The following is a 57,671-nucleotide window of genomic DNA, read 5'->3' as shown; positions in this document are numbered from 1 at the left end:
TGGCACCGCGACTGTCAGTCCCGTGATCTATCCCGACTCCGGTCCGGAAGACCGGACCTTCTCCGAGACGGATCTCGACCGGATGCGGCAGGTGACACAGGGGGCGGTCGTCCTCCCGGTCGTCGAGGAGTTCACCCCGACCGTCCGAACCCCCGACGGGGAGACGATACCGACCGCGCGCGTCACCGGCATCGAAACCCCGGGCGAGTTCTACGACCCGGCCGCGGGCGAACTCCCGGACAACTGGCGACGGACCGTCGTGGTCGGCGCTCGGCTCGCGAACGAGCACGACTTGGCGGTCGGCGATCGGGTGTCGGTCCGCGTCGACGGGGAGTTCGACCGCTCGTTCAGAGTGGCGGCCATCCTCGAGCCACAGGGGTTCTCGGATCCGCTGGGGGCCGACCAGACCGTGTTCGTCCCCCTCTCACAGTTCGAGGGCGACACGTACGATCAGGCGATCGTGCGCGTGAACGGACGGACCGGGAGCGTCGACGAGACCAAACGCCGACTCGAATCGGAGTTCAACGACCGGGAGCGACGTCTCTTCGTCGACCCCGTGCAGGAACAGCGCGAGCGGGTCGAGGAGTCGTTCGAGGCGATCAACCGGTTCCTCATCGGCGTCGGCGGGCTATCGTTGCTCGTCGCGGCCGTCACCATCGCGAACACGATGTTGATGTCGACCGTCGAACGCGAGGGCGAGATCGGCGTCTTCCGTGCCGTCGGCTACCCCAAGACGGCGGTCGTTCGCCTGCTCGTCGCCGAGGCGACGACGCTCGGGGTCGTCGGCGCGGCCATCGGTGCGCCGCTCGCCCTCGGACTCGGAGCGGTCGCGAACGAGGTCCTCGTCGGCGACCCCCTGGCCTTTACACCCACCGGGTTGCGGTACGTCGGCCTCGGTATGGCGGCCGGCGTGCTCACGGCACTGGTCGCGGGCCTCTACCCCGCGTGGAAGGCGGCGAACAAACGGCCGGTGGAGGCGCTCGACTGATGGACCGAAACGCGATCGACCACACGCTCGGGCCGGTGCAGACGCGCCACGGTTCCTCGTCGAGCGCCGCGCGGTCGAGCCGGGCCTCGGCACCGTGCGAGCGCCGTCGCCGGGTTGGCGGTGACAATCGATGAGTCGGTTCTACCGCATCGCCGGGCGGTTCCCGACGCTCGTCATCGCGCGTCGGAACGTCTCGCGGGCGAAGGTACGGTCGGCGCTCGCCGCCGCCGCGATCCTGATCGGCGTCGTCGCCATCGGGACCATCGGTGCCGGCGGCGCGGCGTTCAAACAGAGTCAGCTCGACAGGATCCAGGACCAGGGAGCGACGAACGTCTTCCTCTCGCCCGGCCCCGACAAGGACGTCCAGTACTTCACCCGCGAGGATCTGCTGGATCTCGAGGAGATCGTCGGTCCGGCGGGAGTGGTCGCCACGAAGAGCGGTTCCATGGAGTTCGTCGAGCGTCCGGGCCGGCGCGAGAGCGTCTCGATCACGTACATCGACGACCCGCGGCTGCAGTACGAGATCGGGGCCGGCGAAGTTCCGCCGAACTGGCGACAGCGCGCGGTCGTCTCGAGCGAGTTCGCGGCCGAGTACGGCGTCCGCCCCGGTGACCGGATCACGCTCGTCAGCTCGGAGGGGGACGGTTCGAGCGCGGTCGAGACGGAGACCGACCACACGTACCGCGTGGCCGCGGTGCTCGAGCCGACGGCGACGTTCGGCGTGAGCGAGGTCTTCTTGCCAATCGAAGCGGCGGAGAACCGTCAGTACGGTCAGGTCCGAATCACGACGCAGTCCGTCGACAGAGCCGACGCCGTCGCCGACTCCCTGCGTGAGCGGTACAACGAGCGGCGGAACCGGCTGCTGGTGTTCGAGCTCACGTCGCTCGTCCGGCTGTTCGAAACCATCGTGAACGGCATCAACGTGTTCCTCGTCGGCTTGGGCGCGATCTCGTTGCTGGTCGCCGGCGTCTCGATCGCGAACACGATGTTGATGGCCGTGATCAAACGCCGCGAGGAGATCGGCGTCCTCCGCTCCGTAGGCTACACGAAGGGCGACATCGTCCGCGTCCTCCTGGCCGAGGCGGCGCTCCTGGGCGCGATCGGTGCGGGCGGAGGTATCGTCGTCGCGGTCGGCGCGACGATGGTCGCGAACGCGGCCTTCCTCGGCGACCCGCTGGCGTTCAGTCGGACCGCGATCCTGTACCTGGTCGGTGCCGCCCTCTTCGGGATCGGGACGAGCCTCGTCGCCGGCGCGTATCCGGCGTGGCGGGCCGCGAACGAACGGCCCGTGGACGCACTGCGGGGTTGACGCCGCGACTCTCGGTGTCAGGTCGACGCACCCCGGGATCGTCCTGCTTGCGCTCGGGACGCTCCGCCGATCTGCTAACATCGGGATAAACGAGGCCTTAGTCTATCGACAAGAAGAAGACGTATTTGATATCGAATACTTCTGTTGTTCTACCGTATTACGTAAATGTTCGATAGCGTTCCGATTTCCATAGGGACACCCCTGAAATCGGAGGCCGAGTCATTCAAATGTTCCTCTGAGGTGAGCGGCATCATCGAGAAGAAGCGTGACGCTCGAAGCCTGCTGTTTCTCGTGTGTTTCACGAGGGCAATAGCAGAGTAAATTGGATTGTTCGCGTCTAAAACAGCCGGACATCGAGGAATCGATTCGAACCAGGATCGCCTACAGCGAACAGTCCGTGATACTGGCCGTTGGCGCGATCAGCATCACCAACCGCAATCCGGTTCGAAGAAACGTCGCTGTCGAACTGTCGGTCGGTCTTCTGTACCGATCGTGAATCCCCGTTCCGCCCCGTTCGAGACCGTATTGCTAAAACTTTTGTTTTATATTTGAGAGTGATAATTCAGGAAATAGTTGATATATACGTGAACGACAAACCGGCGCGCCCGTGTTCCCTCCGCAAGCTCCAAATCGATTCACTCGATGTATCTGCTGAGGCGGCTGAATTCAGACTGAGAGTGTTCGAATATCCACCACGTCGTTCCTAACTCAGTACGACACCGAAACGGAGCCGTAGATATACCCGATATTATCGGGCCTTCGGATCATACTACAAATTATAAATAAAATAACCTTATCACACGCTGTTTTTAATTATCAAATATATAAATAAGAACTACCAGCCGGCGTCTGAGACCGACGAGTTCGTCATCTTCCGGCGAATTGCTGAGCAGTAGATACACGGGAGAGCCCATATTGAAACTCGAGGGTTCAGCCGGCTTGCCCGATTGGTTTTGTGCACACAGGTCGATCACGACGAGCAGAACAAGCCGAAGTGGGCAGATGGGTCACTCGCTCGGCTGATTGTCGAACCCGAACGCGGCTCGTAAGAGTATCACGCTCAGAAACAGGCACAGCGTGGCGACGAGTACCAGAACCGCTCGCGTCAGCAAACTGGTCGACAGGATCGCGAGAGCGAGTCCACCGCCGACGATGAGACAGAGAGTAGCGAAAGTGGCGAGCAGTAGACCCGGTCGCTCACCGTACAGCCTCGAGAGGATATTTATCAGTAGTACCAGCCCCTGAACGACGGGGTGGTGCGTGTTCGCGTCCTCAACGTCGTAACTTATATTTATCGGAATCTCGATGATATCGTGGTTGTCCCTGGCAGTTTTGAACAGGATGTCGATACTGGCGTCCATTCCCTCACTGAGCGTATCGGTCTGGCTGATTGTTTCGATCGCCGCGGCGTCGTAGACGCGAAAGCCACTCTGCGTGTCAGTGATATGTGGGGTGGCGAACGCGAGTCGGAGCCCGAGGTTGGTGAGCGTGTTGACTACGCTGAGTCCGACCCGTCGGTAGAGGGGAGCGTCGGTACCGCCGTCCTGGGCAAACCGGCTGCCGATGACGACTCCCGCCCCCGTTGTGCGCTGGGCGTCGACGAGCTTTTGAATGTCGCTCGGGTCGTGCTGACCGTCCGCGTCGATGATGGCGAGTTTGTCGACCTCCCGTCTGTCGGCCTCGACGAAGATCGTCCGGAGTGCGGAGCCGTAGCCGCGGTTCCGATCGTGCCTGACGACCGTCGCCCCAGCTTCCTCGGCCCTTTCAGCCGTCTGGTCAGCGCTGCCATCGTCAACGACGAGTACGTCATCGACGTACGTCAGAGCCTCTGTGACGATGTCCGCGATGGTCGTCTCCTCGTTGTACGCAGGGATACCAACGACGACCGAGCCGCGAGCCTCTGTTGTCCGTGGAGGGGGATTAATCGCTTCTGTCATATTGTTCGGGAGAGTTGGGATGCCAATGCGGGAATCTGACCGACGGAGGGTAGATCCGTAGTGTAACCATACTCACCCACGGAATGAATTTATTAATAACTGACTGATTCGTTCGACGGACGTTTCCTTGGCCACGTGTCGTACTGGACCTGCCACTCGGTATGCCGTCCGCTGCTGCCCCGTGCCGTCCGAGCGGAATCGATTCGCCTCGGTATGAAAGCAAAAAGGCATGAGTCACCGTTCGACGAGCGAACGAGCCCAAACAGCTGCGTCACAGCGGACCGCTGTGGTGTTTGGAGAAGTGGAAGTGGTGTTTGTTAGCAAACAATTCGATCTCTGAAGCCGATCATCAATCGAGATGAACAGTCAATTCGAGAGCTTAGAAACCACCTGTTTGTCGAGTCGTGCGAGCATCGGTGGCCACACACTGCTACGTGGATTTAATGACGGAGAGACAGAATTAATATTCTTTAAATGTTGGACGGGTGCTGACTCGTCAGCAGAGTCTAATTATGTGGGGCCGACCGGAAAGTTCGACTCACGTGATTGCTGCTTAGTATAGTTTGGAAATTGATGAGCGCCCAATGATCGTACGTGTGTCGCGAGCTCAACCCCATGTTCGGAGTGGAGTAGACACAGCGGAACTGAGATTTGAGCTCCACCGTCGAGGACGTGACTGGATAATTCGTCCGTACGAGTACGGTCCGTAAGGAATTTACTGCCTGTCCTGAGAACAGAGACCAATGCGTAGCGTCTGAACGGTTGAGGCCACCAGCATGGACCAACAACAGGACGGTGATCAACGAAACTACCTCAGGTCGATCGTCTGGAAACGGTGTACCGTCGGTCCGTCCTACTTACGAATTCGGTCGACTAACGCAGAGCAACAACGTTCTGAGTTAATATCCATTATATTCAAGCGCGGGGGTGTGTCAATGTCGATTGGTTTTTGTTCGGCCGAGGATAGCGATACTGACGAAGCGTGTTGACACACCAGCTCTGATCCTCTACCTCGTATGAAATCCCTGAGAGAATATCTGAAACGGTTGACCCCGACAGGAAGCACGGGTTCGCAGATAACGAAAAGTCTCGTGTGGTTCGGGAGCCAGAACGCGGTCGGCCGCGTTATTCAGCTCTCCATGCTGGTCATTCTCGCGAGGCTGATCGGACCGACAGAACTCGGTCTCGCCGGGATCGTCCTGCTTGCGCTCAGCGCGCTCCGCCGATTCACCAACATCGGATTGAACGAGGCATTGATCTATCAACAAGACGAGAACGTCGATGACTATCTCGACACCGTCTGGGTGTTAGAGATCGCTCGGGGTGTCCTGCTTGGAGGCATTATATACTTGAGTGCTCCACTCGTCGCCTCCTTCTTCGGGGAGCCGCGGGCCCGAGGGTTACTCCAAGTCGTGGCTATTGTCCCGGTAATCATCAGTCTCAACAATCCCGGAATCGTCTACTTCGACAAGAACCTCGACTTTCACAACCAGTTCGCGTACCAGATCGGGTCAAGCATCGTCCGGTTCGTCGTCTCGGTCGGCTACGCGTTCATCGATCCGACGGCGTGGGCTTTCGTCGTCGGGTTCCTCGCTGAGAACGTCACTCGGTTGGTGCTCTCGTTCGTCATCGACGACTACCGGCCCTGGCTCCGGTTCGACCTGGATGCCGCGAAGGAACTCATCGACTACGGGAAGTGGATGACTGGGTCGTCAATCCTGATCTTCCTAAACACCGAAGGTGACGACGCGTTCGTGGGGTGGCTCATCGGCCCGGCCGCGCTCGGACTCTACCAGTACGGCTACCGGCTCTCCAACGCGCCGGCGACGGAGATCACCCAGGTGATCTCGCGTGTGATGTTTCCGGCGTTCTCGAAGCTACAGAACGACATTGAACGGTTGCGCAACGTGTATTTGAAGACGCTTCGGATGACCGTCTTGGTGAGCATGCCCGCGGCTTTCGGGATTGCCGCGGTCACACCCACGTTCGTCAGTGCGTTCTTGGGTCCGGAGTGGACGGGCATGATCATCCCGATGCAGATCCTGGCCGGCTACGGACTGCTACGGTCGATTGGGAAGACGTTCGGTCCGGTCTGGAAGGCGACTGGTCGACCGGATATTATCACGAAGTTCAGCGTGCTTCGGTTCGTCCTCATCGCCGCGTTGATTTATCCGCTAACGTCCAGATACGGCATCACGGGGACTGCGCTCACTGTCACTGTGATATACGTCTTCCCGATGATGCCGCTCGATATCTACGTCATGAAGCGGACGATCAACGCCACGTACGGCGAGATACTCTACGAGTTCTTCTACCCGCTCGTTGCCAGCGTCGCCATGTTCGCCGGCGTCTGGTTCGTCCACCTCACCGTCGACATCGCGCCACTGTTCAAATTCGCGCTCCTCACCGTCACCGGGGCCGTCCTGTATGCGGCGAGTGTACTCGTCCTTGAATCCCAGTCCGACTGGGATATCAGACAGAACATCAATACACTAGTGGCGAATATTAAGAGCTGATCGCCGAGACGTTGGTACCCCGAACTTCCCGAACAGCCGGCCGAGCGATGGGATATAACGTGTCTCCTATTTTTGTTGTCTGTTGCAGTTACTCCAGTTGGCCCTCGTTCGTGGTCTACATCACGTGCGTACGGATGAAACCCAGAGTGGGCCCTAACAGCCGTCGACGGCGGTGTCAGCCGGCAAATTAACTTATCATCGTACGAACCGAGGTACGGATGAGCACAGCTCGTGTTCACGAGTCCGATCCGGCAGACTTCCTACGATCGGGATGCCAGCGAACCGAGGCCATGAGGCCAACCGATGCGTCCTGGTTGAGTCGATAGCCGAGCGAACCGAGCGTGACGACGCCGGCTCGGACGACCGAACCCGCCCCACACCCGGTCTCCGGACGTCCGACACCGGCAGCACCAGCCTGTGCCCGACCGCGTGCGAAAGTGTAGTGAGGAACACAAAACTGCTCCGCGTGGACAGCAAATCGCCGCTCGACGGCAGGACGGTCGCGGTCACTGGTGGGTCGTACACACAAGAGATCGACAACGCACAGAGCGGTCCCAGCCTCGGACTCGCACGCTGGTTGTGGCGGGAGGGGTCGGGGTTGACAGCAGAGCCGATTCGCCGGGGAGTGGTAGACTGGCCATCCGGTTCGGGGAGGGAAACGGATTTGCCGGTGGTGCTCAGTGATTACAGTACGTTTGTGATGATTGACTCCGACGCGTCAATAACGTTGACGCAGGTCGACACGGGTAGAGCTCTTGACGGAGAACAGAGAGAACAGACCGGGTTCTGTTTCATTCTTACTTGACATGTCCGGTGACACACGCCGGGTCGTCTTCGTCTCACAACGGTACCCACCAGAACAGGGCGGCAATGCATCTCGGATCCGTGATACAGCGATCAATCTCACCGAAGAGGGGTGGGACGTGACCGTGCTCTCCCCGGTGAAGTCCTACCCGTTCGGCGAGTTCGAGCGGTCACGAGCGTGGCACACGAGGGAGTCAGACGGCGAGATTACGATCCATCGGTTCTGGACGTGGCAGCCACAGACGGCCGATCCAGCCTTTCTTCAACGCCTCGCGTATTTCGCACTGTTCGCCCTCCACGCCCTGTGGTGGCTTCTCCGGAACATCCGTCAGTATGACGTCGTTATCACCTCTAGTCCGCCGATCACGACAGAGCTTCCGGGAATCGTCGTTTCGATGTTCGGAAAGCCCTGGATCACCGACATCAGAGACCTCTGGATCGATGCCGCGGTCTCGCTAGGACATATCGAGGCGGGCGGACTCCCCGAACGTGTGGCTCGGCGGTTCCAGGGGTTCGCATTGCGAACCGCCGACCGGATCACCGTCACGACTGACGCGACGACCAACACCCTTGAGGAGACCTACGGTTCCGGACTTTCCTCCAAGACGGTGTTGATCCCGAACGGCGTCGACACCGATCAGTTCCACCCGGGCGGCGGTGACACCGATACCGACCGCCCGGTCGTCGTCTACACAGGAAACATCGGGAGCGCGCAGGACCTGCACGCCTGTGTACGAGCGATGGCACACCTCTCGAATCAAGACGCGGTACTGCGACTCGTTGGGAGTGGCGACGTGGAAGGGGAGCTAAAACGCCTCGCGGACGACCTCTCCCTGAACAGTCGGGTCAAGTTCACAGGCCTCGTACCACGTGAGACAGTACCCACGATCCTCAGCGAAGCGACTGTAGGGATCGCACCGCTGAAAGACACCGACGCCCTGAAGTACGCCATGCCGACGAAGGTGTACGAGTACATGGCCTGTGGCCTCCCAACGCTCGTGACTGGAGGGGATCACATCGAGTGGTTCGTTAGGGAGTCCGGTGGGGGTGTACACGTTGAGAACGACCCTGAAAGAATCGCCGAGGCGCTCGACGAACTGCTGGGTGATCAGGCGTACCGAGACGAGCTCGCCGCCCGAGGTCACGACTACGTCGTCGAGCACTACACGCGAGACGAGATTGCACGTCGACTGAGCGATGAATTGGTAGAGGTCGTCGGGGCGAACGATGCCACTAGTACGGGATTGTCCCGTCAGCACACCGAGACCGCCCGCTGAGCGGGGTCAGGGACAGCGTGACGTGTTCGGACGAGATCAAACGACGGTCTGTTCCGGTCGACGCTCCGTTGAAACGCCTGCTTCCAGAGGCTTGAAGCAGCGGTTCACACATATAGAGCCTCGTTCAGACCAGCGAAAGTCGGCAGACGGCGGAGAGGACGCCTCTGGACGGAGTTGTGACTCTCAGTCACGAGGGTTACCTCAGGGCCCCTTGAGGACATTTAGGCCGAACGACGCGGTCGACGGACATCACGTGCCACCCAAATGACCGAAAATGACAATCCTATATTAATTCACCGGGTCGTCAAAAGCTGTGTGGGAGCAATAAAATAAATCCGACCGATTGCGAAGAGTTTCAAACGCTACGACAGTTGGGTTAGTCGATGGACACCATATCGTTGGCGTACGCGTACGGGTGGCGGAACTCGGGCGACCTGGCAATCAATCAAGGATCGATCGCGTATCTCAACTCGTTGGCACCGGCTGTGATCCCACGAACCGTGTCGATACATCCACAGCAGTCGACCGAGTTCCGCGAGACGGAAACGAAGGTCGCGTATGACGATCTCCGATTCGAGTTCATTGGGGGGCCGATGCGGTACAACCCGAAGGCACAGTCGTGCCTCGAGAAGGTGATCAGCCTCGCCGGTGACGGGTTCCGGTACGCCACGGACCGAATTGGGGGATCTATTCACCGAAGTCTCGGCACGCAAATGGCACACGAGATTCGGGATTCGGACTTCTTTTTCTACAACGGTGGGAACTTGATCCACCACAACAGAAGTCTCTCGTATCTGCTCGGGGTGCTCTATCCGCTCCAGATCGCCAAACAGTACGATGTCCCGTATGGTCTGCTTCCACACACGATATTCGACATCGAGGGTCGGTACCAGCCGCTGATACAGTCCGTACTCAACGGGAGCGAGTTCATCTGGACGCGGGATAGTCGGAGTTACGAGTACCTCACGTCAGAGTTCTCGCTCTCTGCTCCAGTCCGCAACGGCATCGATACGGCCTTCTTTTTGAGCGATGTCGACGAGCGGGCAGTCAATGTATCCTCCTCGTCCTCCGGGGAGGGGAAGATCGCTGTCGTTCCCCGGTTCTCCAGTCTTGGGGACACTGGAGACCTGACCGACGACGGGGTCGAAGCGACATTAAAACAGTCGATGCAGCGGTTGACTGAGAACGGGTATGACGTGAATCTGACCGTGCAGACGAAGGTCGAACAACAGTGGGCCCGCGAGAATCAACAGTTCCTCGACCACAACGGGATCAGCGTGTTCAGATCGTTCAGTCCGAAGCAACTGCGAGCGCATTACTCCGACGTCGACCTTCTGATCACGATGCGGCTTCACGCAGGAATCTTTGCGCTTTCAGTGGGTACGCCCGCGATTGGACTGTACCGCGAACAGTGGGGTCCGAAGACACCCGGGACGTGGAAGACACTTGAGATCGACGAGTACGCGCTCCCGTGTGAGCAGATGACCGTCGGCGGAATCCTCCAGTTGTCAGAGGATGTCCTTGATGATCGAGTGACGATCAGTAATCGGATACTTCGGAACATCGATGAGAAGCGAGAGTATATGCTAGAAGAGACGCGAGCACTGATGGACGAAGTGGCGTAACAATAGGTGGACTACTCGGATCGCAGGGAGCGCATCGGCCGACGGATCCGACAATAAGTGTGCTTGATACTACATGTATCCGAGATCTTTGAGGTTCTGTTCGATCTCCGCCTGGACGATCTTGACCCCCTGATCGAGGGGTGGGTCTTCCACGATTTGCCGACGGGGTCCCTCAGACACGACGTGCCAAGGGACATTCACTAGCTCGTCGACGTATATCCCAGGCGGGTGGCCGTACCATCGAGTAGGAACGGGAGAGAGCCGCTCACCGAGCAGTTCCCCGTGATCTGCGGAGATGACTGTCTTGCCTTCGAGTGAACCTACCAGTCGCTGCACGTGTCGTAACACGTACTGGAGGTTGTCGCGGTACGCAGCACGTACGGTCGCCCTGTCGGCCGAACTCTCCAGAACGGTGTTTCGCAGACCACCCCGTATCAGTTTGAGTTCTTCCACATCGGTCTCGACAAACGGATGATGAGGTTGCATGTAATGGATCAACAGCCGCTTGTTCGGGAATTCCTCTTTCTTCGACAGGGCTGCTTCGGTGACTGCCTCCGCGCTCGGAACGAAGCCATCTGCGATATCACGTTCGACGTCGTAGTACGAGTGGAACTCACACCCCAGTTCGTCCCTCAGCTGCAAGTACCACTGGTTGCCGGAGACGACGACGGTGTCGTGGAGGATCCGATCGGTGAAGTTCCCACGTACGAACTGCCGACTGGTACTTCCTCTGGACTCCCGGACTGAAACCGGCCCGTCAAATGGCGTCTGCCTCGCATACATATCGTATCGGCACGCATCGAGCAGAAGGAGGTTGTCCCAGTCCTCGTCAATGACATCGATTCCGTTCCTGTTGTAGTCACCACCTTGCGTGTACTCGTAGTAAGTCCGGTTCAGTCCAAGGCCGATCAACTGCGGATCGGTGAGCGCCTCGGAGAGGTACTTCGGCTTCCGACGGATGCTGTCTAGTACTTTCATTGAGTAACAGTTGGAGGCATCTGCATACGTCGGGGATAGAACCACCGCCGTTGGGTTGTCGTCGAGTGGCAGTGACCACTGCCCACTCGGGCATTACACCGTCTCTTCGGTCCAGCAGAAAGGAGAGACCAGTAAATTTCGCTCATGAGTACTTATCAGGCGTAGGTACCCTTTAGTCTAATAATAATCGGATCAAGACCTGATTAAGATCCGATAGACGTATACTAGTCCGTGTGATCTCGGTCTTACTGTTTAGCTAATGCTGAGGGTGTCATAGAAGAGTTCTCACACCGTGATCACGGTACTTCCCGGATTGTCTCCACGTTCGTAGTTGGTGATTGCGACGACGAGGCGAAGGCACAGGGCGAGAAATACCTGCGCCCGTGCGTGGACGCGGCCTCGGGCGTGCGTTCGCCCGAGGCCGCAGTCCTTCACTGATTCGTTGGTTCGTTCGACTCCACTACGGCGGTTGTACGTCTCATCCAACGTGGACTGCTTCAACTGAACGTCCTCGCCGTGTTCGGTGATGCGGTCTTCGACCCTGTACTCAATGTCTTTCGGGTCATCAGCGTTCCGGGCGTTGTATGGAGCGACTGGCACGACCCCTGCGGTCAGCAGGTGGTCGTGCCAGTCGAGCGTGTCGTAGGCGCTGTCACCGACCATCCAGATCGGTGTGGCGACGGCGAGCGCGTCACGCGTGACGCGCATCGCCGTCTCTTCTGGCGCTTGCTTACTCTCGGTGAACTCCGCTCCGATCGGGATCTTTTGCCCGGTCGAGACGATCGTACAGCCGTAGCCGTAGTAGTACTCGTCGTCGGTTGGATCGTAGCACTTTGAGGCGTCTGGATCGGCGGGCATCGCCCTCACGTCTGTTGAATCGATACAGTAGGTCAAGTCGAGCAGGCCGCGCCGGGCGGCCTGCTCGACGAGGTGGTCGAACACCTTGTCAACGACGTGTTCAAGATCGGTGAGAAAGCGATCGACCGCGTCTCTCGACGGCGGTCGATCGAATCCACAGCTCAGCCAGACGACCGTGTTCCGAAGCTCTCGTTCAACGGGACGAATGCCGTAGATGTCCTTGTAGTAGCAGTGGAGAAAGCCACGCATCAGTTCTGGTGGTTCGTGGTCTCGTGTTCGCCCCGTCTTCGCCGGGGCGAACACGTCGAACTCTTCGAGAAACTCGAAAGAGAGGTGCTCGAACAGCGCTAGCGTCTCTGTCTCCACGGCATTGAAGAACGAGTCTACCGAAGGATCATCTTGCAGGGTCGCTGAACTCATCCACCTCAGCGTTCACCCTGCTCTTTGGTGTGCTAATCGTTCTATGACACCCTCAATGCTAGCTACGCCTGGTGTGGTCGCTGACACGCGACCCCTCACGCCGTACCCACGAACGGGTCGCTGAGTGTCGGGATCGGTCCGTTCTCTGCCCGACCAACAAGAGAGCACCCCGATTTGAGACGGAAGCCAACGTCTCCACTCATAGGCCACAGACTGAATCCACTGAACAGCGACATCATCAGACGGCTACACTGAACCCTTTATTACTTGTACAGCTTGGTACGTGATCTCCCCACCAAGTGTCGCAAACAGGTATGGGTAGCTGCTGCGACGGAACGGATACGCGGCGACGCTCAAAAAGAACCAATACCTCGCCTCCCCGTATTGGTCGCAGTACAGTGCCGTTTTGCCGATTGACAGGCGTAACGAACTTATGAAGAGCTGTTCGTATCGTCGCCCACGCTTGGCTGCGGTCTGACGGTGCTTGCTGAGAAAGAGCGGGTATGCGACGTCGGCTTGCTTTCGCAGTCCGCTACTGATCTGGTCATCGTGTCCTTTTTTCCTGATCGTTAGTGGTTCGGGGACCACCTCAAAGTTGCAGTGAGTGGCGAGTCGGAAGAACCACTCTCGGTCCTGCCAGATCGGAAACCGTTCGTCGGTCATCCCCACTGCCTCAATTGCGGAGGTATCGACCATGACCGAGGAGAATTGACCGAGGCTCTCTCCTCTGATAAGGTCTTCAAGCACGTCACCGCGTGAAGAGGGTGTCTGAATCGTGGTTTCTCCCGCTCTCTCTACTTTCAGCCAAGTGTACACGACGCCGACACCAGAGTCGGCCTCGGCGAACGTCTCGACTTGGCGACTGATCTTCTCTTCCATCCATCGATCGTCGTCATCCAGAAACGCGATGTAGTCGCCACTAGCCGATTTGATTCCGGTGTTCCGAGCGACGTTTGCTCCTTTATTCTCCTCGTGGCGGATGAACTCAATCGACGCGACCTGATCGGGGGGGAGGTCACCGAGTTGGTCAGCAACCGGTTCGGGGGACGCGTCGTCAACGATGAGGAGTTCAATGTTCTGGTATGACTGGTTGAGAACACTGTGGACGGCCTCTGACAACAACTGGGCGCGTCCATAGGTCGGGATCACTACACTCACCAACGGTGTCTCGTGGTCGCTCATGAGACTACAGGAGAAGTGGTCCTTTGAGTCGGTCCACGGCGGATATCGAGCGTTGCATCTTCTCACCGAACCGAGTGCGTGATGCTATTAAAATGTATAGACAGAACGCACCCCTGAGGATAGACGCGTACCGGCCCGTTCCATCTCCCCGCGAACCCATGATCCGGCTGTAAGCTAAAATCCACAGGTCCGAGTTCAACCGGGCGTACTAATGCCGTATTCACGGAATAACCGTCGTGACGCGTTGGAACAAGAGGTACGCAAACACCACCCATCCACCGACCTTGACCCACCGGAGTCGAACCCACCAAACGGACTCGCCGTCAACTGGTGCAAACACCTCGCTGCTGATCAAAAGCCATACGAAGGCGAGAACGAAGTACGTTTCAACCGAAAAGCTGTTTAGCATGGTTAAAGCCACGGGGGAAAGAGAGAGAGAAAGCCCACGAGCACGACCAGGAACGCACGAAATCGTCGTCCCATCATCGATGTCGGCATGAGTGGGAAACGCTTCACCCAGTTTTCGATCATTATTCTTGGCTTCCGGTACGAACTGCGGACTCATTAATTGAGGTGTTAGTCGAATCGTACAGCCACTCGACACATAATTATCATGCGGAAGAACGACGCGCAGGTGCGCACAGAAACCAACGGATGACTCAATGACATTTTGGACGCGTCGAGGTGGGGTCATTCCGGTCAGTTTAATCGACGGGATACTCCGGTACTCGATCAACCCATCCGGATGCGGCGTCGCCACATCCTCGTTGTACGGCCATCCAGCGAGGCGATAAGTCGCAGAAGAGTAATTAACAAAACTTATTTTGATACTCCCTTAGATGTGAGGTATACCGCTATCAAAAGCTTCCAGTGATCGAGAACCCGGGACAGAGCCGTCATCATCTGTCCAAGCGGAGTTCCAAGGGAGAACAATCGACAGTGGCGCGTCACCGGTGAGAGCATACCTAGCATACTATCAGTAAAAATGTTGGACGGCATGTACACCAAGACATCGCGAACCCTCGCACTGTGCGCGTTCACACTGTTGCTTGTGGGAATCGGCATCGCGACCACGATGCCGGCCGCCGGACAGTACGAGATCTCTCTCTACAGCGCGTACCCTGCCGTCTTCTGGGTCGCCATTATTGGAGCCCAGTTTGCCGGGTGCCTTGCGATTCTTGGCAGCGTCCGAACGTCGGGTGATCGTGCGTGGATGTTCGGCCTCTCCGCGGTGCTGCTGTCGAATCTCCTGCTTCTGTTGCTGCCGTATCTGCGCGGATACGAGATGTATGGGCGAACCGATTCAATGACCCATGTCGGATTTATTCTAGATATCGTTAACACTGGCGTCGTCGAAGATAATATCTACCCCCCGACACATCTCCTGAGTATGGTCGTGGCGGACGCGACCAGCGCGGAAGTAACGACCATTGTTCTGTTACTCCCAGTCGTTTTTTGGAGTGTATATTTCGTATCGATGTCGTATCTTCTTATCTCTCTGTTCGACGAACGGAGTCAGATCCTCTTCGGGCTCCCGTTTGTTATCCTTCCCGTGCATGCTAGCCTCGGGCTCCGGCCGTTCGACGTCGGTGTCGCACTCGTGCCGTTGACACTCTACCTGTTCATTAAAAGTCAGCGTCATGCCACCCCACCAGTCCGCGCGGTTTTTGTCGTCACCTTGGCGGCATTTATTCTATATCATCCGTTGACGGCCCTGTTCGCGATCGGAATTATGGCGGTGTACCTGCTTGGTCGATACGCACCCCAAATCACGGATCGGTACGCTACCCCGACGAACTTTTTTTCTTTGGCCGCCGCAGTGATGATCGCGTGGTACTCGAACTTCGTTGGCGTGATACTGCGATTCAACAGGGTATATAATAGAGTGTTTGGGGTTTCGGATGGGAGCGCGCCAATCGGGGCGTACACCGAAACGATCAACGAGACATCGCCAGCGTTGGTAGACATACTCGCCGTGATCACGTTCCAGTACGGGATCGAACTCGTCCTGTTCGGGTTGGGGTTCGTATTCGTCGGTGTCGCATTATGGCTCTCATACCGTAGGGAGTACGCACTCGACACCTACACGCTCATGTTCATCGGGACGCTCGCGGTGTTCAGCTTTGGTGGGCTCGCGTTTCTCTTGATAGATCTCGAGGTTACCCACGATCGACCATTCAAAATCGCCAAGATCGGCGGCGCTATCCTCACAGGTCAACTGTTCTATCTCGTATGGCGTCACACTGATTGGAGCATTTCCCGTCCCGCCGGTACCGGGTATGGTCTATCACTGATCGTAGTGTTGCTTCTAGTCGTTTCGCTTGCCACGTTTAGTCTGTTTCCGGCACCGCAATCGTCGACAAAAAACCAGCAGGTGACCGAGATGGAGGTAGAAGGGACCGAGTGGCTAACCGTATACGGGGACAGTTCACAGGAACTCATGCAGTTCGACATACTGTACTTCCGTTTCTACGACGCCCAATACGGGCGGAATACGACAAAACCGTTCAACGGCGTATCGCCACCACCACGTTTCAATTATACCGAGTCAGAGTATCTTGGCGATAACTTTCAAAACGAACGATACTTGACGATAACTCGATTGGGACGGGAGTTCTATCCAACAGTACACCCTGATTACAGGGCAAATTGGCGGTACACTCCAGAAAACTTCGAGCGACTGGAGAAAGACACGACAGTCGACCGAGTGTATGACAGTGGCGACTACGACCAATATCTCGTGAGGACGGGCGAAAACACCACGGTGGCGTCAGGTGGTGTGTAAGGGGGCCTCGTCGAGTACGGGACAGAGATATCCGACACTGTCGGCATTTGCTGATCGTGGTCTGCTACTAGTAGGTGAGACAACGACAGTCGAGTGTTCTATCCACAGGTAGATCATCAACCTCGACTGGCCGAGTCTCGCCTGTGCACTCACTGGCGCTGGTTACCCCACTGCGACAACCGTGAGCTGATTCTTCGAAAATGAATGTCGATTTTATTGTGAGATGTGATTTTAACGCTCATGTGTAGCAGATTGTTGATTTCAGAGAGTCGCTTCGACAGCGTGCTTGAGTGCTTGTCGACCGGGTTTTCTGAAGAGTTCGCTGCGTAGCTGGAAGGCGCGAAGATACTGTGTCAACTTGTCTTTCGAGATACCTCGATGGGGCGAGAGCCACCGTCGCGCCAGCGACGCGTGGCTCTCGCAGGTGTTCACGTGAACGTCTCCATCCGCGTATTCGCCGTCACCGTGGACGACGTATTCGCGGTCGAACTCGTCGTCGTCCTCTAGTGGGTCGTATGCCCGAAATCCATCGGTGTAGACGGTCAGCGACTCCTCCTCGTGTTCTTCAAGGAGGAGTCGCACCGTCGATTCGTCGGCGGATTTCGCGGGAACGACGTATCGCTGTCCAGTTCCACGGTCAACGAGTGTGAAGATCGGCGGCTTGTCTTGATCGTACCTTCCGCGTCCGCGTTGTGAGAGTCCACGCGAGCGCGACTCTTGGTCGCGCTCGCGGCCTTTCAGTCCGGCAGAGACGTACAGTTCGTCGATCTCAACCGGTCCAACAAGATCGAGACGAGGCGCGTCGAGCGCTCTGGTAAAGCGCTCGACGCGCCGATGCATCGTCTTGTAGGTCACTCCGATCTCTCGCTGAAGTTGCCGGAGACTCGTGTTGAATCGCAAGAACGCGTAGATCGAGAACAACCACTTGCGGAGCGCAACCTTCGAGTGAGCGAAGATTGTGCCCGTCTTATCGTTGAACGTGCGGTCGCAATCCTTACACAGATAGCGTTGAAACGCCCCATAGCTGCCGTTTCTGACCGTCCGGTCAGAACGGCAGCGAGGGCAAGAAACACCGTCACGCCAGCGAACCTGCTGTAACAGGTCCGCTGCGAGCGATTCCGAGCTAAACACATCGAGCGGAATCATTCGTGTCGGACACCGCTACGCGGTGTCCTTGCTCTCTTCGATTCCAGAGCGACAGCTGAACGCTATCAACAATCTCCTACTGAAGAGCGGATTTTAATATCGAGCGGCAGATCAAGGCAGTCAGGATTGGTTCGAATATAATAATGAAGTCTGGCCAGGTCTAAGCCACGAGGTGAAACACCCATATGAAAAATGTCGCAATGGAGGCCGGCATCGAGAGGCTCCAAAGTAAACTCGACGCGACCAACCAGATTACACCGTGTCTGAGCAACGCTGTCCACGTGCCAGTGACTCGAATCAACGACGGCGACGCACAGCACGGTGAGGAGGGAACACCGTTGCGGGCTATTTTTATTCCAGAACATAATATCAAAGCTCATGCGTACCGACTCGGTCGAGAGTGAATCTGCGTTACGGCGCGTCTTGTTCCTACTCGATCTTGTTATCATCGTCGTCGTTACACTCCTCGCCGTGGGACCGCAGTACGCCCCCCAGCTCAGTGGAACCCTGTTTCGAGTCGGGATCGGCATCGTGTTCGTCCTCTTCGTACCGGGTTACGCCCTCGTCTCGGCGCTGTTCCCGTCACGAGCGCCATGCGACGACAAACAGCTCCCCGAGTTGGGTGAGCAAGCGAACGCCCGGCTGCAGGACGTCTCCAGTACCGAGCGGATCGTCCTCTCGGTCGGTCTGAGTCTCGGGATCGTCCCACTGGTAGGCCTGTTTTTAAACTTCGTTGCAGTGTCGATCACGTCCGGGGCAGTGCTACAGGCCCTCGGAAGTATCACGGTGTTTTTGATCGCTGTCGCGGTATATCGTCGGCTCCGATTGCCTGCCGAGGAACGCTACACGGCCGATCCGACGGTATTGCTCTCTCTCGGAGAAGGCTGGGTGTCTAATGCCGAGGACCCTACCGAGCGAGTGCTGAACGTCCTCCTCATCGTCGGACTCGTTCTCGCTATGAGCGGTATCGTCTATGCTGTCGCTGCCCCCCAACAAGGGGAGACGTACACTGAGTTCTACATCCTCTCGGAGAACCCGGAGACGAGCAACCTCACCGCAGACAACTACCCGACGGAGTTCGAGTCCGGATCAGGGAACTCCATCTACGTGGGTATCGAGAACGCGGAACAACAGACGGTCACCTACACCGTCGTCGTCGAACTCCAGCGCTTCCAAGACCGCGACGAGCAGTCGGTGCTGGTCCAAGAGACCGAACTGAACCGGTTCCAAGCGACGCTCGCACACAACCAGACGTATCTGCAAGAACACGACGTCCGGCCGACGATTCGAGGAGAGTCGCTCAGACTGACGTTCCTGCTATATCAGGACACGCCGCCTGGCGATCCGGACATCGGGAACGCGTATCGCCATCTTCACATCTGGATCGACTCGGGTGCGTGAGTCTGTCGCCCCGACCGAAACAGATCGAGAACCGGTTCTGTCGGACGGCTCTGTTCTCTATCGAAGACATGATAACGCGTCGGTGTTCGGATCGGTGAGGGCTGCGCGCGCCACTACGTGCGGTTCGGTCGATCAGTCGACGGCCGACTACCGTCACCGAGAACGTGGACGCTGAACCCTGACTCATCCCACCGTGAGTCGTCGATGAGCCCCCGCGTGTCGACGATGTTCGCGTGCCTCATACGCGACACGAGAGAGTCCGGGTCGAGCGTCAGATACTCGTCGTGGTCTGTGAGGATCACGAGACAGTCGCTCCCCGCGACTGCTTGGTCGAACTCACTGAGCGGGCGGCTGAACTCCTCGGCGTGTGGGTCGTGGAGCCGGATGTCGTATCCCTCGTTCTCGGCGAGGAGACAGAACCGATGGGCTGGTGTTCGACGCGTGTCGTCGACGTTGCCCTTGTACGCCACCCCGAGGACCGTGATTCGGGGCCGGGTGACCTCGCTGACCAGTCCTCGGACCAGCCCCAGCGAGTGGCTCGTCATCGAGTCGTTGATGTCACGAGCGGCCACGATCAGCCGCGCCTGAGTCGATTGCTGTGTGAGGAAGTTCGGATCGATCGGGAGACAGTGCCCTCCGACGCCGGGGCCGGGGTTCAGGATGTCGACCCGGGGGTGCTGGTTAGCCAACTCGATGGCTCTTCGCCCGTCGATGCCGTACTGTTCCGCCAGCGTCGCGAACTCGTTGGCGATCGCGATGTTAACGTCTCGGTGGGTGTTCTCCGCGAGTTTGACGAACTCGGCCGTCGTCGGGTCGGTCACCCTGATCTCTCCCTCAACGAAACTGTAGAGGTCGAAGACGGTGTCCGTCGACATCGGGTTCTCCGTGCCGACTACTCTGTCGTTGTGCGTCATCTCGTAGAGCGTGTTCCCGGGGATCGCTCGTTCCGGACAGTACGCGTAGCCGAACTCGTCGGATTCGAGTCCGGATTCTTGGAGCAACGGCCCGACGAGTCGTGCCGAGGTACCCGGGGGGACTGTCGATTCGAGCACGACCGTGTCGCCGGGACGCAGGACTGAGGCGACGTCCTCGACCGCGGCCCGCACGTGACGGAGGTCGGCGACGCGCGTCTGTTCCTCGAGTGGCGTCGGTGTCGCGATCAGATACGTATCTCCCCCCTCGGATGCCGGGGCCGTGTCCGGGAGCGAGGTTCGAGCGGAGAAGTTGTCTCGTGTCTCCTCGAACAGGTCGCCGAGTCCGGGTTCCTCAAACGGGAGGGCACCGTCGTTGAGCGTCTCCACCTTTCGTGTGTCGATGTCGACGCCGACGACTCGCCGGTCGCGCGCGGCGAGGAGCGCCGTTGGGAGTCCGATATACCCGAGTCCGACAACGTAGAGAGTCATCGTTCGTCAGATAGTGTCTTGTAGTTATTATACTCCCGAATGATCGAACTTCGAGACGAGCCATAGGTCGCGAGGCACCGAGGTCACCCGTGTGAGAGACGTGACTCTGATAATACGTTGGACTATCAAAACCACCCGGAACGGGACATTAAAAAAGCCGGATAGGACCTGATCTGGCCCCTCCTAATGAGTGCTCAGCGGTATGAAGGCCGTCGCTTGGTTCCATCGAAAGGAGAGTTGGTACCCGGGATGGGACGGCGAGCCCGCTGATCGACGGCACTATCCGTGTAATCTGGTCGATCCGATCGAAGGGAGTCTGACGTGGCCGCAAGCGTTCATGGCGGGTAGTTAACGGGCCCGATGTACACCTCTTGGGGATCGACACCGGTATCTTAACATTATCGAGTGAATTACACGAGACGTACACCAATGGGTGGGAAGTTCAGTCGGCGGAGACTTCTGATCGCGGGCGGTACAGCGACTGCACTAGTTATGGGTGTCGGTTACCGGCTACTGGGGCAGTCACCACCCGCCCGTGGCCAGCCGTCTGACCCCACCGAGACACCGGAAGAGACCGAAACATCGACTACCGAAGCGCCCCCCACGGGGGCCGAGAACATCAAAGACTACGGTGCGGAACCGAACCCGGAAGATCCCAACCTAGAATCAGCGGTACGGAACACGAAGGCGCTTCGAGCAGCCGCCACCGCCGCTGGGGAGGGCGGAACGATCTACGTTCCTCCGGGAACCTATTTTTTCGGTCAGGAAGATCGAACGAGCAACGTAGGATTCGGCGAGAACGAGCCCGCCGGTATCTCGATAGTCGGCGATGGCCCAAGTAAGTCCACGTTAGCGCTCACCGAACATCTCGACAACGGAGACGAGTCCCACGTCCTGTTCAAGTACAGAAACGTCTCACACGGTGAGATAGAGATACGGGACATCGCCATCGACGGGAACTACGAGAACCTCGGCAACCTGATCGAGGCCGAGCGGGCAAGCCGAGCGTTCGAGATGAACGGAACCGGAAGCATCAGCTTCAACAACGTGTTCTTTCGTGGTATATACACTACCGCACTCCGACTGCGGGAATTCAACGCGTCGATCGATCGCTGCACGTTCGAGGAGATCGGGATCGGGGGAAAGGATCACGGAGGGTCAGGCCACGCCGTGGAGACGTACGTCAAGTACGGTGACGAGCTTACCATCAGACGCTGTTCTTTCAGACGCATCGGGAGTTTCGCCGTGAATTGGCGGTACAACGACGGCGCGATCGTCATGGAGGACTGCCACGTCAGCGGAACCGGGACGGGGATCGTCAAACTCTCCACCGGGAACCGCCTCGAGATCCGAAATTCGTACTTGGAGGCACACACCGAGTGGCTTACAGAGCATATCTCGACCCCGGATGGCGAAGTTCCGTTCCACGGACGGCATTTCATAAACAAGCTGTTCGAACGAGGGGAGCGAGTCCCGACGGTGGTGCTAGAGAACGTCGAGTTCCACGACTGCACGCACGAAGCGTTCAAGATACGGCAAGCACCGATCGAACTACATGGGGACATGATCGCACTGCATCGAGCGTCGGGTCCGTACAACGAGGAGGAGGGTGACAACGCGGTGTTCCGGGACTACGCCTGGACGGGTAGCGCGATACGGAACATCGATATCAAGCGCCTTTCAGTTCACGACGCGAGGGGAGACGTGTTCGAGGTACCGAACTCGAATGGGGCGATCGAGACGCTCAACCGCCGTGGTAATGCCGGACTCGGAACAGTCGGAGATGTCGAAATCGAGACGGACAACGTGGACGCTGAGGCGTTCCGTCCAGCGGTCGTCTCGCGAGATGAGGTCGGCTGCTCATTCGACAGTTGAGCAGAGAGGCCCCACTGCGTCCGGAGACCGGTCACAGGGAGTTATTTATCACCAGCCGAACCAGTCGTCGATCCACCAGCGGAACATCCTGCGGTCACCTGGCGTAACGGCGGACTCAGTGGTCCGCTTGAAGATGACTCAGTAGTTCGTTGGTGACCGACGTGACGCTGTAGTTCTGCGCCTTCTGCCAAGAGTTTCGTCTGTATTGTTCGACGCGCTCGGGTTCGTCAAGCAATAGTTCGATCTTGTCCTGTAGGTCAGTTACACTCTCCGGTTGACACAGCAAGCCCTCGGTCCCGTCGGTGATCAGTTCGCTATTGTAGTTCCAGTCTGTCGCCAAGATCGCGCATCCGGCCGCGAAGGCCTCGACCAACACACCCGGAAACCCCTCCCCAGGATAGTAGGTTGGGAAGGCAAAAACATCGTACTCTCGTAGTTGGGGAATGACTTGTTCGTTGTCTAATTTCCCACGGAAAGAGGCGTTCGGTGTACTCTCGCACTGTCTCAGGAACCGAGGTTTGTAGTCGTCACCGTCGAGGAAGTGCCCGAACACGTCTAACTCGACCCGATCCGAGGACCCGTTCACCTGTGTGACTGCGTCCAGCAGGTAGTGGAGCCCTTTCGTCTCTTTGATCCGCCCGACGTACGCGATTCGGAGCGGCCTCTCTGTTCCAACGAACGGCTCGAAGTTCGGCGGATCGTCGGGTACAGGTCGGAGGTTCGGAAGCGTCGAAAGACAGACGCCACCCTCGAACAGATCCGAAAGTTCGTCGACGAGTTCGTCCGACTGTGGCAGGATGCAGTCGAACTGGCAGAACCAGCCGAGATACCTGCGACGAAGCCATGCAGGTAGGTCTTGGAGTTCCGTCGCGAACGCACCGCCTGCCGGCAGCAAGATCCCGTCAACATCGGGCGATGACAGTCGCCGAGCCAGCAGTGGCGCAGTCCCGAATCGGACCTTCGTCGACGCGCTCACCAGGAATCGGTCAGCAGTTCTGTACTGACGGACGAGGTCCACAACCGTCGCCGGGGATCGGTTCAGCGTGTTGACCCACGTTACGGGGATACCCGCATTCTCGAGTCCCTGTTTTATATACTTGTTTTTGAGACCAGGTCCCGTGATCGGAGGAGAGAGGGGACCGATTCCAACGATTGGCCGAGTTCCCATTGCTCAACGTATCAGCTTTGTCCAACTAAAATCAGTCGGTACGTACAGAATCACGAGGAGAAGCGCTTCGCGCGTCAGCGTCGGGGAATAGCCATGCGCAGTACCGTCGGACCGTTCACCAGAATCTAGCAACTGGGACTGTCTGGACCGCAGTACAATCACCGATTCGGTAACCGTGCTTCGGATCGAGCCCGGAGGCGTTCGTCTTGTTCACCGAGGGGAGAGTGTGAGACCTACTCGGTGTTCGGACCACCGCGACCGCGGTTTGCGGTTTCGAGCAGTACCGTGTGGAACGAGTCGACGATGGCATCGGCTTCGTGGCGCTGTGCGATCTCACCACATCCTTTGCGATACCGTTCCCACGCAGTCTCATCGAAGACCCGTTCCACCGCTTCGGCCAGACTCAGCGATGTCTTCTCGACCACGATGCCTGCGTCGTGCTGTTCGATCAGGTCGTTAGGGTCGTGCGAGAAGGAAACGATCGGCAGCCCCGCGGCAGCGGCCTCCAAGAACGTATTGGAAAACCCCTCCACGTCGCTCGTGTTTACGAGGCACCGACCGGTTGCCAGATACTCCGGGACTTCTTCGCGTGGCACCGATCCGACGTGTGTGAGGTTCGGTGTCTCCGCGATGAGACGGCTGAGTCGCGTCTCGAACTGGTCCGAGCCGCGGAACCCACCGGCCATCTTGAACTCCCTGCTCGGCAACTCGCTGGCCAGCTGCACGAACCGCTCCGGATGCTTTTTGTCACGGATCGAGCCGAGCCACAGCACGTCGTTCCCGGATGCCTGTTTCCACTCGCGGCGCTCGTCGAGTATGTTCGGGATCAGCTCGGAGCGTCCATTGACGACCTCGCGTTGCTTGGTCGTCTGGACGATGTTCAGCGTCGCGGCGGCACGTGAGAGCCGATACAACCGCGGACCGAGGTAACTCGGGGGTACTTTCCGACCGTGTTGATCCGCATCACTCGCCCAGTGAAAGACGAACGGGGTGCCGTAGAACGCACAGAATCCCCCTAACACGTAGGTACTCGCCTGCGCGCCGCTCTGCAGTACGATATCCGGATCAACTGCTTGCCAGATACGCTGGACGTCACGGAGGAACGACAGATGAGAGACGGGTCTGGCGGATGGATGGCGGATCTCGTGGTATGTGACATCAGTCTTCGTCTCTGGTACGTCGTAGACGATCGCGTGAACGTCGAGTCCCGGCCGCTGCTGGAGACGGGGCACGAGCAGGCTGTACTGTTGTTCACGGCCCCCGACGTACTCCGCCGAGTCCTGTACGAAATACCCCCGAATTCCTGGAGTATACACCAAGACACGGAGTTCGCCGGTCGAAGGTGACGCCGCCACCTCATCGGGACGTATCATTGATGTCTGCTTCAAATACACGAGAAGGTATATCTACTACGCACTTCGAGGCCACGCTCCGATCAGTGACGAACTCGGGCTCGTTCGGTTACCACGCGCTTCTCGCCGGGGACGAATATCCGGTATCGATTGAAGTCCAGACTATATTAAAGATGTCATACACACAGAAATAGTATCAGAATATTATATTAATAAAATACAGAATTTCTGTTTTAAGGTACGAACAGGTTTTCTCTTGAAATATCCTATTATCAAAATCGGATTTGATATTATTATTCGTCGAGTGGCCAGATACACGCTCCAATCGCATTGTATACGTGCTTCTAGCCCCAATTTGAACGCACGCGTGTAATATCATAACTAAGTTTTGGGAGTTCAACTTTAAGTATGATATCTCCAACCGGTAGAGTATGCCGGACGAGAATAGCGAGAGAGCGAAAAAACAGTCAGTAAATAGACGTGAATTTGTCAAATTGAGTTCGGTCGCTGTGGCGACGCTGGGAACCGGCATGGCCGGCGTCGCAGCCGGGAGCGACAGCGGCGGCAGCATCCACACGACGGACTTCTCCGAGTGGGTTCAATGACGTTAAGTATCGAACGGATCACCGACTACGGTGCGGAACCGAATCCGGAGGATCCGGATCTCGCCACGGCGGAACGGAACCTCATGGCAGTTCGTGACGCGGCCAACGCTGCTGGCACCGGGGGGGTAGTGTACGTCCCAGAAGGAGAGTTTTATGTAGGAACAGACGGATACGAGTTACTCCTGTTTGGGCCGCGAGAGCCGCGCGGGATTTCGATCGCTGGCGCAGGTCCGACGAAGTCGCGACTGGCGCTCACCGAACATATGCCGGATAGCCAGTCCCACACCCTGATGTTCTACGACCGCGACGGTGGGGCCGGGCATGGGTCCGTGAGAATAAGCGACATCGAACTACACGGGAACGCCTACCAACTCGGTAATCTCGTGGATGCGGGACGGTCGAGTCGAGCGATTGATCTCCAGTCGGACGACATCACGGGGGGTACGTGGACGTTCACGAACGTCCTCTGGAGCGAGTGGTACTCGTCGGCGACTCGACTCCGCGAAGAAGAGTGCACGTTCGATCGCTGTACCTTTCGTGAGTGTGGTATTCAGTCACGTAAAGACGGGGCCTCCGGACACGCCATCGAAACCCACTGCCCGAGCGGCAAAACGATCATCGCGAAGGACTGTGAGTTCCTGAACATCGCGAGTTTCGCGTTCAATTGGCGATACAATGACGGGACCGCGAAACTAGCGAACTGTTACGCCGAAGGAACCGGCACCGGGTTGGTCAAACTCTCCGCCGGCGGCGAGCTCGATATCACGAACGTCTATCACAAGGCGAAAACGGAGTTCCTCGAGGAGAACGTCGGAGGCGACGGGTTGACCGACTCGAACGGCGACCCATTCCACGGCCGGCACCTCATCAACCGGATCACCGAGCGGGGTGACGTCGAGCCGACAGTAACCCTGAACAACGTCGAAGGACACGATTACGATTTTACCGCCATCAAGTTCCGCGACACCCCCGTCTCGGTGAAGGGCGATCTCATCGCGATACACAACGCCTGTCGCCTGAGAGACGCCGCCGCAGTGCAGGACGAAACGACCGCCATGAAATCCGTTGACATCGATCGGCTCTCCGTCCACGGGACGGACGGGGACGTGTTTGCAACTCCTGATTCCGACGGGAGTATCGGAACGCTTCGCCGAGATGACAACAGCGGCGACCTCGGTGACACGGGTGGTATCTCCGTCCAGACCCAAGAGGTCGGTGCCGACCCGTACGAGCCGGTCGTCCCGAGTCGGAGTGAGGTCGGTAGTGACTCCCCCGAAGCTACGGAACCGTCTTCCGGCCGCGAGCCAGCGGTATTCACTACGGATTTCGCGGACACCTCTCTCGACAGTTTCACGCCGAAGTGGGCGAGCAGTGCCGACGACTGGATACTCTCTTCGGCGGAGTCGAACTTCGGCGGTAGGGTCTTGGAGTTGGCACCGAGTTCGGCGGGACGACACGCCCTCTCGTGGGATGACGTTGGAGAAGCCACGGATGTGGAGGTACTGGCACTGGTCCGTGTCCCGACTAACTCCGACGATCTCTCCGACTGGTGTCGGTCGTACGTGCGCGGGACGGACGAGGAAACCGCGTACTTCGCCGCATTAAACGATGACAGTGGGTTTGCCGTTCATCAGTACCAAGACGGCTCTTCGACCACTGTCGAGACATCTAGCATTCCCGAGCCCGACACGTGGTACTGGACGAGGTTTCGGGTGGAGGAGGAGACCGTCGGATTGAAACACTGGAGGTACGGCGACTCTGAGCCCGACGACTGGCACATACAGACGACGGATTCCGACATCGCGGCTGGCGGATGGGTCGGCGTCGGTGGCTTCCCGTCGGACAGCCAGCAGTTCGATTATCTCGGTGTCGGTGTCGGCGGCGCATCACCGGACGTTCCGATATCGGACGTCAGCGGACCGGGTAACACCGTGCCGTCGATCTTCGACGCGTGGACGCCTCAGTGGGCGTCGAGCCAGACCGACTGGTCGGCAACCGCGATGTCGTCCAACGACGACGATGCGGTTCTGGAACTCGCAGCCGAATCTGCAGGGCGCCACGGGCTGTCGTGGAACAGCGTCGGAACGGCGAAAGACGTCGACGTCCTCGGACTAGTCCGGGTCCCGAGAAACGACGATTCGTCGTCCTCATGGTGTCGGTTGTACGGCCGCGGGACGGGAACGAGCGGCAACGAGACGGCCTATTTCACGACGTTCCGTGATCCGTTCACGTTCGAGGTCGCAAAGTACGACAGCGGAGGATCCGAACTCCTCGCAGCTGAAAACATCGACAGCCCTCTCGACGAGTGGTTGTTCGTTCGGTTCAACGTCGAGGGAGACCGAATTCGAGCTCGTTACTGGCCCTACAGTGACGACGAGCCGACTGAGTGGAACCTCGAAGTGAAAGACACGAGCATCCCGGACGCCGGATGGGTCGGCGTTGGTGGTTGGTCGACCGACACACAACAGTGGGACTATTTCAGCGTTGCGACCGATGGCAGGTCCGCGCCGTTCGCCGACCGCGACACTGCGCCCAGCCTCTCGTGGGAGACACCCAGCGCTGATACGAAGGTGAGCGAGACCGTCGCGCTCCGACTCGATGCGAGTGACCGCGAAGACGCCGCCGGCTCTCTCGCCGTCGATTACCGCGTGGACGGCGGCGATTGGACGGCGACGGAGTACAGTTCGAGCTCCGGCTACTATCAGGCCACCTGGGACTCGACCACGGTCGCTGACGGTGCGCACAGTCTCGAGGCCCGCGTGACAGACAGTGCAGGCAACACGGCGAACAGCACCGTGAGTGTGATCACGGCAAATGATCCCACCATCGAACAGTTCGCCGTGACTGACAGAGGGAACCCGAGCTGGAACCGGTACGATGTTGACTGGACCGTAGCCGACGCGGGTGGGGACCTCGACCAGGTCGTCACCCTGCTTCTGGCCGGCGGCGCGGCCGTCTCTGCAGAGACGACAGAGGTCTCCGATGGCCGTGCCAGCGGCACCCACTCACACCGAGTCCGCGGCGGCGTCGACGAGATCCGTCTGCTTGTCAACGACACGAGCAACCGGATCGAAACCGAAACCAAGACGCTCTAACGGCCCCCACGACTCCCCTCGTGGAATCGGTCACCGAGGATTGACCCACGACGTCTCGGGGTGCTCGGGTTCAACGACGCGGTGTACCGGATCGGATCAGTGAGATCCCGCTGTCGGAGCGGCGTAGGAGAGAACGTGTCGGGCGGGCCGAGTCGTGTGCCTACGCCTCTTGAAGTCGCCGCTCCGCTTCGTCACGGTCTTCGGGGTAGCCAACGTCGATTCGCCACCCCTCGATTCCGATGGCGTCGATCGTCCGACCGCTCTGGAGCAACAGGTGGATCGCCTCGCTGATCTCCAGTTCCCCGCGGTTGGACGGTTGGACCAACTCACAGGCGTGGAAGATCGCCGGTGTAAACGTGTAGAAGCCGGTCATCACGAGGTTCGACGGAGGATCCTCCGGTTTCTCGACGACGTCGGTGATCTCACCGTAGTCGTTCGTCACACAGACACCGTACCGCGAGGCCTCCTCCCACGGAACCTCCTCGACGAGGAACGCGGCGTCGGCGCGGTCTTCCTGCTGGCGGCGAACCACGTCGTCGAGGTTCGCAGCAAAAATGTTGTCGCCCAAGATGAGCATGAAGTCGTCGTCGATGTGTTCTTCCACGCAGAGGAGCGCGTGGGCGAGCCCCTTCTGTTCGCGCTGGTGGGCGTACGTGATGGGTATCCCCTCGAACTCGTCCCCGTAGTGACTGATGATCTCCTCTTTCATGTAGCCGACGACGACCACGAACTCCGTGGCGTCTAGTTCCGCGAGTCGCTCGAAACAGTGCGTGAGGATCGGTTTGCCGTCCACTTCGACCATGCCCTTCGGTTTGTCCTCGGTCAGCGGCCGGAGACGCGTTCCCTCGCCTGCCGCCAAGACGACTGCTTTCATTACACACGAGATTGCTCTCAGCAGAGTTATAGTTCTTGTTTATTAGAATCCGGCTGTGTGAGTCGACACACGCCGGGTCAGGCCCCGTCCATGCGGCTAGTCGCCCTAGCCCGACCTTCGCAGTTCGTGACGAGCGTTCCATACCCCACCTCTTCGGCATCGTCGATCACCACGTCGAGCCAGTTCCTCCGGACTCACTCCGGGAGCGAGATTGAGAACCCGTTTCTCCCGACTCGGTACCCGAGTTCGACCGTGTCTCGTCCACGCTGTTCACCAAATCGAGGGAAGTACGGCGTGCGGAGCAGCTCCGCCTCAATATGCGTGTCGACGGTGAGGTGTCCCAGTAGCGACCCGGACTGACGGAGGATACTGAAGTCGTTCTCACCCTGCGGTTCGACGGTCGTATCCGGGTGAAAATGGAGGCGTGACGTGATCGGTTGATTTGGCTCTCCCGAGATGGAGTCCGTCACAGCCCAGGTGTGTCGATCAGTGGTGATGCTGCGCGTATGTTGGTATCCAGGTGAAAAGAGACGCTTCGTTCGGTAGCGTCCGACGAACTCCCCGTTGTCATCGTTGCGATACGAGACGACCTCGGGGTCGACACGGGAACCCATGAGATACTGGCCGCCGACCTCGATCGGCCCCGAGTTGCCGACTCGAACGGAGTTGTGTGCCTGAACGCTTCTCGCGTACACCCGTCGTCTGTCAGCCACGTACTGGTAAACGCCGGTATCGGTGAGCACCCGCTGACCGTCGAGCCACAACATGACGCTCAAGAGGTCTACGTGGGAGTGGCCGGGAAGGTGTGGGGGTCCGACCGCCCCTCCGTCGACGAGCATTCGATCAGCGCCTTCCCCGAGCCAGTAGTACCCTGATGCACCGAGTTCGGAGCCACTGTCGTCACTCTGGATCCCCAAGAAGTCCGCATAATCGAGCACCTCGGGGATGGCCAGCATTTCGTCGAAGACGGAGTCGTTCAACAGCGGAATCCGTCCATCGGGCGGTGTGAGGTCTCTGAGAAACACAGTGGCCTCCCGAGCCGTCGTTCGAAGTCGTGTGGGAACTGGTCGTTCGTACCCATCCAGCAGATCAACTGCCGTCAGGTACCTCGTGAGAACCATGACGTGGTACATGGGGCTCCGCTCGAAATGACCACCGTCAGCGAGGAACTGCGTCTCCGCGGATTCGACGAGTAACTGCTCTCCGGTCTCCACCCACTCGGCTGAATCGTCGAAAACGAGCCCAGCCATAAGTAGCGCGACTGCGTTCTCTACGAGGTGATTGCCCCCGACGTCGTGTTCGATGTGGTTTCGAAGGAAGAGCGCGTTCTTGTACGTGAACGCTAAAATAAACCCGCGAGTGGCCAGCATGTCGTTGGCGGCGAGCCACGCACAGTACCGACAGAGTCGCATGATCCGCAGGGAAACCGCGTGCGGGATCCAGTCACGTCGGAGGTATTCGGACGACCCGATGGTCGTTCTCGACACCATCGTTCGCAGCCACGGATCGAGTACCTCCGAAACGAACTCCGCGCTCCGAGCCGGGGCTCCCTCGCCGAACAAGAACCAGTCCAGCACTTCGAGCGATTGGAACTTCAGCCACCAAAGCAGCGGAACATCGGAGAGCTGGCTGTTCTCCCACTCGATCGTTCGGTCGGCGTCGAGTTCCACCGTTTCGCCGATGAACGCCAACGTCCCCTCATCGAACGCGTTGAGATCCGACCGGTGCGACTGTTTCGTTCGAGGCAGGAGACACCGGCTGAGCGCGTCGGTGGCCGCCTGTAGTGGACTGAGCGACACCCGCAGGGGATCGGGAACTCGCCGCGTGTACCACTGGTCGAAGTCGACCGGCAGCCGCGGGACGACCGCGTGTCTTGCCTTCCGTTCGATAACGCCGAGCAGCTGTTGGCGGCGGAGGTTCGATATCGTACACAGTGTTAATTTCGCCCTCGTGAGTGGTCCGTCGACGGCGTGTCGTGAGAACGAGTCGAGCGAGGCCGTATCGTCTGTGTCTGTATTGTGTGTTCGCATCGGATCAGGGAGCATGAGGACGTCTCGTGTGCGCGGACCGAGAAGCCGGTCGGTCAGTTGGGCTCGGTCGGTGGTCAAGAGGCCCGGCCGTGACTTCGACGACGCCGGCCGGTCCATCGTCTTCGGATCGAGGTGGACTCGTGGCTAGGGGGAGCGCACAAGCGATCCACCACCGATCGATCGGCGTCCATCGTTTCATCACTGCTTGAGTTCTCCCTCGGCAGCTATATTAGTGACACGTGATCTTCAGACGATACTCTCGAGGCGGTGTGGTTGTCGAAGTTCAAACACGCTCGCATAGACGCCGCGACCTCGTTATGAAGAGAGCGGCTAACTGTCGGATCACAATGGACGAACGCACCCGAAGCCGTGGGTCGACAGGAGCGTGCTGAGATATCGATATCGTCGGATGGCATACATCAATTATTATCTGTTAGTTGGAACAAGAGTCGGTGAATGCACTTTCGCCACGAACGAGTCGACTCAGATCCACCGTGTGACCATCTCGGATTCTGTCTACCGACCGATCTCACTGGCAACGGACGTCCGGACATCATCGTCGGAGGACACGGTCCGTTCGGCCGAGAGCCGATCACGCGAGGTGACCCGCTCCTCAAGCGGCTTCGATCGCTCGTTGAGCGGCAAGTCCGTCCCGTTCACGAGACGCAGACCAAACTCTTCTGGTACGAGAACCCTGGGTGGGAGCGGCACACGATTTCGTCGGATTCCACGCTCAAACTCGACGTTGCCGGGACGTTACACGACGTCACCGGGGACGGACGCCTCGACCTGATCTCCGGCGAGGGAATCAACGATCACAACGTCTACTGGTTCGAGCAACCAGCCGATCCGCGCGACGAGTGGACGACACACCACCTCACGGGGACGTTCGAAAAGTACCACGACGTGGCGTTCGGCGATGTCGACGACGACGGCGAGGCCGAGTTGGTCGGACTGTCACAGGAGAGCGAGACGGTGTTTTATTACGACGTTCCCGACGACCCCCGGAGAGAGCCGTGGCCCGAGTCGGGGCTTCATATCGTCGACGACGACATCCGTGTCGAAGGTCTCGAGATCGTCGACGTCGACGGCGACGGACGGACAGAGATCCTCGCGGGGACACAGATCTATCACCAGCCCGATTCGTTCGACGAACAGTGGATGCGTGAGTCGGTAGCGACGGATTGGGACGACAACCGGGTTGCGGTCGGCGATTTAGACGGCGATGGGGAACTGGAGCTCGTCTATTCGGAGGGCGACTCGCCGGCACTCGGCTCCCGGCTGGGACGGGTCGCCTGGTTTGACCGTGACGGGGACGGCTGGAGTGGAACGTTCCTTCACGACGGGCTCATGAACCCCCACTCGCTCCAGGTGGGTGACTTCACAGGATCCGGTTCGCTCGACGTCTACGTCGCCGAGATGGGGATCAGTGGCAACGAAGATCCGGAACACTACCTCTTCAGGAACGACGGTCAAGGAAACTTCGAGGAGATGGTCGTCGCTCACGGTGTTGCGACGCACGAGGCGAAGGTGATTGACCTGAACGACGACGGTCGGCTCGACATCGCCGGGAAGTCGTACGGACCGACGCCGAACGATGCACACGTCGACGTCTGGTACAATGAGCCCTGACAGCGGAGGCGAAGCACCGGCTCTCAGCCGAGAAGGGAGGAGCGAAGCGACTCAGCCGTTGCTCCACCATCTTCTGGGAGGCAAGACGATCGCCTCGGATTCGTTTCCGAGGAGATTCACTGGTCGAAACAGTATCACTTTTGTGCAACTCGTTAGTTGTTCTCCAATGAATGACCCACAGAGTGGCGATTGTCGGGACCGGTGCCGATCCGGATAGTCCGGACACGGACGGGTACGCGATGGCGTACCGTCATGCGGACGCGTACGACCGTCTCGAGTCCTGTCAGCTCCACGCTTGCGCGGACATCGTCATCGATAACGCTCGACGGTTTGCCGAGGAGTACGACATCCCCGACGACCGGGTGTACGAGGCCTACGAGCGGATGCTCGAAGAGGCCGAACCGGACGTCGTCAGCGTCTGCGTCCCACCCGCGATCCACGCAGAGATCGTCATCGGCTGTGCTGAGAGCGGCGTGGTAAACGCGATCCACTGCGAAAAACCGATGGCCAGCACGTGGGGGGAGTGCCGGGAGATGGTGCGCGCCTGCGAAGTGCACGACGTCCAACTCACGTTCAATCACCAGCGACGCTTCGGCCATCCGTTCAGAAAGGCGAAGGCACTCCTCGCGCGCGAGGAAATCGGAGAGCTACGCCGCATCGAGGTCGGAGGTGACAACCTCTACGACTACGGGTCACATCTGTTCGACCTCTGTGGGTACTTTACTGATCAGGAACCGATCGAGTGGGTGCTCGGCCAGATCGACTACTCCACGAAGAACGTCCAGTTCGGGATGCACAACGAGAACCAAGCGCTCGTCCAGTGGGAGTATCGAAACGGCGTGAAAGGCTTGGCGTCGACCGGTACAGGAAGCCTTCTTCAAAGTCAGATGCGACTGATCGGGAGCGAGGGAGTCATCGAGATCGGTCATCGGGAAGGGCCTCCACTTCGGTTCAGGTCAACGTCGACCGACGGCTGGTTGACAGTCGACACGGAAGGCGATACGGTCCACGGGCCGACGACGACCCGGTTCGTCGCCGCCGTCCAGTTCGTCGGTGATCGGATCCCGCTCGTGTCCCCTGACCGATTGCCGTCCGGCAACCCGACGTTCATCGACCGAGCGATCGAAGAGGTTGTCAGGTCTCTAGACGAGGACAGAGAATCCGAACTATCGGCCGCGAACGCGCTTCAAGCGACGGAACTCATTTTCGCGGCGTGGGAGTCTGCCCGTCGTCGTGGGCGGGTCTCTCTGCCGCTTGAGATCGACTCGAACCCGCTGGAGGAGTTGGTCGATGCCGGTGAACTCCCCGTGACCCGATAAGTAAACTACTCCTTGATCGATGACCCCACACTCAACTCAAAGATCGAGAGGGACGCTCTCGTGGTGAGGCCGATGAGTGAAACGTTTGCGCGGGGTCCGAACTGGCAAACCCGTGCCGTGTTGAGGTGCATTTATCTCGATTGTTCCCATTACGGTTAGTATACAGACACAAATGGACATTAGTGTAGTTGTTCCAACATTAAAACACCCGGACGAAATAGAGGTCGTGGAATGTCTCAAACGGGGTGAGTTCGAGGATTACGAAGTCCTGATTCAGGACGAGTACCCGGTCACGAAGGCCCGAAACGAGGGCGTACGGGCGGCGCAGTCGGACAAGATCGTCTTCTTGGATGATGACTCTCGACCACGTGAAGACTATCTGAGTCGTGTCTCGGAGGCACTCGAAACCGAAGTGGCGCTCGCCGGGCGGACGATTCATCCACGCGACGACGTATTCGCGAGAGAGTTGGCGACTCATTACGACTTCGGAGACAGCTCGCGATACGTCACTCGGTTCTGGGGATGTAATATGGCGCTCCGGAAGGAAGTGCTCGAAGCAGTGGGTGGGTGGGACGAAAACATGGGGTGGGGACACGAAGAGAAGGAGTTAGCCGACCGGGTCATCGAAGAGCACCAGATATATTATGACCCGGAAATCGTGGTATACCACCCGTACGCGGACTCCGTCCGCGGATACTGGAAGAAGCAGTACAAACTAGAGAAACAGACACCGTACTACTGGTGTAAAAGAGGGGTTCGACCGAGTAAACAGTGGTACTATACGTTAAAAACGTTCGTTAATCCGAGAGGATTTGTACGCCGCACCCCGAAACTCACGTTGATAAAGTTGGGAGGGACCCTCGCCAGTGGTTCCGGTCGCCTCGTCGGGCTCGTGTCGGGGCGATCTTGTGACAAAAACGAAACGTGACCCGACCGCTTGGTCTGTCTTAGAATTGTTATCAATATTAGTGTGAGTTCTCTTACCCGGAGTCAGTGTATCAGGGAGTCTAGCTGTGTCCTGTTCTTCGATCGATTGTTTTGATTTTTGCTGAGCGGCAATAGTGTCGATATTCCGATAGCAAACCTCTGAAGTAATATCTACGATCGGATCGGTGATCGAACTCCTCTCGAATATTATTCCATCGCGCTCTCCCACGAACGTGTACGACCAGTTCCAGCGGGCTTCTGTTCCACAGTTGCTACGCGGCCGACGGGACTCGTCCAATCGCGGAGTAGTGGTCGTCGTGCTTGTAATCACAGCACTGTTGATCGAACTGTTCGAAGTGTAGCGGCTGATCGCCGAGCACGACCGACCTCCGATGGAACCCGACGCGGGCATCTATCAGCATATCGGGTGGTACCTGGCGAACGGTGGAACACTCTACATCGATGCCTGGGAACCGAAGCTCCCGCTCTCATTCGAGCCCACGGCTGTACTGTCGTATCTCGCTGGTGATGATATGTACCTGTATCAGTTGTTCAACGTCGTCCTGATGATGCTCGCCGTCGTGGCTATCGTCCTCCTCGTTGGCCTCCTCACACACCACCTGACCAACGACGCGTTCCCGAGCGTCGTCGCTGGTCTCTCGATGTTTCTGCTTCCCGGCTTCGCCGTTCGTCCGGCGTACGGATTCAGATGGGCTTCGGTGCTCGTCCCGGTCGGACTGTACGGCCTTTTGAGTCGAGTTAAAGACGGTCTGCCGTTCGAAGATTGATGGGTGATCGTGGGAGTGCTCTGGTTCGAACTGGCGATCCTGTTCGTCGACTTCGACGTCGGGGGCTACACCGACCTGATTCCGGTGTTAGCGTTCGTCGCGATCGGACTCGGACTGGCGGCATCGACGCTCACCTCACGTCGGCGTGTCGTACTGACGAGCGCGGTTGTCGTGACCGTCTTGGTGAACATTCTCTCGTTCGGGACGCTCGGACTGATGTTTCCGGCGGCGGATACACCGGCACCGGCTCCGATGGAGGAGCTCCGAACGAACGACCGCGCGCTTCAGTTCGACAACGTTCCCGACGACGCACACGACGTCAGGTACTACTACTGGCAGCAGGAAACGCCCGAGACGTGCCACTACCGATCCTCCCTGTTAGAGGTCCGCTGGCTCGAACTGACGGGAAACCGTCTCTCGTCACCCTGTAGCGATCTCCAAGAGGTCCGAACCGTCCTCGAATGAGCCACCGCGCCGAGGCCCGAGTGCGCGTAGTCAGACCCGGTCGCTCGTCCGACCAGTTGCGGTCGATCAGCGCCGTCCCACAGGAAGCCAGTCGTGGAGTACCGACCCGCCTCGAATCGACATGAACACGACTCCGACGAGCACACCGAAGCCGACACCGGCTTGGTGAACGGCAGTCGCGGGAGCGGCCGCAAACAGATCTGACAGGACGACGCCGCCGACAGCGATCAAAAGGCAGAGCACGGCGCTAGGATGCAAGGAGGAGCCACCGTCTGATCGAAGCTGACGCCCTGATCTCGCCCGCTGGCCGACCCACTGTCGAGCGTAGTCGCCGAGGACGAAGAGGCCGGTCACCAAGACGAGCCCGAGAAACGCGTAGCCGACCGTCGACGCGCCGTAGCCGTGGGCCGTCTGGCCGAAGAGGTCGAACGAGAACGAGCCGACGATCGGCGCGACGACGGCGATTTCCCAGTACAGGAAGACGAACCACCGGCGCAGTCCGAGGGCGGTGAGTAATCGCAGGAGTGCCCAGGCCGCAATGATGATAAGCGCCGCGTTGCCGACGACGTGCGTGTGGTACCCCGAGGGATCGTGAATCAGCGCGTGGGTGAGGCGGGTGAGTTCGTGCCACCACCACGCGTGCTCGACGAACGGTTCGGGCGCGATTCGACGGGCAGGAGCCGTTCTCGCGGCCGCGAACCGAACATATCCCAGCCGGGGCCACGCGTCGACGACGGGCTGAACAAAGAAATGGATCAGCAGGAGGACCGCCGGCAGGGAGACGATCGTCGCAGCTTCACCCGACGTGGCCGAGCAGAACACACTATGTGGCTCGTGCCCCCCCATGCCAGCGTTCGAGTCGCGACCCTGCGATGAGGAGGCAGTGGTCGAGTCGCTCATCGCGTCTCCTTCTCGAGACGCAGAAACGTCTCATCGTGGAAGGGGACGTGCGCCCCACGAATCATTATATCAGACTGTTCGAACAGACGTACTTAGCAGGTCCGTTCAAAATTTCAAAAATGATATTTAAACCACAGAGTTCACTCTAGGCTCACCTATCGTAGGATAAGAAAATCACAAGCGATCTTAGTCGATGATATATCATTTCTCAAATACGACCCCCGATCGGAGTAGTACCGATCACAGGAATCGAGAGCGACGATCCAGTTGCGCGTGGATTATGTTCGACTGACTCAGAGAGCAAACGAAACCCACATCGTCTGCTCCGTTCTGAGCACCTCTCCACCTCCCAGAATCCGCTGCTCAACAGTCAGGTAGCCCGTCGTCGTCGGGACTGGAACGAAAAAGGTGCGTTGGAACACTAAGTCTCGTCTGACCATCACGATGTGTGAACAGTCAACGATCATCGTAACACACAGTTATTAATCAATTGACAGTATACTGTGTATGGATCGGAGGCAATTTGTTTACTTGATAGGTTTGCTCGCAGGCTGCAACGCGAGCACGTCAATAGCCGATACGAACAACGCACAGCCCACGAGTGCGACACGGTCGCCACCGCCCTCTCCAGCGGCGACCCCGACGCGAACGCCAACCACGAGTAGCACGCCGACAGCCACTCCACAGGACACCGAGACACCGACCGAAGAGCCCCCCGAACCCACTCCGGAGGAGACCGAGACACCGACGGAGTTCGAGGTCCGCGGCTCACAGCAGTTGGCGGAGGCCGAGCGAGCACTCACCAACGTCGTCGACACGTTCACCGACGGATACGGATCGGAACTCACCGACGTGACCGCGTCGAGTACCGAGTTCCTGAACTCGACCCGCGACTTCCAGTTGGTCCTCGCCAGGGCTCAGGAGGAGTACATCGAAGCGTCGAACGCGGCGGGCAATCGAACACAACAGACCACCGCGGACCGGATGCGCGGATGCTGGGAGTTCCTCCGCAACACGATTCGCACGCAGACTGAAGTGATAACAGCTTACGAGTATCTGATCAGCGCACGCGACGCCTTCGAACAGGTGGAAGCGAGAGCGGCAAACGACGCGATCGCGAACTTCGAGACGGCTCGCGGACGGGCTGACAGTCGATACCAGGACGTTCTCGGGTCGACCGCCGAAGAGGCGTCGGTCATCCCTCCCATCTCGGTGTCCGAACACCAGCAGAAGGTCGCGCAGTTCGAGGGCGACATCGGGGTCTACACGGACCTCGACGACGCACTGGGGGAGTTCGCCGAGGGGGTCAAATGGCTCGGCTATGCGAAGAGCGAGGTCGACGGCGAGAACCGGAACGTCAAGCGCGCCATCGAGCAGGCGACGGAAGCCGAGAAACGTCTGCGATCGGCCAGACGCGGGCTGTCTGACCTGATCGACAGCACCGGAGAGGACACCACACTCGTTCCGACGCTGAACGAACTCCGCTCGGTGGCAACTGCGAAGATCGAAGAGGCTGAAGAGATCGGCGCCTGAAACGCACCGTCGGCCGGATCGAAGCGACTTCACCGGGGGGGGATTCGAGTCCACGCGGCAAGGGCTCGGTCATCTGCTCGATCACGGAGACGCACGCCGTGCTGTAGTTTATACTCCTCAGGCCCCTGACTCGGATAATGACCACATCGGGGAGTCACGAGGCGCGCCAGCGAACACGGGAGACGGCCGGCCACGCGGCGCGTCCCGGTGGTGACTCCACGGCTTCGGTCGCGATCGCCATCGACGGCGTCGTCAAGCGGTTCGGCAGCGGCCCGGGCGCGGTCACGGCCGTCGATGACGTCTCGCTCACCATCGAGTCGGGGTCGGTCGTGGGACTGCTGGGCCCCAACGGCGCCGGCAAGACCACGCTCATCAAGTGTATCCTGGGGATGGTGTTGCCGGACGAGGGAACGGTCCACATCGACGGCATCGACGTCTCGGCACAGCCCAGACAGGCGTACGCTCACGTCGACGCGATGCTCGAAGGGGCCCGCAACGACTACTGGCGGCTGACCGTCCGCGAGAACCTCCGCTACTTCGCGACGATCAGCGGCGTCGACCCCGACTCCGTCGCCGACCGTCACGACCGGCTCCTCGAACAACTGGACCTCACGGAGAAGGCGGACGAGCCCGTCCGGAAACTCTCGCGGGGGATGAAACAGAAGGTGTCGCTGGCGAGCGTCCTCGCCACCGAGTCCGACATCGTCTTTCTCGACGAGCCGACGCTCGGCCTCGACGTCGAGAGTTCGCTCACCCTCCGCCGGGAACTCCGGCGGATCGTCGACGAACGCGACCTCACCGTCGTGCTCAGCAGCCACGACATGGACGTCATCGAGGACGTCTGCGACCGCGTCGTCATCATGAACGACGGGCGCGTGATCGCCGACGACACCGTCGCCAGCCTGTTGCGAGGCTCCGGGACGCAGGGCTACCGGATCACGAGCCCGGATCTCGACCGGGTACTCACGGGGCTCGAAGCCCGTTTCGACGTCACGGACGTCTCTCATCTCGACGGGACGACCCGCGTCGAGGTGACGGCCGACAGCGACGGCTTCTACGCGCTCGTCGACTACCTGGAGGCGCATGACGTGACGATCGACGCCGTCAACACGGTGTCGCACGACCTCGAACGGGTGTTCGTCGAACTGACCGGCGGTGATCTGCGGTGAGCCGACTGGGCGCAATGGAGACCGAACGAGAGTCCGAGCCACGTCGCGCGGGCTACCTGCTGCTCGCCCGCGCGGTGTTGTATCGGGAGTACCTCATCTTCGTCCGCTACCCCGCGAACGCGATCGGCGGCATCGTCATCTCGCTGTTCTTCTTCGGACTGCTGTTTTACGGCGGCCGGATGGTCGCCGGGCAGGCGCTGACGGACTCCATCGAGGGGATCATCGTCGGCTACTTCCTCTGGACGCTTTCTGTGGGTGCGTACAGCGCCATCTCGAACGACATCGGCAGCGAGGTCCAGTGGGGGACGCTCGAACGCCACCTCATGACGCCGTTCGGCTTCGCCCCGGTGATGGCGCTCAAGGGCGTCGCGAAGGTGGTCCGCACCTTCATCACTTCGACGCTCATCCTCGCGGCGATGCTGCTCATGACCGGGACGGCGCTCCAGCTCAACCTGGTGACGGTCGTGCCGGTCGCGACGCTCGCCATCGTCTCCGTGCTCGGGCTCGGACTCGCGGCGGGCGGGATCACCATCCTCTACAAGCGCGTCGGCAACTGGCTCAACCTCCTGCAGTTCGGCTTCATCGTCCTCATCTCCGCGCCGGCGTTCGACCTCGGCTGGACGCGGTTCTTGCCGCTGGCACAGGGCAGCGCGCTCCTTCAGCGCGCGATGATCGACGGGACCCGGCTCTGGGAGTTCCCGGTCGTGGATCTCGCGGTCCTCGTCATAGTGGCCGTCGGCTACGTGGCGCTCGGCTACGTCGTGTTCCAGTACGCGACGCGCCGGGCGAGACGACTGGGCGTGCTCGGTGATTACTAGCGTCCGGTCCGGGTCGAAGGCACGACTTCGACTCCGACGACCCCCGATCGTGTCTGATGAGGCGGGCGAGCCACCACAAGCACCCGGAGGTCGAAGAACACGAACACCGTGGCGCGTCCTCACGGCGGACGACTCCACCCGATCCCGGTGGCGTCGGTCGCGTCGGCCTCTTCGATCCCTCCGCGTACTGTCGCTTGTCGTCTCCTCGCCCAGTAGTCGGTGTCGGCGACGTCGATCCTGGTGGTGTCCTCCTCGGACGGACCCATCACCCAGGTTCGGTCAAATCTACAAGCAGATGCGTTTCCACGTTGGGCCTCGCCATTCGGGACTCCCGGGTTTGGGATACGCGTCCGTCGAGGGCGAGTCGCCGAGGAGCCGTCGAGGATCGAGTCCTGTGCGTCGCTCGACCCACACCTCGACATCGCGCCCGTCGCTGCGGTAGCGAACGCAGCCGTTCACTCGCGTGGAGACGGTCGGGACCCCCTGTGCATGGAGCTCGGTCAGCACCTCGTCGTGGGGGTGTCCGTACGGATTGGTACCGTGCGAGGCGACGACGAACTGGAGGTCGTCCGTCGGGTGTACGAGGTCCCCACCGAGCAGGTTTCCGTTGCGTGCCAGATGGTGGCTTCCGAGTACCACGTCGGGGTGGACGCCGTGTTCGTCGTACGCCGTCCGGAGCTGCGAGGCGGGAGCGTCGCCCGGTAAGACGACGTCGTTGTGCCCGTGTGAGACGTTCAAGACGAGGCTGTACCGGTTGAGCGAGCTGCTGTCGACGCGCTCGACCGATCCCGTGGGCGCGGAGAGGTCGGCGTCCAACCCTGCAGGGTTCGATTCGGGAGCGATCACGTCGACGTCGACACCGGAGACCGGAATCGAATCACCCGCCTCCACGGGATTCAGCCGGACCCCGTGTTCGTCCATCTCGACCGCGAGATCACCCGAGACGTCCGGGTGCTCCCTGACCACGGGTGAGACGTGCACCGTACCGACCTCGAACTGTTCGACGACGTCCGGAGCGTAGTACTGGTGATCCTCGTGTGGGTGCGTCAGCACCACGTGATCGATCCGGATGGGCGACCCAGACGCTGACCGGTGATCGAGCGACTCGAGATACTCGCCGGGCATGAACGAGTCGTGACTCCCGAACAGCCGATCGATGTCCGCCGTGGTTTCGATGTCGATCTCGTTCGGGTCCTCGCCGGGTCGACGCTGGTACGGGTTCTCCCCCGTGTCGACGAGGACCGTCTCCTCGGACGGCGTGACGATGAGCGTGCTGTCCCCCTGACCGACGTTGACGTGGTGTATCTCAGCCCGGGTCATGTTCGTTGAGAGTGTCGATCGGGCCCTGTGTGGTCGTCGACCGTCGAGGACCCGGTGCGACGTCGTGTCGGACGCCCTTACCCTCCGTCGGGTGCGGCCCGTCCCAAGTAGAGGTCGCGCACGCGGTCGGAGTCGCGGATCTCGTCCGCGTCTCCCTCGAACCGGTTCTCGCCGGTGTCGAGCACGTAGCCGCGGTCGGTCACTTCGAGCGCGGCGGTGACGTTCTGTTCGACCATCAGCACGGCCGTGCCGGTCTGTCGGACCGCCGCGACGTGTTCGAACGTCCGTTCGACGAGTTGCGGGGCCAACCCCGCCGAGGGCTCGTCGATGAGCAGCACGTCGGGGTTCGGCATCAGCGCCCGGGCCATCGCGAGCATCTGTCGTTCCCCGCCGGAGAGTGTCGACGCCAGCTGGCTGCGTCGCTCGTCGAGGCGGGGGAAGAGGTCGAAGATCTCGCGGCGGCGGCTGGCCGGGTCGGCGGCGTGGATCGCGCCGATGTCGAGGTTCTCCGACACGGTGAGGTTCGGGAAGACGTTCTCGGTCTGGGGGACGTAGCCGACGCCGTTCGAGACCATCTCGTCGGCGGGAACCTCGGAGACATCGTGGCCTCGCACCGCGACGCTGCCGTCCCACACCGGGAGTTGGCCGATCAGCGCCCGCATGAGCGTCGACTTGCCCGCCCCGTTCGGCCCGAACACGAGGACGACTTCGTCGGCCCGAACGTCGACGGTGACGTCGAACAGCACCTGTAGCTCGCCGTAGCCGGTTGCGAGGTTGCGGGCGGACAGGAGGGAGTCGTCGAACGTCCGGAGCGTCTCGATGTCGCTCACTGGTCGTACCCCCCGAGGTAGGCCTCGACGACGCGCTCGTCGGACTGAACGATGTCCGGATCGCCGGCCGCCAGCGTCTCTCCGTTGTGAAGTACGACGACGCGGTCACAGTGGTTCATCACGAGGTCCATATCGTGTTCGATGAGGAGGATGGTGCGTCCCCGGTCGTTGAGGTCGTGCAGTCGGTCGACCAGTTCGTCCGCGAGCGACGGGTTGACGCCCGCGACCGGTTCGTCCAGCAGGATGATCTCGGGGTCCATCATCAGCACGCGGCCGAGGCCGAGGAGTTTGCGCTGGCCGCCGGAGAGCCCCGAGGCGAAGTCGTCGGCGAGGTGGTCGAGATCGAGGAACGAAAGCGTCTCGTCGACCGTCGACTGAACCGCGGCCTCCTCGCGCGCGACTGTCCGCGGGCGGGCGAGGGCACCGAGCGCGCTCTCGCCGCTCTGGTCGCGTGCGGCGAACGCCATGTTCTCGCGGACGGTCATTCCGCCGAAGATTCGCGGCGTCTGGAACGTCCGCCCGACGCCGCGGGTGGCGATCTCGTCCGGCGTCCGCCCGTGGATCGCCTCGCCGTGGAGCCGGATCGACCCGCTATCGGGCGTGTGGATGCCGGTGATGCAGTTGAACAGCGTCGACTTGCCCGCCCCGTTCGGCCCGATGAGCCCGGTGATCGATCCCTCCTCGACGTCGAACCGCGCGCCGTCGATCGCGACGAGGCCGCCGAACCGCTTGACGACATCCTCGACGGCCAGCAGGGGCGGCCCCTCGGCCCCGCCGTCGGAGCCGACATCGTCGTGTGGCTCGTCGGGGTGGTCGGCGGCGTCATCCGAGGACGTAGCCGGCTGCGAATCGGAGGTGTCGGAGGCGTCGGACACGGTCAGTCACCCTCCTCGCCCATCGAGGCGATCTCGTTGGGGTCGCCGAAGATCCCTTCGGGTCGATACCGGATGAGGAGCACGAACAGCAGCCCCACGATGATGAAGCGGACGCTCGGGACGAACGACGGGTGGTCGGGGAGCGGTTCGACCGCCGCCACGAGCCCCGCTTGCGCGGCCGAGGGGAGCACGGTGAGGAGCCAGTCGTAGACGGCCGTGATGAACCGCGTCGACTCCCGGAACGACACGAGGACGAACGCACCGGCGACGGCCCCGACCGAGGAGGCGGCACCGCCGAGGAGCATCGCCGCCCAGACGGTGAACGTGACGCCCGCGACGAACTGCGCGGTGACGACGCTCCCGATGTAGTGGGCGTAGAGCCCGCCCGCGAAGCCGGCGATCGCACCGCCGATGGCGAACGACTTCAGTTTCACCAGCGTGACGTCCTTCCCGAGGGTTCGGGCGGCCACCTCGCTCTCGCGGATCCCGCGCAGCAGGCGGCCGAACGGTGCCTGGACGAGGCGTTCGAGCAAAGCGTACACGGCGAGGAGACAGAAGACGGCGAACGCGAGATACGCGAGTTGCCAGACGTCGCCGCCGAGCGCCGCCCGGCCGGGCCGCGGAACACTGTTCATGCCGAACGTACCGTTCGTGAGCCACTCCTCGTTGACCAGCACGTCCTCGAAGATCCCGGCCAGCGCGAACGTGGCGATCGCGAGGTAGTGGGTGCCGAGCCTGACGCTCGTCAGACCGACGAGCAAGGCGAGCAGTCCGCCGACCGTCGCCGCCGCCAGCAGACTCACCGGGAACCCGAGCGGCATAGGCAGGTTCAGTCCGACGAGGTAGTTCGCGTTGACGGCGTCGCCCGGCGGCGGCATCGTCACGATCGCCGCGGTGTACGCGCCGACGGCGAAGAAGGCGACGTGACCGAAGTTCAACAGCCCGGTGTAGCCGTAGTGGAGGTTCAGCCCGAGCGTGAGCAGCCCCCAGATGCACGCGAGGGTGGCGACGGTCACGGCGAACGACGCCCAGCCGGTCAGAAGCGCCATCAGAACTCCCCCCCGCGGATCCCCTGCGGCCGGAGGAGCAACACCCCGACGAGCACGAGGAAGGCGTACGCCTGGTCGTAGCTCGCCGACAGATACGTCGACCCCAGACTGATGACGAGGCCGATGAGCAGCGCGCCGAGCATCGCGCCGTACGGCCGGCCGATGCCGCCGAGCAGCGTCGCGGCGAAGACGACGATCAGGTAGCCGAACCCGAACGTCGGACGGAAGGGCGCGAACAGCGCGCCGTAGAGGATGCCCGCGAGCCCGCCGGCGGCCGCGGAGATGAACCACGTCCGCCGGACGATCCGTTCGGTGTCGATGCCGGCGACCGTCGCGAGGGCGCGGTTCCCGCTGGTCGCGCGCATCATCTTGCCGAGCAGCGTCCGCTGGAGGAGGAGGTGAAAGCCGACCATCGTGACGACGGCGATGGCGACCACCGCCAGCTGGAGCGGCGTCGCCCCGACGCCGGCAACCGTGATGGGCCGGACCAGCGGGACCGGGAGCTGTCTGGCGTCGGCCCCGACCGCGGCGATCAGGACGTACCGGAGGACGAACGAGACACCGATCGAGGTGATCAGGAGCGGGAGCGCGCCACGGTCGGAGATCGGGGTGAAGAACAGTCGGGAAACGCCGACACCGAGCACCCCGACGCCGACGACCGCGACCACGGCCGCGAGGGGAAGCGGGAGCGACAGCCCCAGCCCGGCTCCGGAGACGAACAGCGCGAGGAAGGCACCGTAGCTCAGGAACTCGCCGTACGCGAAGTTGATGAAGCGCGTGACGCCGTACGACAGGGTCAGCCCGACCGCACCGACGGCGATCACGCTCCCCTCGACGAGACCGAACACCACGGCTTGTAGGAACTGTGAGAGTACCGACATCGTAGAGGGTGAGTTACTGCAGCGCTTCCGGGGGGAGTCTGGCGGCCTGGACCCACTGTCCCTCTTGGGCGGTGAGAACCGAGAACGGGGCGACGATGTCGCCCATGTCGTCGAACTCGATCGGACCGACGAGCCCCTGGTAGTTCACGTCGGCCCCGTCGTCGATCGCCGACGCGCCTTCGGTGTAGCCGGTCACTTCCTGCTCGGGCGCGTTCGCGACGGGCCGGATGTTCGCTGCGACGTTCGCACCGGTGACGTCTTCGCCGTCGGCCGCGAGTTGTTTCATCGCCAGCCCAACGACGTTCATCGCGTCGAACGTGTTCTGGGCGAACTGCTTCGGTCCCTCGCCCGTGTACTCCGTGACGCGCTCGGAGAAGGCTTCGAGCCGGCCGGCCGCCGTCGCCTCCTGGTACGCCGCCGCCTGGATGCCGAGCATCCCGTTCGTGACGCGGTTGTCGCTCTCTTCGAGGAATGCCTCGGTCGTCTGGTCCTGGGTGGCGAACCAGTTCCCCTCGTAGCCGGCCTGGAACGCCGCCTCCATGATCTTGATGCTGTCCTCTTTCGACCCGATCAGGATCGTCAGCGACGGGTCCGACGAGAGCATCGACTGCACCTCGGAGTTGTACGACGCCTTCCCCGTGCGGAAGTCGATGACGTCGGCGACGCTGCCGCCGAACTCCTCGAACGACGAGCGGACCGGCTGTTTGAACGACTGGAACACCTCCTCGTTGCCGACCATCATCGTGACCGTGTCGTAGCTCTGGGTCCCGTTGTACTGCTCATCGCGGGCGGCCTGGGCGATGGCTCGGCCGCCGAGCGAGTCCGAAGCGACCGTCCGGAAGACGTACTCGCCGCCGCGCTCGTCGAGCGACGTCGTCCCGGCGGTCGGGGTGACGACCGGCACCTCGTTGTCGCCGAACTGGTCGAAGACGGCCGACATCGTGATGCTCGTCGGACCGACGATGCTCGTGACGCCCTCGACTTCGATGAGTCGCTGGGCCGCCGACAGCGACGCGTCGGGCGACCCCTCGGTGTCGCCCTGCACTAACTCGACCTGTCGGCCGCCGATACCGCCGGCCTCGTTGATCTCGTCGCGGATCATCTCCGCGACGGGCATCACGTTCGCCCCGACCCAGTTGTAGTCGCCCGAGAAGGGGAGCAACACGCCGATTTTTACCGTCTCGCCCCCGCTGGTCGCCGTGTCGGCCGCGGTGTCAGCAGCCGTCGCGGTGCCGTCGTCCCCGTCGCCCCCGTCGCCCCCGTCGCCTTCCTGTTCGGTGCCGCCGCCGCCGGTCCCACCACTACACCCTGCTGTCGCCGCCACGACTCCCACACTGCCGGCCCGGAGGAGGAACCTTCGTCTATCCATGTCTTTCACTCGCTAACTGGTGGTATAAAAAATCATGCTATTTCGGCGGCGCGCGGCGGCCGCACGGCCCCGCCCCCTCAGATGTCCCGGCCGCCGTCGACTTCGAGTGCCGTCCCCGTGATCATCGACGCCTCGTCCGACGCGAGGAACACCGCGGCGTGAGCGACGTCGACGGGGTCGGCGAGTCGACCGAGCGGGATCGTCGCCGCGATGTCGTCGAGGGTGAGGTTCTCGCCGGCGAACTGGGGGAGCATGTCGGTGTCGGTCGCGACCGGGCAGACGGCGTTGACCCGGATGCCGTCGTCGGCGAGTTCGTGTGCCAACTGCTTCGTGAGCGTGATCAGCCCGCCCTTCGACGCGCAGTACGCCGACAGCCCCGTCCGCGGCCGGATCCCGGCCGTCGAGGCGGTGTTCAGGATCACGCCGCTGCCCTGCTCGCGCATGACGGGAACGGCGTGTTTCGCGCCGAGGAACGCGCTCTTGAGGTTGACCGCCTGGATCCGATCCCACGTCTGCTCGGCGACGTCCTCGACGGGGGTCGACTCCTGCGGGATCCCGGCGTTGTTGTGGAGGACGTCGAGCCGGCCGAACGCGTCGACGGTGCGGTCGACCATCGCCCGCACGTCGGCCGCCGAGGAGACGTCCGCCTCGAGCGCGAGCGCGTCGCCGCCCGCGGCCTCGATCCGCTCGACCGTCTCCTCGGCCGCGGCCTCGTCGAGGTCGACGACGGCGACCTGCGCCCCCTGCTCGGCGAACAGTTCCGCCGTCGCTCGTCCCATGCCGGACCCTGCGCCGGTGACGACCGTCACCGTCCCTTCGAAGGTCATACTCTCCAACCGGTACGTCCTGTAAAAAGTGCAGCGTCCTCCGGACGAGTTACGCCCCGGGGAGGTCGCCGCCCGCCCCGCCGAGGTCGATCGCGACGTTCTTCGTCTGGAGGTACGAGTCGAGCGCTTCGAGCCCCTTCTCGCGGCCGATTCCGGACTGTTTGTACCCGCCGAACGGCGTCTGGTGCGTGTCGCCGAACCACTTGTTCACGTAGACGTTCCCGGCTTCGAGCCGCTGGGCCGCGCGGAGGGCACGGCGCACGTCGTTCGTGAAGACGCCGGCGACCAGGCCGTACGCGACGTCGTTGGCGATCTCGATCGGGTCGTCGGCGTCGGCGTACGGGATCACGGCGAGGACCGGGCCGAAGATCTCCTCCTGTGCGATCGTCATCCCGCGATCGACGTCGTCGAACACGGTCGGTTCGAAGAACCAGCCCTCGCGGTCGGGCGACCGCCCGCCCGTCACCAGCGTCGCCCCCTCGCGCTCGCCGGTCGCGACGTAGTCGCGGACCCGTTCGAGGTGTTCGGCGCTGTTCAACGGCCCCACGTCGGGGTCGTCGGTCCCGGGCCCGAGCGTGAGCGCCTCGGCCCGGGCGGCGATCTCGTCGACGAACCGGTCGTGGATGCGTTCGTGCACCACGACCCGGTCGACGGCCGAACACACCTGTCCCGCGTTGGTGAAGATGCCCGTCTCGACCCAGTCGGCCACGTCGGTCACGTCCGCATCCGGGTAGACGACGGCCGGGTTCTTGCCGCCGAGTTCCAGCGTCACCGGCGTGACCGACGTCGCGGCCGCCTCCATCACCCGCTGGCCGGTCGCGACGCTGCCGGTGAAGGTGATGGTGTCGACGCCCTCGTGACGCGTCAGCGCGGCACCCGTCTCACCGGCCCCCGAGACGACGTTGATCGCCGCGTCCGGCACGCCCGCCTCCAGACAGAGCTCCGCCAGCCGGTACGCCGACAGCGGCGTCGTCGGCGCGGGCTTGACCACGACCGCGTTCCCGGCGACGAGCGCCGGGGCGACCCCCCTGGCGAGGATGTTACCGGGGAAGTTCCACGGGATGATCTGTGCGGACACGCCGTACGGCTCGCGGAGCGTGAAGTCGACCTGGTCGGTGCCGACCGGGACCGACTTCCCCTCCAGTTTGTCGGCCGCACCGGCGTAGTACTCGAAGTACCGCGCCGCGCTCGACATGTCCGACCGCGCCTGCGAGAGCGGCTTGCCCTGGTCTCGACTCTCGAGGGCCGCGAGGTCGTCGATCGCCTCGCGGATGCGGTCGGCGACCCGGTGGACCACCCGACCGCGTTCGGCCGGGTCGACGTCGCGCCACGCCGACGCCGCCTCGCGCGCGGCGGCGACCGCCCGGTCGACGTCGGATGCGTCGGCGACGGCCACGTCCGCGAGCGGTTCCTCGGTCGCGGGGTCGACCGTCGTGAGGTACTCGCCCGACGACGGGGTGACCCGTTCGCCGCCGATCAACAGATCGTGCCGTCCCTCGGTTGCTGTCATCCTCATGGACTCCCTACGCGGATGGGTCACTTGGCCGCTTCGGCGACGAACGGCGCGTCGGCTCGAGGCTGGTAACTCGTGGTCGGGATCGGGGTGCACCACGGTGACCGAGCCCGTCCGGACCTGATGGGGGCTTCGAGAGGACGGACACTGGCTCGCAGTCGTGTCGCTCAGGTACTCGCAGGTCTCTGGATCCTGGCCGTGCGGGCAGCCCGTGTGGAGACAGGGAGCCGTCGCGAGGTACATTCACGCCCGGACGGTGTTCCGCCCCGGCCGTCCGACCTCGCTGGTGAGCAGCGGCGAGCGGCCGTGGTCGTCGTACTTCTCGTGACGATCGTGTTGGAGGTGGACGTCGATGACATCCACACCTCGTGCGGAAGGCCGACGGCGCGTTCAGCGTCGACACCGTTCTTCAGTGAGGTCTCGGACAGGGCTACTGAGAATCACTCTGTTTCATAAACACAGTGAATATATAAATATATTATTATGTTTCGGATGTTGTACTCCGTATCATGACCAGAACAGATGTTCCCAGAGATCGTCATGACAATGAGCCTCCGTCTGCCGATGAAGACGTGGCTAAACTCCGCCTCAAGCTGAACCACCTCTCGCTTGTAGAACTAGAGGATCGTGGACTTGTCGACCGGAACAGAAAAAAAATGTCGTGTGCAAGGGCCCCAAATTTGATGATAAAAAATTTAGATAACTGGCACCGTACGTAGTCCGACTTTGCGGTGTTTCTCGGACAGAGGGTTCTGGATTCTTTTGCAGGTGAACCACACCGGTTCGTGACAGTCTTTTATTCCAGCGGCGCGGTGCCGTGGGATTCCTCCGCGTTCACGCGGAGGAGGATGTCAATGTCATTCCTCTTGACGTTGAACCCGTCCTGACGGTGAACGGGACCGCCGCACTCACAGCGGAGTGTCACGGCGAACACCTCCGGTCATCGAGCGCCGGACAGGGCTGATCCTCGTCGAAAACGTCCCCGCCGCGGAAGTCACAAATCGGGGGGTTCCAGCGCGACTGCGTGGCTCACTGTACCCACCCTGGCTATGCAGGTAAAGTGACAGGTCATGAAATAAAGGTCCGACTATGCGAGGTGAAAACGAAATAAGGGGATGGGTTGGGGCAGATTTGAACTGCCGGCCTCCTCCATGTCAAGGAGGTGTCATAACCAGACTAGACCACCAACCCGTTTGGATGCGTACAGCGCTTCGTTCGAGCGCATTACCTCGTATCCCGGGGACGTAATTAAGGGTTCCGAAATCCGGAGTCGGCACGCGATTCCGGTAAGTCACGCTCTCTCACTCACGACCGCTCGCGGCCCGGAAGCCGCGACCCCCACGCCCCGCACACGACCCCGGTTTCCCGTCCGATCGGTCGTCGAGACCGTCGTCCGCACGCGCACCTGACGGCGTCGAAAACAGCGACGACATATATCCCCCCGGGTCTCTCCCCTCACGCCCCCATACGAGTGTCGGACGCATCCGCCGGTGTGGTCGGACGCGACGCGGAACGGCACCCCAGAGAGGCCTCGGTACCCCCCAGTACCCAGGCCGGGATGACCGTCGGATGTCCGTCCCTCTCTCGATTCCCCCACAGTCGGAGACCGGTCGCCACCGGGTGCAACGCCCTGACCGGTCGACCGGTCCTCTGGGGGGTATTCAGAGAGAGGGCCGCGAGGGTCAAGAGTACTCTACCAAAGTGTATTGGTATTGGACTCGGGGCCACGCGCTCGAAGCCCGGACCCGACAGTCTTAAGCAGATGTACTGATTTGTCCATCACAACCCGAATCAATACATCGGTGACTACCAATGCAGGACTACATCAGACGCGTGACCGACGGTGAGGACCTCGGAGTCGAAGCGGCACGGGAGGCTGCCACCCTGGTCTTCGAGGGGGCGACCGAGGCACAGATCGGCGCACTCCTGGCCGCGCTCAGAGCGAAAGGCGAGACCGAGGCGGAGATCGCGGGGTTCGCACAGGGGATGCGCGACGCGGCACGCACGATCGACCCCGCGCGCCGCCCGCTCGTCGACACCTGCGGCACCGGTGGCGACGACTACGACACGATCAACGTCTCGACGACAAGCGCCATCGTCACCGCGGGCGCGGGCGCGGCCATCGCCAAACACGGCAACTACTCCGTCTCGTCGTCGTCGGGGAGCGCGGACGTCCTCGAGGTCGCGGGCGTCGAGGTCGACGCCGACCCCGCGTCGGTCGAGACCGCGATCGAGCGCGACGGGATCGGCTTCATGCTCGCCCCCGTCTTCCACCCCGCGATGAAGGCCGTCATCGGCCCCCGGAAGGAACTCGGGATGCGGACGCTGTTCAACGTGCTCGGGCCGCTCACCAACCCCGCCGGGGCCGAAGCGCAGGTGCTCGGCGTCTACGACCCCGACCTCGTTCCGATCGTCGCCCGCGCGCTCGCCCACATGCCGGTCGAGCACGCGCTCGTCGTCCACGGGTCGGGGATGGACGAGATCTGCCTCCACGACGAGACGACCGTCGCCGAGGTCCACGGTCGGGAGATCGAGGAGTACACGCTCACTCCCGAAGGGATCGGGCTCGACGCCGCCCCGGTCGAGGCGGTCTCCGGGGGAAGCCCCGAGGAGAACGCCGCTGACCTCCGCGGGATCGTCACGGGTGAGGTGGAGGGTGCCAAACGGGACATCATCCTCGCGAACGCGGGCGCTGCGGTGTACGTCGCGGGGCTCGCGGACTCCATCGAAGCCGGCGTCGACGAGGCCCGCGCGGCCATCGACGAGGGTGCCGCGGCCGAGAAGTTAGCCGACCTCCAGGCGTCGACCGACGAGGCCGACCCCTGGACGGAGGCGTAGCCTCGATGACGCGCGTGAAGATCTGCGGCCTGACGAACCGAGAGGACCTCGCGCTGGCCGTCGACGCCGGGGCCGACGCGCTCGGCTTCATCGCCGACGTCCCGGTCGACACCCCCCGCGAGGTCGACGCCACAACGGCCGCCGATCTCGTCGCGGCGGCCCCGCCGTTCGTGACGACGACGCTCGTCCTCATGCCCGAGTCGCCGACCCACGCGGTCGGGCTCGCCCGGACGGTCCAGCCGGACGTCCTCCAGCTACACGCCGACTTCGACCCCGAGGAGTTCCAGTTCGTCCGCGCCGAGTCGTCGGTGAAGCTCGTGGTCGTGGTCGACGCGGCCGACCGCGAGCGGGCGCGGGAGGTCGACGACGTCGCCGACGCGGTGCTGGTCGACTCGACGACCGACGAGGGCGCAGGTGGCACCGGCGAGACGCACGACTGGGCGGCCACGCGGGAGCTCGCGGCCGCCATCGACTCCCCGGTGGTGCTCGCCGGAGGGCTCACCCCGGAGAACGTCGCCGGCGCGGTCGAGACCGCAGCGCCCTACGGCGTCGACGTCGCCAGCGGCGTCGAGTCGTCTGGCGGGGTCAAGGACGCAGACGCCGTCCGTGCGTTCGTCCGCGCGGTCCGGCGGGCCGAACTCGGCGCGCTCGACGAGGACGAGGTGATGGCGTGACCGGCGTCTCGTTCGACCGGTCGGCCGACGAGTTCCGTGAGCTCCTCGACCGGGACGACCCGGCGGTCGTCCGCTTGGAGGCGTCGCTCGACATCGACGTCGAGCCGCTGTCGGCGTACGCCGCGCTCTCGTCGGAGAGCGACTACGGCTTCCTCCTCGAATCGGCGGAGAAGACGCCGTCGTCGGACCCCGACGGTGCGTTCGACCCCGACGGCGCCGGCGACCGACACGCCCGGTACTCGTTCGTCGGCTACGACCCCGACGCGGTCGTCTCCGTCTGGCCGGAGTCGACCGACGTCGAGGACCTCGGCGGTTCGGCCGCGGCGTACGTCGAACCGAACGGTGGCGACACCCTCGACTCGCTCCGGGCGGCGCTCCCCGACCTCCCACGCGTGGGCTTTCCGCCCCGGGAGCGCCAGCAACTCGACGGCGGCCTGGTCGGGTTTCTGGCGTACGACGCCGTCTACGACCTCTGGCTCGAAGAAGTAGGAATCGAGCGTCCCGACCCGATCGTCCCCGACGCCCAGTTCGTCCTCACGACTCGGACGCTCGTCTTCGATCACGCCGCCGACGCCGTCTCGCTCGTGTTCACGCCCGTCGTCGAACCCGACGACGACCCGCTCGACGCGTACGAGACGCTCGTCACCGAGGCCGAGACGGTCGCCGCGACGCTCGGGTCGGCGACCGAACCCGAGACCGGCGGGTTCCGCCGTCGAGCCGAACACACCGCCCCCCGCGAGGCGTACGAGGACGCGGTCCGTCGCGCGAAGGAACACGTCCTCGACGGCGACATCTACCAGGGCGTCATCTCGCGCACGCGCGAACTCCGGGGCGACGTCGACACGCTCGGCTTCTACCGCGCGCTCCGCGCGGTGAACCCCTCGCCGTACATGTACCTCCTGCGACACGGCGACCGATCGATCGTCGGGGCCTCCCCCGAGACGCTCGTCTCCGTGCAGGGGTCACACGTCGTGTCGAACCCGATCGCCGGGACCTGCCCCCGCGGCTCGTCGCCGGTGGAGGACCGCCGGCTCGCTGGCGAGATGCTCGCCGACGGGAAAGAGCGGTCCGAGCACACGATGCTCGTCGACCTGGCGCGCAACGACGTCCGGCGCGTCTCCGAGCCGGGGAGCGTCCGCGTCGAGGAGTTCATGAACGTCCTGAAGTACTCGCACGTCCAGCACATCGAATCGACGGTGACGGGGACGCTCGCCGAGGACAACGACGCGTTCGACGCGACGCGCGCGGCGTTCCCCGCGGGGACGCTCACCGGCGCGCCGAAGGTCCGTGCGATGGAGATCATCGACGACCTCGAACGCGAGCCTCGCGGGGTGTACGGCGGCGGCGTGGGCTACTACTCGTGGGGGGGCGACGCCGACTTCGCCATCGTCATCCGGACGGCGACCGTCGAACAGGGGATGTGCGACGACGGTGACGAGGGCGCGGGCGCGGAAGACGTCGTGACGGTCCAGGCCGGCGCGGGGATCGTCGCCGACTCGGTGCCCGAACGCGAGTACGAGGAGACCGAACAGAAGATGGGCGGCGTCCTCGCGGCGCTGGAGGCGATCGAGGTCGACGCGGGGGACCGAGACGACGCTAACGACGCCGGTCCCGCAGAGCAGGAGGTGTCCCGATGAGCACGACGCCCGAAGGCGACGCGCTCGACGGAGCCACCGACCGAGAGCGCCTCGACCGCCTCCGCGACGCGGGCGCGCACGTCGAAGCTGGATCGGGACGGACGCTCGTCGTCGTCGACAACTTCGACTCGTTCACCTACAACCTCGTCGAGTACTTCTCCGAACAGGAGCCCGCCCCCGAGATCGTCGTGTTCAAGAACACGGCGTCACTCTCCGATGTCGCGCTCGCCGACCCGGACGCCATCGTCATCAGCCCCGGGCCGGGCCACCCGAAGAACGACCGCGACGTCGGCGTAACGAACGCCGTGCTCCGCGAACTCTCGCCCACGACGCCGACACTCGGGGTGTGTCTCGGCCTCGAAGCCGCGGTGTACGCCTACGGCGGGAGCGTCGGTCACGCCCCCGAACCGATCCACGGCAAGGCCTTCCCGGTGGACCACGACGGGACCGGCGTCTTTTCAGGCTTGGACCAGGGCTTCCGAGCCGGTCGCTACCACTCGCTCATCGCGACCGAGGTGCCCGACTGCTTCGTCGTGTCGGCGACGACCGACCACGCGGGTCACGAGCTCGTCATGGGCGTGCGCCACCGCGAGTACCCCATCGAGTGCGTGCAGTTCCACCCCGAGTCCGTGTTGACGGCGGTCGGCCACGACGTGGTGCGGAACTTCCTCGACCAGGTCGGGATCGGGAGCGAGGCGCCCGACGCGACCGCTGGAACCGACGGCGGTCGCTGATCGGTTACTGGGTGTCACCGAATCGCCGCCGGTTCGGTCCCGTCGGCGCGACGCCAGAGCGAGAGTGAACAGCCTCGGGCCCGGTGGCCCGAGGCTGTTAGAGCAGTCCGGGCAGGAACATCGACGCCAGCAGGACCAGTCCGATGATCACCGCGGCGATCGTCACGAGCCGCCATGCCACTTTGAGGACGACCCGGCCGACGACGATGACGAGCCCGATGGCGACGACGAGTCCGAGCAACTGGACGAGCGGGTTTTCGGGACCGAGACCGGACTGGAGCACGGTCGCGACGACGTTCATACGCCCATCAGCCGCAGGGACGGCATAAGCTTGGGGGCGTGTCGTCTCGGGTCTCAGACGACGGTCGATCCGACCGCGACGATCGGGACGAGTACGAGGAGGTACGCCGCGGCCGACACCGCCCAGTCGCGCCGGATCGCCCCGAGACGTTGGGCGGCCACCTGCGAACGGGGGAGGACGATCACGACGAAGAAGCCCACCATCAGGACGTAGAGGACGACGCCGGCGAGGGCGGTCGACAGCAGCGACGAGCCGCCGAGGACCCCCTCGCTCGCGAGGAGGAACCAGACGAACAGGGGACCGGTGAGCCCGCCCGCCATGTAATGAACGACGCTGGCGAGCCGTGGCGGTGCGGTGTCGGGCGGCGTCTCGGTGAGGACGCCCGAGGCGACGAACGGCGGCGTCTCGCCCTCCGGGAGGCGGCCCATCACGACGTCCATCACGAGCGTGGCGACGACGGCGGCGACGGCGCCGAGGACGAACCGAAGCGGGACCGAAAGCGTCGTCACGAGCGGAACGGGATCCATACGCGAGACCAAGGACTGTCCTGGCATGTGCGTGACGGTCGGCGGTCGGTCGGCGGCGATTGGCGATCAGTGGTCGCCGGTGATCGGCGGTCGATACACCGCTGGACCGACGTCGGCCGCGACCGGCGGTCCAGCGGCCTGGACGACCCCGGATCGACGACGAGCAACTGCCACCGACGAAAATGTGTACTCTTTCAGGTAATTCTGGTGTAATACGACGGTGACGAGCCGCGTGGGCGTCCATGGAATCGCCGAGTAAGGGGTGAATACTCCGAGTTCGCGAGCGGTTCGAACCCCCCATTCGTTCCACTGGACACGCGGGCCGTGTCTGTCGAATTCGTCGACAGCGGGACCACTTTCACTCCGGTTTAGCATCCGTTAAGTCGGTCGCGCACCCACGGGAGTAGTGTACCGGTAGTGCGAGCGGGACACGATCGCATTCGAACAACCAAAAACTCGATAGGAACGGGACCCACGGGCCACGAGTCCCGAGAGTTAACCCAAGAGTTAACCGCAGCAGTCGCCCACACAAACATCGTCACGAATGAGCGGAATCCAGTCACCACAACAGATCCGGCAGGGGGATGCCGGGCAGGAGGGACAGTGAGATGAGCAACGCGGACATCGGCGCGGACGAACTCGTCCGACCGATCAAACGAACCGACGGCGAGACGCTCGAAGAGCGGCTGACGGCCAACGCGTACAACAACATCCTCCCCGCGCGCTACCTCCGGAAGGACGCCGATGGGAACGTCACGGAGAGCCAGGAGGAACTGTTCGCGCGCGTCGCGAAGAACATCGCACTCGCCGAGGCGGTGTACGAGGCCGACCAGCGGGGACTCACCGTCGAGGTCGGCCCGGACCAGTTGAAGCCGGGCCACCCGCGACGCGACGAACTCGCCGCGGAGGTGTTCGGCGTGGGGACGACCGCCGACGACGACGTCACCACCACGCTGTCGGCGCACAACGTCAACAAGTTCGCCTACGACACCGTCGTCCCCGAACTCCCCGAGGAGATCAGGGAGACCGTGGTCGACTACCGCGAGGCGTTCCAGGAGCAGATGGAGTCGCTGTCGTTCATGCCGAACTCGCCGACGCTGATGAACGCGGGCGACGA

Annotated in this window: 47 protein-coding genes and 1 tRNA gene (2 of these 48 cut by a window edge); 24 read left to right on the top strand and 24 right to left on the bottom strand. The window is 61.6% G+C overall.

Going from position 1 to position 57,671, the window contains the following annotated elements:
- Together NKJ07_RS00505 and NKJ07_RS00500 are read left to right on the top strand one after the other, a co-directional pair.
- A protein-coding gene (locus NKJ07_RS00505) for an ABC transporter permease (RefSeq protein ID WP_318568660.1) crosses the window boundary here: on the top strand, positions 1-988 show its 3' portion. The gene continues 191 nt to the left of window position 1, outside the view; 988 of the gene's 1,179 nt are visible here — the last part of the coding sequence; its start codon lies off the left edge, out of view; it ends in the stop codon at positions 986-988.
- Between the two features lie 130 nt (positions 989-1,118).
- Complete coding sequence (locus NKJ07_RS00500; protein WP_318568659.1) at positions 1,119-2,297, top strand: ABC transporter permease; 1,179 nt, start codon at positions 1,119-1,121, stop codon at positions 2,295-2,297.
- Positions 2,298-3,304: 1,007 nt separating this feature from the next.
- Here NKJ07_RS00500 and NKJ07_RS00495 read toward each other — a convergent pair.
- Positions 3,305-4,234 (bottom strand): glycosyltransferase family 2 protein, encoded by a 930-nt coding sequence (locus NKJ07_RS00495; protein ID WP_318568658.1) that lies wholly within the window; start codon positions 4,232-4,234, stop codon positions 3,305-3,307.
- A gap of 1,016 nt (positions 4,235-5,250) precedes the next feature.
- Here NKJ07_RS00495 and NKJ07_RS00490 point away from each other — a divergent pair.
- The 4 genes from NKJ07_RS00490 to NKJ07_RS00475 all read left to right on the top strand — a co-directional run bounded on the left by NKJ07_RS00490 (position 5,251) and on the right by NKJ07_RS00475 (position 10,456).
- Positions 5,251-6,750, top strand: a complete 1,500-nt coding sequence (locus NKJ07_RS00490; protein WP_318568657.1) for a lipopolysaccharide biosynthesis protein — start codon at positions 5,251-5,253, stop codon at positions 6,748-6,750.
- A gap of 466 nt (positions 6,751-7,216) precedes the next feature.
- The gene (locus tag NKJ07_RS00485; RefSeq protein WP_318568656.1) at positions 7,217-7,555 is read left to right on the top strand and encodes a hypothetical protein; all 339 of its coding nucleotides are present in this window, start codon (positions 7,217-7,219) and stop codon (positions 7,553-7,555) included.
- A 1-nt stretch (position 7,556) separates the two neighbouring features.
- Complete coding sequence (locus NKJ07_RS00480) at positions 7,557-8,831, top strand: glycosyltransferase family 4 protein (protein ID WP_318568655.1); 1,275 nt, start codon at positions 7,557-7,559, stop codon at positions 8,829-8,831.
- A gap of 383 nt (positions 8,832-9,214) precedes the next feature.
- A complete protein-coding gene (locus NKJ07_RS00475; RefSeq protein WP_318568654.1) occupies positions 9,215-10,456 on the top strand; it encodes a polysaccharide pyruvyl transferase family protein in 1,242 nt (413 codons plus the stop codon).
- A 69-nt stretch (positions 10,457-10,525) separates the two neighbouring features.
- Here the strand turns inward: NKJ07_RS00475 and NKJ07_RS00470 are convergent, their stop codons facing one another.
- The 4 genes from NKJ07_RS00470 to NKJ07_RS00455 all read right to left on the bottom strand — a co-directional run bounded on the left by NKJ07_RS00470 (position 10,526) and on the right by NKJ07_RS00455 (position 14,459).
- Positions 10,526-11,434, bottom strand: a complete 909-nt coding sequence (locus tag NKJ07_RS00470; RefSeq protein ID WP_318568653.1) for an alkaline phosphatase family protein — start codon at positions 11,432-11,434, stop codon at positions 10,526-10,528.
- A 285-nt stretch (positions 11,435-11,719) separates the two neighbouring features.
- Complete coding sequence (locus NKJ07_RS00465; protein ID WP_318566693.1) at positions 11,720-12,712, bottom strand: transposase; 993 nt, start codon at positions 12,710-12,712, stop codon at positions 11,720-11,722.
- Between the two features lie 246 nt (positions 12,713-12,958).
- On the bottom strand, positions 12,959-13,894 hold the full coding sequence (locus NKJ07_RS00460) for a glycosyltransferase family 2 protein (protein WP_318568652.1): 936 nt from the start codon (positions 13,892-13,894) through the stop codon (positions 12,959-12,961).
- Between the two features lie 220 nt (positions 13,895-14,114).
- Positions 14,115-14,459, bottom strand: a complete 345-nt coding sequence (locus NKJ07_RS00455; protein ID WP_318568651.1) for a DUF8044 family membrane protein — start codon at positions 14,457-14,459, stop codon at positions 14,115-14,117.
- Positions 14,460-14,891: 432 nt separating this feature from the next.
- Between NKJ07_RS00455 and NKJ07_RS00450 the strand changes: the two genes are divergently transcribed.
- Positions 14,892-16,679, top strand: a complete 1,788-nt coding sequence (locus NKJ07_RS00450; RefSeq protein WP_318568650.1) for a hypothetical protein — start codon at positions 14,892-14,894, stop codon at positions 16,677-16,679.
- Positions 16,680-16,940: 261 nt separating this feature from the next.
- Here the strand turns inward: NKJ07_RS00450 and NKJ07_RS00445 are convergent, their stop codons facing one another.
- A complete protein-coding gene (locus tag NKJ07_RS00445; protein ID WP_318568649.1) occupies positions 16,941-17,825 on the bottom strand; it encodes an IS1595 family transposase in 885 nt (294 codons plus the stop codon).
- A 321-nt stretch (positions 17,826-18,146) separates the two neighbouring features.
- Between NKJ07_RS00445 and NKJ07_RS00440 the strand changes: the two genes are divergently transcribed.
- Positions 18,147-19,226: a DUF1616 domain-containing protein gene (locus tag NKJ07_RS00440; RefSeq protein ID WP_318568648.1), complete on the top strand. Its 1,080-nt coding sequence runs from the start codon at positions 18,147-18,149 to the stop codon at positions 19,224-19,226.
- A gap of 113 nt (positions 19,227-19,339) precedes the next feature.
- Here the strand turns inward: NKJ07_RS00440 and NKJ07_RS00435 are convergent, their stop codons facing one another.
- The gene (locus NKJ07_RS00435; protein WP_318568647.1) at positions 19,340-20,629 is read right to left on the bottom strand and encodes a nucleotide sugar dehydrogenase; all 1,290 of its coding nucleotides are present in this window, start codon (positions 20,627-20,629) and stop codon (positions 19,340-19,342) included.
- A gap of 429 nt (positions 20,630-21,058) precedes the next feature.
- Between NKJ07_RS00435 and NKJ07_RS00430 the strand changes: the two genes are divergently transcribed.
- Positions 21,059-22,504, top strand: coding sequence for a right-handed parallel beta-helix repeat-containing protein (locus tag NKJ07_RS00430; RefSeq protein ID WP_318568646.1), 1,446 nt, complete (start codon positions 21,059-21,061; stop codon positions 22,502-22,504).
- 115 nt (positions 22,505-22,619) lie between these two features.
- On the opposite strand, the gene NKJ07_RS00425 is transcribed toward NKJ07_RS00430, so the two are convergent.
- Together NKJ07_RS00425 and NKJ07_RS00420 are read right to left on the bottom strand one after the other, a co-directional pair.
- Positions 22,620-23,672, bottom strand: a complete 1,053-nt coding sequence (locus NKJ07_RS00425; protein WP_318568645.1) for a glycosyltransferase family 4 protein — start codon at positions 23,670-23,672, stop codon at positions 22,620-22,622.
- 233 nt (positions 23,673-23,905) lie between these two features.
- A complete protein-coding gene (locus NKJ07_RS00420; protein ID WP_318568644.1) occupies positions 23,906-25,045 on the bottom strand; it encodes a glycosyltransferase family 4 protein in 1,140 nt (379 codons plus the stop codon).
- A gap of 410 nt (positions 25,046-25,455) precedes the next feature.
- On the opposite strand from NKJ07_RS00420, the gene NKJ07_RS00415 reads away from it, so the two are divergent.
- Positions 25,456-25,629, top strand: a complete 174-nt coding sequence (locus tag NKJ07_RS00415; RefSeq protein WP_318568643.1) for a twin-arginine translocation signal domain-containing protein — start codon at positions 25,456-25,458, stop codon at positions 25,627-25,629.
- 290 nt (positions 25,630-25,919) lie between these two features.
- On the top strand, positions 25,920-28,724 hold the full coding sequence (locus NKJ07_RS00410) for an Ig-like domain-containing protein (RefSeq protein WP_318568642.1): 2,805 nt from the start codon (positions 25,920-25,922) through the stop codon (positions 28,722-28,724).
- 160 nt (positions 28,725-28,884) lie between these two features.
- On the opposite strand, the gene aglF is transcribed toward NKJ07_RS00410, so the two are convergent.
- The gene (aglF, locus tag NKJ07_RS00405; RefSeq protein ID WP_318568641.1) at positions 28,885-29,598 is read right to left on the bottom strand and encodes a UTP--glucose-1-phosphate uridylyltransferase AglF; all 714 of its coding nucleotides are present in this window, start codon (positions 29,596-29,598) and stop codon (positions 28,885-28,887) included.
- 194 nt (positions 29,599-29,792) lie between these two features.
- On the bottom strand, positions 29,793-31,643 hold the full coding sequence (locus NKJ07_RS00400; protein ID WP_318568640.1) for a heparinase II/III family protein: 1,851 nt from the start codon (positions 31,641-31,643) through the stop codon (positions 29,793-29,795).
- Positions 31,644-32,084: 441 nt separating this feature from the next.
- Here NKJ07_RS00400 and NKJ07_RS00395 point away from each other — a divergent pair, with 441 nt between their 5' ends.
- The 5 genes from NKJ07_RS00395 (at position 32,085) to NKJ07_RS00375 (ending at position 36,759) form a co-directional block, all read left to right on the top strand.
- Complete coding sequence (locus tag NKJ07_RS00395; RefSeq protein WP_318568639.1) at positions 32,085-33,260, top strand: FG-GAP repeat domain-containing protein; 1,176 nt, start codon at positions 32,085-32,087, stop codon at positions 33,258-33,260.
- Positions 33,261-33,430: 170 nt separating this feature from the next.
- Positions 33,431-34,579, top strand: coding sequence for a Gfo/Idh/MocA family protein (locus NKJ07_RS00390; protein WP_318568638.1), 1,149 nt, complete (start codon positions 33,431-33,433; stop codon positions 34,577-34,579).
- Positions 34,580-34,751: 172 nt separating this feature from the next.
- Entirely contained in the window at positions 34,752-35,507 is a 756-nt protein-coding gene (locus NKJ07_RS00385; protein ID WP_318568637.1) for a glycosyltransferase family 2 protein, read from the top strand.
- Positions 35,508-35,898: 391 nt separating this feature from the next.
- Positions 35,899-36,294 carry a DolP-mannose mannosyltransferase gene (locus NKJ07_RS00380; RefSeq protein WP_318568636.1) on the top strand — a complete coding sequence of 132 codons (396 nt, stop codon included), beginning with the start codon at positions 35,899-35,901 and terminating at the stop codon, positions 36,292-36,294.
- A gap of 9 nt (positions 36,295-36,303) precedes the next feature.
- A complete protein-coding gene (locus tag NKJ07_RS00375; RefSeq protein ID WP_318568635.1) occupies positions 36,304-36,759 on the top strand; it encodes a hypothetical protein in 456 nt (151 codons plus the stop codon).
- A gap of 66 nt (positions 36,760-36,825) precedes the next feature.
- Here the strand turns inward: NKJ07_RS00375 and NKJ07_RS00370 are convergent, their stop codons facing one another.
- The gene (locus tag NKJ07_RS00370; protein ID WP_318568634.1) at positions 36,826-37,659 is read right to left on the bottom strand and encodes a hypothetical protein; all 834 of its coding nucleotides are present in this window, start codon (positions 37,657-37,659) and stop codon (positions 36,826-36,828) included.
- Positions 37,660-38,166: 507 nt separating this feature from the next.
- On the opposite strand from NKJ07_RS00370, the gene NKJ07_RS00365 reads away from it, so the two are divergent.
- The 3 genes from NKJ07_RS00365 to NKJ07_RS00355 all read left to right on the top strand — a co-directional run bounded on the left by NKJ07_RS00365 (position 38,167) and on the right by NKJ07_RS00355 (position 41,179).
- Positions 38,167-39,192, top strand: coding sequence for a hypothetical protein (locus NKJ07_RS00365; protein WP_318568633.1), 1,026 nt, complete (start codon positions 38,167-38,169; stop codon positions 39,190-39,192).
- A 137-nt stretch (positions 39,193-39,329) separates the two neighbouring features.
- Positions 39,330-40,361 carry an ABC transporter ATP-binding protein gene (locus NKJ07_RS00360; RefSeq protein WP_318568632.1) on the top strand — a complete coding sequence of 344 codons (1,032 nt, stop codon included), beginning with the start codon at positions 39,330-39,332 and terminating at the stop codon, positions 40,359-40,361.
- A 14-nt stretch (positions 40,362-40,375) separates the two neighbouring features.
- Complete coding sequence (locus tag NKJ07_RS00355; protein WP_318568631.1) at positions 40,376-41,179, top strand: ABC transporter permease; 804 nt, start codon at positions 40,376-40,378, stop codon at positions 41,177-41,179.
- Positions 41,180-41,298: 119 nt separating this feature from the next.
- On the opposite strand, the gene NKJ07_RS00350 is transcribed toward NKJ07_RS00355, so the two are convergent.
- The 10 genes from NKJ07_RS00350 to NKJ07_RS00305 form a co-directional block, all read right to left on the bottom strand.
- Complete coding sequence (locus tag NKJ07_RS00350; RefSeq protein WP_318568630.1) at positions 41,299-41,445, bottom strand: hypothetical protein; 147 nt, start codon at positions 41,443-41,445, stop codon at positions 41,299-41,301.
- Positions 41,446-41,464: 19 nt separating this feature from the next.
- Positions 41,465-42,499, bottom strand: coding sequence for a ComEC/Rec2 family competence protein (locus NKJ07_RS00345; protein WP_318568629.1), 1,035 nt, complete (start codon positions 42,497-42,499; stop codon positions 41,465-41,467).
- A 77-nt stretch (positions 42,500-42,576) separates the two neighbouring features.
- Positions 42,577-43,329 carry an ABC transporter ATP-binding protein gene (locus NKJ07_RS00340; protein ID WP_318568628.1) on the bottom strand — a complete coding sequence of 251 codons (753 nt, stop codon included), beginning with the start codon at positions 43,327-43,329 and terminating at the stop codon, positions 42,577-42,579.
- Positions 43,326-44,204: an ABC transporter ATP-binding protein gene (locus NKJ07_RS00335; protein ID WP_318568627.1), complete on the bottom strand. Its 879-nt coding sequence runs from the start codon at positions 44,202-44,204 to the stop codon at positions 43,326-43,328. Before NKJ07_RS00335 ends, NKJ07_RS00340 begins: the two co-directional genes overlap by 4 nt.
- Positions 44,205-44,206: 2 nt before the next feature.
- Positions 44,207-45,253 (bottom strand): branched-chain amino acid ABC transporter permease, encoded by a 1,047-nt coding sequence (locus NKJ07_RS00330; protein WP_318568626.1) that lies wholly within the window; start codon positions 45,251-45,253, stop codon positions 44,207-44,209.
- On the bottom strand, positions 45,253-46,134 hold the full coding sequence (locus tag NKJ07_RS00325; RefSeq protein WP_318568625.1) for a branched-chain amino acid ABC transporter permease: 882 nt from the start codon (positions 46,132-46,134) through the stop codon (positions 45,253-45,255). The genes NKJ07_RS00330 and NKJ07_RS00325 overlap by 1 nt, the downstream gene beginning before the upstream one ends.
- Positions 46,135-46,147: 13 nt before the next feature.
- A complete protein-coding gene (locus tag NKJ07_RS00320) occupies positions 46,148-47,503 on the bottom strand; it encodes an ABC transporter substrate-binding protein (RefSeq protein WP_318568624.1) in 1,356 nt (451 codons plus the stop codon).
- Positions 47,504-47,580: 77 nt separating this feature from the next.
- Complete coding sequence (locus tag NKJ07_RS00315) at positions 47,581-48,330, bottom strand: SDR family oxidoreductase (protein WP_318568623.1); 750 nt, start codon at positions 48,328-48,330, stop codon at positions 47,581-47,583.
- 49 nt (positions 48,331-48,379) lie between these two features.
- Positions 48,380-49,840 (bottom strand): aldehyde dehydrogenase family protein, encoded by a 1,461-nt coding sequence (locus NKJ07_RS00310; protein WP_318568622.1) that lies wholly within the window; start codon positions 49,838-49,840, stop codon positions 48,380-48,382.
- 1,119 nt (positions 49,841-50,959) lie between these two features.
- A tRNA-Val gene (locus NKJ07_RS00305) sits at positions 50,960-51,034 on the bottom strand.
- A gap of 621 nt (positions 51,035-51,655) precedes the next feature.
- Here NKJ07_RS00305 and trpD point away from each other — a divergent pair.
- From trpD to trpG, 4 genes are read left to right on the top strand one after another with little or no spacing between them, the layout of a single operon-like run.
- Positions 51,656-52,681: an anthranilate phosphoribosyltransferase gene (gene trpD, locus NKJ07_RS00300; RefSeq protein ID WP_318568621.1), complete on the top strand. Its 1,026-nt coding sequence runs from the start codon at positions 51,656-51,658 to the stop codon at positions 52,679-52,681.
- A gap of 5 nt (positions 52,682-52,686) precedes the next feature.
- On the top strand, positions 52,687-53,355 hold the full coding sequence (locus tag NKJ07_RS00295) for a phosphoribosylanthranilate isomerase (protein ID WP_318568620.1): 669 nt from the start codon (positions 52,687-52,689) through the stop codon (positions 53,353-53,355).
- On the top strand, positions 53,352-54,992 hold the full coding sequence (gene trpE / locus NKJ07_RS00290) for an anthranilate synthase component I (protein WP_318568619.1): 1,641 nt from the start codon (positions 53,352-53,354) through the stop codon (positions 54,990-54,992). The genes NKJ07_RS00295 and trpE overlap by 4 nt, the downstream gene beginning before the upstream one ends.
- Complete coding sequence (gene trpG / locus NKJ07_RS00285) at positions 54,989-55,726, top strand: anthranilate synthase component II (RefSeq protein ID WP_318568618.1); 738 nt, start codon at positions 54,989-54,991, stop codon at positions 55,724-55,726. Before trpE ends, trpG begins: the two co-directional genes overlap by 4 nt.
- A 97-nt stretch (positions 55,727-55,823) precedes the next feature.
- Here the strand turns inward: trpG and NKJ07_RS00280 are convergent, their stop codons facing one another.
- Entirely contained in the window at positions 55,824-56,027 is a 204-nt protein-coding gene (locus tag NKJ07_RS00280) for a DUF8029 family protein (RefSeq protein ID WP_318568617.1), read from the bottom strand.
- A gap of 53 nt (positions 56,028-56,080) precedes the next feature.
- Positions 56,081-56,554: a hypothetical protein gene (locus NKJ07_RS00275; protein ID WP_318568616.1), complete on the bottom strand. Its 474-nt coding sequence runs from the start codon at positions 56,552-56,554 to the stop codon at positions 56,081-56,083.
- 608 nt (positions 56,555-57,162) lie between these two features.
- Between NKJ07_RS00275 and NKJ07_RS24335 the strand changes: the two genes are divergently transcribed.
- Positions 57,163-57,671, top strand: the beginning of a protein-coding gene (locus NKJ07_RS24335) for an LAGLIDADG family homing endonuclease (RefSeq protein WP_425504698.1). 5,134 nt of this gene lie beyond the right edge of the window; only the first 509 of its 5,643 coding nucleotides appear in the window; it begins with the start codon at positions 57,163-57,165; its stop codon lies beyond the right edge, outside the window.

The organism is Salinigranum marinum (assembly GCF_024228675.1).
GTDB lineage: Archaea > Halobacteriota > Halobacteria > Halobacteriales > Haloferacaceae > Salinigranum > Salinigranum marinum.
This window is presented reverse-complemented; position numbering and strand designations above follow the sequence as displayed.

Coding starts and splice junctions, on each gene's coding strand:
- NKJ07_RS00500 (WP_318568659.1), top strand. CDS start 1,119: ATGAGTCGGTTCTACCGCATCGCCGGGCGGTTCCCGACGCTCGTCATC.
- NKJ07_RS00495 (WP_318568658.1), bottom strand. CDS start 4,234: ATGACAGAAGCGATTAATCCCCCTCCACGGACAACAGAGGCTCGCGGC.
- NKJ07_RS00490 (WP_318568657.1), top strand. CDS start 5,251: ATGAAATCCCTGAGAGAATATCTGAAACGGTTGACCCCGACAGGAAGC.
- NKJ07_RS00480 (WP_318568655.1), top strand. CDS start 7,557: ATGTCCGGTGACACACGCCGGGTCGTCTTCGTCTCACAACGGTACCCA.
- NKJ07_RS00475 (WP_318568654.1), top strand. CDS start 9,215: ATGGACACCATATCGTTGGCGTACGCGTACGGGTGGCGGAACTCGGGC.
- NKJ07_RS00470 (WP_318568653.1), bottom strand. CDS start 11,434: ATGAAAGTACTAGACAGCATCCGTCGGAAGCCGAAGTACCTCTCCGAG.
- NKJ07_RS00465 (WP_318566693.1), bottom strand. CDS start 12,712: ATGAGTTCAGCGACCCTGCAAGATGATCCTTCGGTAGACTCGTTCTTC.
- NKJ07_RS00460 (WP_318568652.1), bottom strand. CDS start 13,894: ATGAGCGACCACGAGACACCGTTGGTGAGTGTAGTGATCCCGACCTAT.
- NKJ07_RS00455 (WP_318568651.1), bottom strand. CDS start 14,459: ATGAGTCCGCAGTTCGTACCGGAAGCCAAGAATAATGATCGAAAACTG.
- NKJ07_RS00450 (WP_318568650.1), top strand. CDS start 14,892: ATGTACACCAAGACATCGCGAACCCTCGCACTGTGCGCGTTCACACTG.
- NKJ07_RS00445 (WP_318568649.1), bottom strand. CDS start 17,825: ATGATTCCGCTCGATGTGTTTAGCTCGGAATCGCTCGCAGCGGACCTG.
- NKJ07_RS00435 (WP_318568647.1), bottom strand. CDS start 20,629: ATGACTCTCTACGTTGTCGGACTCGGGTATATCGGACTCCCAACGGCG.
- NKJ07_RS00430 (WP_318568646.1), top strand. CDS start 21,059: ATGGGTGGGAAGTTCAGTCGGCGGAGACTTCTGATCGCGGGCGGTACA.
- NKJ07_RS00425 (WP_318568645.1), bottom strand. CDS start 23,672: ATGGGAACTCGGCCAATCGTTGGAATCGGTCCCCTCTCTCCTCCGATC.
- NKJ07_RS00420 (WP_318568644.1), bottom strand. CDS start 25,045: ATGATACGTCCCGATGAGGTGGCGGCGTCACCTTCGACCGGCGAACTC.
- NKJ07_RS00415 (WP_318568643.1), top strand. CDS start 25,456: ATGCCGGACGAGAATAGCGAGAGAGCGAAAAAACAGTCAGTAAATAGA.
- NKJ07_RS00410 (WP_318568642.1), top strand. CDS start 25,920: ATGTTCTACGACCGCGACGGTGGGGCCGGGCATGGGTCCGTGAGAATA.
- aglF (WP_318568641.1), bottom strand. CDS start 29,598: ATGAAAGCAGTCGTCTTGGCGGCAGGCGAGGGAACGCGTCTCCGGCCG.
- NKJ07_RS00400 (WP_318568640.1), bottom strand. CDS start 31,643: ATGCTCCCTGATCCGATGCGAACACACAATACAGACACAGACGATACG.
- NKJ07_RS00395 (WP_318568639.1), top strand. CDS start 32,085: ATGCACTTTCGCCACGAACGAGTCGACTCAGATCCACCGTGTGACCAT.
- NKJ07_RS00390 (WP_318568638.1), top strand. CDS start 33,431: ATGACCCACAGAGTGGCGATTGTCGGGACCGGTGCCGATCCGGATAGT.
- NKJ07_RS00385 (WP_318568637.1), top strand. CDS start 34,752: ATGGACATTAGTGTAGTTGTTCCAACATTAAAACACCCGGACGAAATA.
- NKJ07_RS00380 (WP_318568636.1), top strand. CDS start 35,899: ATGGAACCCGACGCGGGCATCTATCAGCATATCGGGTGGTACCTGGCG.
- NKJ07_RS00370 (WP_318568634.1), bottom strand. CDS start 37,659: ATGAGCGACTCGACCACTGCCTCCTCATCGCAGGGTCGCGACTCGAAC.
- NKJ07_RS00365 (WP_318568633.1), top strand. CDS start 38,167: ATGGATCGGAGGCAATTTGTTTACTTGATAGGTTTGCTCGCAGGCTGC.
- NKJ07_RS00360 (WP_318568632.1), top strand. CDS start 39,330: ATGACCACATCGGGGAGTCACGAGGCGCGCCAGCGAACACGGGAGACG.
- NKJ07_RS00355 (WP_318568631.1), top strand. CDS start 40,376: ATGGAGACCGAACGAGAGTCCGAGCCACGTCGCGCGGGCTACCTGCTG.
- NKJ07_RS00350 (WP_318568630.1), bottom strand. CDS start 41,445: ATGGGTCCGTCCGAGGAGGACACCACCAGGATCGACGTCGCCGACACC.
- NKJ07_RS00345 (WP_318568629.1), bottom strand. CDS start 42,499: ATGACCCGGGCTGAGATACACCACGTCAACGTCGGTCAGGGGGACAGC.
- NKJ07_RS00330 (WP_318568626.1), bottom strand. CDS start 45,253: ATGGCGCTTCTGACCGGCTGGGCGTCGTTCGCCGTGACCGTCGCCACC.
- NKJ07_RS00325 (WP_318568625.1), bottom strand. CDS start 46,134: ATGTCGGTACTCTCACAGTTCCTACAAGCCGTGGTGTTCGGTCTCGTC.
- NKJ07_RS00320 (WP_318568624.1), bottom strand. CDS start 47,503: ATGGATAGACGAAGGTTCCTCCTCCGGGCCGGCAGTGTGGGAGTCGTG.
- NKJ07_RS00315 (WP_318568623.1), bottom strand. CDS start 48,330: ATGACCTTCGAAGGGACGGTGACGGTCGTCACCGGCGCAGGGTCCGGC.
- NKJ07_RS00310 (WP_318568622.1), bottom strand. CDS start 49,840: ATGACAGCAACCGAGGGACGGCACGATCTGTTGATCGGCGGCGAACGG.
- trpD (WP_318568621.1), top strand. CDS start 51,656: ATGCAGGACTACATCAGACGCGTGACCGACGGTGAGGACCTCGGAGTC.
- NKJ07_RS00295 (WP_318568620.1), top strand. CDS start 52,687: ATGACGCGCGTGAAGATCTGCGGCCTGACGAACCGAGAGGACCTCGCG.
- trpG (WP_318568618.1), top strand. CDS start 54,989: ATGAGCACGACGCCCGAAGGCGACGCGCTCGACGGAGCCACCGACCGA.
- NKJ07_RS00280 (WP_318568617.1), bottom strand. CDS start 56,027: ATGAACGTCGTCGCGACCGTGCTCCAGTCCGGTCTCGGTCCCGAAAAC.
- NKJ07_RS00275 (WP_318568616.1), bottom strand. CDS start 56,554: ATGGATCCCGTTCCGCTCGTGACGACGCTTTCGGTCCCGCTTCGGTTC.